This window comes from Betaproteobacteria bacterium (assembly GCA_016713305.1).
In the GTDB taxonomy this organism is placed as follows: Bacteria; Pseudomonadota; Gammaproteobacteria; order Burkholderiales.
This window is the reverse complement of the sequence record JADJPK010000021.1, coordinates 1-57,671: the sequence shown is the minus strand read 5'-3', so window position 1 is coordinate 57,671 and position 57,671 is coordinate 1. Positions and strand designations below refer to the sequence as shown.

At 66.6% G+C, this 57,671-nt stretch carries 36 protein-coding genes (1 of these 36 running past the window's edge); 10 read left to right on the top strand and 26 right to left on the bottom strand.

The window, feature by feature from the left end; translation table 11 throughout:
* Positions 1-581: the 3' portion of an SIMPL domain-containing protein gene (locus IPK20_20660; protein MBK8018875.1), read on the top strand. Its footprint begins 139 nt before the window's first position; only the last 581 of its 720 coding nucleotides appear in the window; the start codon falls outside the window, past its left edge; its stop codon occupies positions 579-581.
* A gap of 104 nt (positions 582-685) precedes the next feature.
* Here the strand turns inward: IPK20_20660 and IPK20_20655 are convergent, their stop codons facing one another.
* From IPK20_20655 to IPK20_20640, 4 genes are all read right to left on the bottom strand, one after another.
* The gene (locus tag IPK20_20655; protein ID MBK8018874.1) at positions 686-1,453 is read right to left on the bottom strand and encodes a hypothetical protein; all 768 of its coding nucleotides are present in this window, start codon (positions 1,451-1,453) and stop codon (positions 686-688) included.
* Between the two features lie 73 nt (positions 1,454-1,526).
* On the bottom strand, positions 1,527-3,155 hold the full coding sequence (locus IPK20_20650; protein MBK8018873.1) for a long-chain fatty acid--CoA ligase: 1,629 nt from the start codon (positions 3,153-3,155) through the stop codon (positions 1,527-1,529).
* An 87-nt stretch (positions 3,156-3,242) separates the two neighbouring features.
* Positions 3,243-4,223 (bottom strand): NADPH:quinone oxidoreductase family protein, encoded by a 981-nt coding sequence (locus IPK20_20645; protein MBK8018872.1) that lies wholly within the window; start codon positions 4,221-4,223, stop codon positions 3,243-3,245.
* Between the two features lie 110 nt (positions 4,224-4,333).
* On the bottom strand, positions 4,334-5,401 hold the full coding sequence (locus IPK20_20640) for a phosphotransferase (GenBank protein MBK8018871.1): 1,068 nt from the start codon (positions 5,399-5,401) through the stop codon (positions 4,334-4,336).
* 128 nt (positions 5,402-5,529) lie between these two features.
* On the opposite strand from IPK20_20640, the gene IPK20_20635 reads away from it, so the two are divergent.
* Entirely contained in the window at positions 5,530-6,384 is an 855-nt protein-coding gene (locus IPK20_20635; GenBank protein ID MBK8018870.1) for an SDR family oxidoreductase, read from the top strand.
* 62 nt (positions 6,385-6,446) lie between these two features.
* Here the strand turns inward: IPK20_20635 and IPK20_20630 are convergent, their stop codons facing one another.
* From IPK20_20630 to IPK20_20610, 5 genes are all read right to left on the bottom strand, one after another.
* Complete coding sequence (locus IPK20_20630; protein MBK8018869.1) at positions 6,447-7,082, bottom strand: hypothetical protein; 636 nt, start codon at positions 7,080-7,082, stop codon at positions 6,447-6,449.
* A 308-nt stretch (positions 7,083-7,390) separates the two neighbouring features.
* Entirely contained in the window at positions 7,391-8,611 is a 1,221-nt protein-coding gene (locus IPK20_20625) for a DUF1501 domain-containing protein (GenBank protein ID MBK8018868.1), read from the bottom strand.
* A gap of 12 nt (positions 8,612-8,623) precedes the next feature.
* Complete coding sequence (locus IPK20_20620; protein MBK8018867.1) at positions 8,624-9,934, bottom strand: DUF1800 domain-containing protein; 1,311 nt, start codon at positions 9,932-9,934, stop codon at positions 8,624-8,626.
* A gap of 492 nt (positions 9,935-10,426) precedes the next feature.
* Positions 10,427-10,774, bottom strand: a complete 348-nt coding sequence (locus IPK20_20615) for a hypothetical protein (GenBank protein ID MBK8018866.1) — start codon at positions 10,772-10,774, stop codon at positions 10,427-10,429.
* Complete coding sequence (locus IPK20_20610; GenBank protein ID MBK8018865.1) at positions 10,771-11,715, bottom strand: YihY family inner membrane protein; 945 nt, start codon at positions 11,713-11,715, stop codon at positions 10,771-10,773. Before IPK20_20610 ends, IPK20_20615 begins: the two co-directional genes overlap by 4 nt.
* A 167-nt stretch (positions 11,716-11,882) precedes the next feature.
* Between IPK20_20610 and wrbA the strand changes: the two genes are divergently transcribed.
* The 6 genes from wrbA (at position 11,883) to IPK20_20580 (ending at position 15,933) form a co-directional block, all read left to right on the top strand.
* The gene (gene wrbA / locus IPK20_20605) at positions 11,883-12,476 is read left to right on the top strand and encodes an NAD(P)H:quinone oxidoreductase (GenBank protein MBK8018864.1); all 594 of its coding nucleotides are present in this window, start codon (positions 11,883-11,885) and stop codon (positions 12,474-12,476) included.
* Positions 12,473-13,171 carry a DUF2470 domain-containing protein gene (locus IPK20_20600; protein ID MBK8018863.1) on the top strand — a complete coding sequence of 233 codons (699 nt, stop codon included), beginning with the start codon at positions 12,473-12,475 and terminating at the stop codon, positions 13,169-13,171. The genes wrbA and IPK20_20600 overlap by 4 nt, the downstream gene beginning before the upstream one ends.
* Entirely contained in the window at positions 13,168-13,521 is a 354-nt protein-coding gene (locus IPK20_20595) for a DUF2069 domain-containing protein (protein MBK8018862.1), read from the top strand. Before IPK20_20600 ends, IPK20_20595 begins: the two co-directional genes overlap by 4 nt.
* Positions 13,512-14,435 carry a tRNA glutamyl-Q(34) synthetase GluQRS gene (gene gluQRS, locus IPK20_20590; GenBank protein MBK8018861.1) on the top strand — a complete coding sequence of 308 codons (924 nt, stop codon included), beginning with the start codon at positions 13,512-13,514 and terminating at the stop codon, positions 14,433-14,435. The genes IPK20_20595 and gluQRS overlap by 10 nt, the downstream gene beginning before the upstream one ends.
* A gap of 57 nt (positions 14,436-14,492) precedes the next feature.
* Positions 14,493-15,158 carry a class I SAM-dependent methyltransferase gene (locus IPK20_20585; protein ID MBK8018860.1) on the top strand — a complete coding sequence of 222 codons (666 nt, stop codon included), beginning with the start codon at positions 14,493-14,495 and terminating at the stop codon, positions 15,156-15,158.
* A 244-nt stretch (positions 15,159-15,402) separates the two neighbouring features.
* Positions 15,403-15,933 (top strand): phasin family protein, encoded by a 531-nt coding sequence (locus tag IPK20_20580; GenBank protein MBK8018859.1) that lies wholly within the window; start codon positions 15,403-15,405, stop codon positions 15,931-15,933.
* A gap of 119 nt (positions 15,934-16,052) precedes the next feature.
* Here the strand turns inward: IPK20_20580 and IPK20_20575 are convergent, their stop codons facing one another.
* The 3 genes from IPK20_20575 to IPK20_20565 all read right to left on the bottom strand — a co-directional run bounded on the left by IPK20_20575 (position 16,053) and on the right by IPK20_20565 (position 19,839).
* Positions 16,053-16,973, bottom strand: coding sequence for a diguanylate cyclase (locus IPK20_20575; GenBank protein ID MBK8018858.1), 921 nt, complete (start codon positions 16,971-16,973; stop codon positions 16,053-16,055).
* 1,218 nt (positions 16,974-18,191) lie between these two features.
* On the bottom strand, positions 18,192-19,274 hold the full coding sequence (locus IPK20_20570; protein ID MBK8018857.1) for a hypothetical protein: 1,083 nt from the start codon (positions 19,272-19,274) through the stop codon (positions 18,192-18,194).
* Positions 19,267-19,839 (bottom strand): RNA polymerase sigma factor, encoded by a 573-nt coding sequence (locus IPK20_20565; GenBank protein ID MBK8018856.1) that lies wholly within the window; start codon positions 19,837-19,839, stop codon positions 19,267-19,269. Before IPK20_20565 ends, IPK20_20570 begins: the two co-directional genes overlap by 8 nt.
* A 214-nt stretch (positions 19,840-20,053) precedes the next feature.
* On the opposite strand from IPK20_20565, the gene IPK20_20560 reads away from it, so the two are divergent.
* Positions 20,054-20,878 (top strand): inositol monophosphatase, encoded by an 825-nt coding sequence (locus IPK20_20560; protein MBK8018855.1) that lies wholly within the window; start codon positions 20,054-20,056, stop codon positions 20,876-20,878.
* A 48-nt stretch (positions 20,879-20,926) separates the two neighbouring features.
* Here the strand turns inward: IPK20_20560 and IPK20_20555 are convergent, their stop codons facing one another.
* Positions 20,927-21,847 carry a hypothetical protein gene (locus IPK20_20555; GenBank protein MBK8018854.1) on the bottom strand — a complete coding sequence of 307 codons (921 nt, stop codon included), beginning with the start codon at positions 21,845-21,847 and terminating at the stop codon, positions 20,927-20,929.
* Positions 21,844-22,641, bottom strand: a complete 798-nt coding sequence (locus IPK20_20550) for a helix-turn-helix transcriptional regulator (GenBank protein MBK8018853.1) — start codon at positions 22,639-22,641, stop codon at positions 21,844-21,846. The genes IPK20_20555 and IPK20_20550 overlap by 4 nt, the downstream gene beginning before the upstream one ends.
* Before the next feature lie 110 nt (positions 22,642-22,751).
* Here IPK20_20550 and IPK20_20545 point away from each other — a divergent pair, with 110 nt between their 5' ends.
* The gene (locus IPK20_20545; GenBank protein MBK8018852.1) at positions 22,752-23,039 is read left to right on the top strand and encodes a DUF2834 domain-containing protein; all 288 of its coding nucleotides are present in this window, start codon (positions 22,752-22,754) and stop codon (positions 23,037-23,039) included.
* An 84-nt stretch (positions 23,040-23,123) separates the two neighbouring features.
* Here the strand turns inward: IPK20_20545 and IPK20_20540 are convergent, their stop codons facing one another.
* The 12 genes from IPK20_20540 to IPK20_20485 all read right to left on the bottom strand — a co-directional run bounded on the left by IPK20_20540 (position 23,124) and on the right by IPK20_20485 (position 56,721).
* Positions 23,124-24,290, bottom strand: a complete 1,167-nt coding sequence (locus IPK20_20540) for a hypothetical protein (GenBank protein MBK8018851.1) — start codon at positions 24,288-24,290, stop codon at positions 23,124-23,126.
* A complete protein-coding gene (locus IPK20_20535) occupies positions 24,193-43,896 on the bottom strand; it encodes a hypothetical protein (protein MBK8018850.1) in 19,704 nt (6,567 codons plus the stop codon). Before IPK20_20535 ends, IPK20_20540 begins: the two co-directional genes overlap by 98 nt.
* Positions 43,836-45,038 carry a hypothetical protein gene (locus IPK20_20530; protein ID MBK8018849.1) on the bottom strand — a complete coding sequence of 401 codons (1,203 nt, stop codon included), beginning with the start codon at positions 45,036-45,038 and terminating at the stop codon, positions 43,836-43,838. The genes IPK20_20535 and IPK20_20530 overlap by 61 nt, the downstream gene beginning before the upstream one ends.
* A 77-nt stretch (positions 45,039-45,115) precedes the next feature.
* Positions 45,116-49,183 (bottom strand): hypothetical protein, encoded by a 4,068-nt coding sequence (locus tag IPK20_20525; protein ID MBK8018848.1) that lies wholly within the window; start codon positions 49,181-49,183, stop codon positions 45,116-45,118.
* 426 nt (positions 49,184-49,609) lie between these two features.
* Positions 49,610-50,251, bottom strand: a complete 642-nt coding sequence (locus tag IPK20_20520; GenBank protein MBK8018847.1) for a glutathione S-transferase family protein — start codon at positions 50,249-50,251, stop codon at positions 49,610-49,612.
* Between the two features lie 139 nt (positions 50,252-50,390).
* Positions 50,391-50,543 carry a hypothetical protein gene (locus IPK20_20515; GenBank protein ID MBK8018846.1) on the bottom strand — a complete coding sequence of 51 codons (153 nt, stop codon included), beginning with the start codon at positions 50,541-50,543 and terminating at the stop codon, positions 50,391-50,393.
* Positions 50,540-51,106 carry a hypothetical protein gene (locus tag IPK20_20510; GenBank protein MBK8018845.1) on the bottom strand — a complete coding sequence of 189 codons (567 nt, stop codon included), beginning with the start codon at positions 51,104-51,106 and terminating at the stop codon, positions 50,540-50,542. Before IPK20_20510 ends, IPK20_20515 begins: the two co-directional genes overlap by 4 nt.
* Before the next feature lie 245 nt (positions 51,107-51,351).
* The gene (locus IPK20_20505) at positions 51,352-51,657 is read right to left on the bottom strand and encodes a hypothetical protein (protein ID MBK8018844.1); all 306 of its coding nucleotides are present in this window, start codon (positions 51,655-51,657) and stop codon (positions 51,352-51,354) included.
* Between the two features lie 153 nt (positions 51,658-51,810).
* Positions 51,811-52,215, bottom strand: a complete 405-nt coding sequence (locus IPK20_20500; GenBank protein MBK8018843.1) for a hypothetical protein — start codon at positions 52,213-52,215, stop codon at positions 51,811-51,813.
* Positions 52,216-53,570: 1,355 nt separating this feature from the next.
* Positions 53,571-53,957 carry a hypothetical protein gene (locus IPK20_20495; protein ID MBK8018842.1) on the bottom strand — a complete coding sequence of 129 codons (387 nt, stop codon included), beginning with the start codon at positions 53,955-53,957 and terminating at the stop codon, positions 53,571-53,573.
* 1,303 nt (positions 53,958-55,260) lie between these two features.
* Positions 55,261-55,503: a hypothetical protein gene (locus IPK20_20490; protein MBK8018841.1), complete on the bottom strand. Its 243-nt coding sequence runs from the start codon at positions 55,501-55,503 to the stop codon at positions 55,261-55,263.
* A gap of 1,047 nt (positions 55,504-56,550) precedes the next feature.
* Positions 56,551-56,721: a hypothetical protein gene (locus IPK20_20485; protein ID MBK8018840.1), complete on the bottom strand. Its 171-nt coding sequence runs from the start codon at positions 56,719-56,721 to the stop codon at positions 56,551-56,553.
* Positions 56,722-57,671 lie beyond the last annotated feature (950 nt).

Below are 57,671 nucleotides of genomic sequence, written 5' to 3'. Positions count from 1 at the left end.
ACTCGATGCGCGCCGTGCTCTACACCGAAGCGGAGGATGCTTCCGCGGCCAAGGCGGCGGACACCGCCAACAAGACGCTCGGTGAAGCCGTGCGCACGGCAAAGGCTCAGACAGGCGTCAAGGTGCGGTCGGGCAGCTATCAGACGTTCCCGCTCTACGACAAGCAGAACCGGATTTCGCGCTGGCGCGTGCGCGCGGAAATCTCGCTGGAAAGCGCGGACTTCAAGGGCATGGCTGCCTTGCTCGCGAAGCTGCAGACGACCATGAACCTGGCAGGCGTGGAGTTCTTCGCCTCCGACGAAGCGCGCCGCAAGATCGAAAGCGAACTCACGACCGAAGCCATCGAGGACTTCCGCCGGCGGGCGGACGTCGCGGCCAAGGCGCTGGGCGCGAAGTCATACCGCATCCGGGACCTGGCGATTGCCGCCGACGCCGGCGGGCCCCCCATGCCACGCCCCATGCTGCAGGCGCGCGCCGGCGCTGCGATGTCCGAAGTGGCACCGGCCCCCATCGAAGCCGGCGCGAGCCACATGGGGGTGCAGGTGACCGGCACGGTCACGCTTGCGCACAAGGGCGATTGATCTGCCCAGTGCGTGGCTCGACATGCAGCAGATACCGGTGCAGCCATGCCCATCGGATTCGCGCCATCCAAGCGCTCGCCCGCACGGCCACTGCATCGCGCCCGCTAACGCACCCAGCCGATCTCGCGGGCGGTCACGTTCCCCACGCGGACCTCGTCGAGCGAATCCGGCATCCGGGACTGCGTGGCCGATAGCGGAATGCGCCCGCCCATGATCTCGGCGAATCGCTGCGGCAGCACCGGCACCCGTTCAGGTTCGGCATAGCCGTCCGGATGAAACGGTTGATTGTCAGCCGCGTCGTACTTGTCGCTGGCCCCCAGGGTGTGCAGCAGTTCGTGGGCCGCCACCACGGCGTTCTGGCCTGCCTGCTCGTGCGCGGCGAAGAGGTGCACGACACCGATCAGCCCCTGTGGCAGCCCGACCGAATGCGGCACGGCGGTGTCGATGGCGGGGTCGTGGAACAGCAGGAACAGGCGCGCATGGGGAGCCGGTCCCGCCGGATCTCCGTGCTGCCAGACCCACCACCGCAGATGCAGGCTCCAGATGAGGATGTCGACGCGGGAACCGCCGAACGGCGGCGGTGGCGGAAGACTGTCCACCCGTCCCGCGGGACGAACCTCCACCGGCCGCGCAAGCGCGAGCCCCAGGCGCCGGGCCTCCCCCGCGAAGAAGGACTCCAGCGGCTCGAACGAGCTTCGATCCAGTTCGTCGACGTAGCGTCGTGTGCCTGGACTGCCGTCGGCTGGAATCGTGAACACGGCAACACGCAGGGGCCTGTCCCACGCGGCGGTTCGCACTCGCATGAGCCACGCGCCCACCGCGACGTTGGCAAGAACGGCCAGCAGGATCAGAACGCGGATGCGCTTGAACACGCGGCGCCGGGCCTGTCGTTGCGCGAGCGCGCGGTGTCAGTGGCGGCCGGCCCGATTTTCCGCCGGTGCGGCCTCACCCCCCGGCCGAATCGGGCCACGTCCAGTTCCTGTAGCGATCGCGCAGCGCCGTCTTGAGGAATTTGCCGGTGGAGGTGCGGGGAATCGCGTCGATGAAATCGTACGCGTCCGGGATCGCCCACTTCGCGAACCTGCCGGAGAGGAACTCGCGCATGTCCTTCGCGTCCGCGGTCTGGCCGGCACGCAGCACGATCACCGCGAGGGGCCGCTCCGCCCACTTGGGATGAGGCACCGCGATCACGGCCGCCTCGGCCACCGCCGGATGACCCATGATCGCGTTCTCCAGGTCCACGGAACTGATCCACTCTCCGCCCGACTTGATGAGGTCCTTCGTGCGGTCGGTGATCTTGACGTAGCCTTGGGGCGTGATCGCCGCGACGTCGCCCGTGCGCAGCCAGCCGTCGGCGGTGAAGCTCTCTGCCGACAGCGGCAGGTCGTGGTAGCTGCCGATGATCCACGGCCCATAGATCTGGATCTCGCCCACCGCCTTGCCATCCCAGGGCTGCTCGCCATCGTCGCCGATGATGCGCAGATCCACGAGCGGCAACGCATATCCCTGCATCGCCTGCGTCGCGAATTTCTCGTCCTCGGAAAGATCGCCCAGCAACTGATTCACACGGGCGATCGTCCCGAGGGGAGACGTCTCGGTCATCCCCCAGCCCTGCATGATGTCGATGCCGTGGCGGGCGAAACCGCGGATGAGGCTTTCGGGCACGGCCGACCCGCCCACCGTGAGGCGCAGGCGCGGATCCAGCTTGTGGCGGCCGGGCTCCCGGTCCAGGATCTGGATCATCCCGAGCCAGATGGTCGGCACGCCGCAGGAGAGGGTCACCTTCTCGCTCTCGAAGAGCGGAAGCAGGTCGTCGGCATGCAGATGCGGGCCGGGGAAGACGATCTTCGTGCCCAGCATGCACGTCGCGTACGGAACGCCCCACGCGTTGGCGTGGAACATGGGCACCACGGGAAGCACGACGTCGCGGCCCGAGATGCCGATCGCGTCGGGCACGCACAGCGCCAGGGTGTGCAGGACCTGCGAACGGTGCGAATACACCACGCCCTTCGGACGTCCCGTGGTCCCGGAGGTGTAGCACATGGCCGCAGGCGCGTCCTCGTCCAGGTCCGGATAGTCCCAGTCACCCGACGCAGTGGCGAGAAAATCCTCGTAGCTCACGTATCGGTCCGGAACAGGCTGACCGGTGAGCGGCACGACGATCACCTTCTCGATCTTCGTCTGCGGCAGGAACTTCTCGAGCAGGGGCAGCAGCACGTCGTCGACGATGACGAAGCGGTCGTCCGCGTGATTGGCGATGAATGCGATCTCGTCCGGCGCGAGGCGGAGATTGAGCGTGTGCAGCACGGCACCGGATGCGATGATGCCGAAGTAGGACTCGTAGTGCGCGTAGTGATTCCACATGAGCGTGGCCACCCGGTCGCCCTGGCGGATGCCGGCCTTCTGCAGCGCTTCGGCGAGCAGCCGTGCCCGGCGGTGGAACTGCGCGTAGGTCGTCCGGTGCAGCGTCTTGTCCGGCATGCGGGAGACGATCTCCACGGGACCGAACATCCTGCCCGCCCGTTCGAGAAAATGGGTCAGGGACAGCTTGACCTGCATCATGGTCGAGCGCATTTCACATCCTCCCTTGCCGGCACTCGTCTCGCGCGGTACCGATCGTTTCGTTGCCTGCTCGAGGCCGGCCCTCCGGCCAGCCCGTTCTCAGCCTTCCGTCACCAGCACGACCTTGCCGCTCACCCGCTTCATCGTCACCTCGTTCAACGCTTCGGCTGCGCGTTCCAGCGGATAGGTCGCGTGGATGTGCGGTTTCACCAGGCCCTTGGAGTACATCTCCATCAGTTCGCGATTGTTCTGCCGGTTGCGCTCGGGCTCGTTGCGGGTGAACGCCCCCCAGAACACGCCCACGATGGAGCATCCCTTGAGCAGCGCGAGATTGAGAGGCACCTTGGGAATGTCACCCGCGGCAAAGCCGACCACGAGGAAACGGCCGTTCCAGGCCATGTCCCGCAGGGCCGGTTCGGAGTACGGCCCGCCCACGGGGTCGTACACGACGTCCACACCGCGGCCCGCCGTGATCTGCTTCACGCGTGTTCTGAGATCTTCGGCGCCGTAGTTGATGACATCGTCCGCGCCGTTCCGGCGGCAGATCTCCAGTTTGGAATCGCTCGAGGCCGCGGCGATCACCTTGGCCCCCATGGCCTTGCCGATCTGCAACGCGGCCAGGCCCACACCGCCGGAGGCGCCGAGGACGAGGAGCGTCTCGCCGGGACGCAGCGCGGCGCGGTCCTTGAGGGCGTGATAGGACGTGCCGTAGGTGAGGATGAAGGCGGAGGCGGACACGAAGTCCATGTCGTCGGACATGGGCACGAGGCGGTCGGCATCGACCACGATCTGTTCTGCGAACCCGCCCCAGGTCGCAGCGGCGATGACGCGGTCACCCGCCTTCACGCGGGTGACGCCCTCGCCCACCTGAGCGATCACGCCCGCCACTTCACCGCCGGGCGAGAACGGCAACTCGGGCTTGAACTGGTACTTGCCCTGGATGATGAGCGTGTCCGGAAAGTTCACACCGGCCGCCTTCACGGCGACCACCACCTGACCGGCGCCGGCCTGCAGGTCCGGCACCTGTTCGACCACCAGTTCGTCCGGGGGTCCCAGCTTCTTGCACAGTACGGCTTTCATGAGGCTCCTTCGTGGCGGCATGGGCGCGCCTGCCTGGAGGCGCCTGCCGGCTCGGGATCGGATCGATCCCGGCCTGCCGCGGTTTCGTCGTTCGGGATGTCGTGCGTCTCTCAGGCAGCGGGGCCCTTGAGGATCTTCTCCACCTGCCGCCAGCCGGCTTCGGCCATCGGCCTCGCCCGCTTGCCGGATTCGAGCGCCTGCGCGTTCGATGCCGTGCCCTCCACCACGCGGCCCATGATCCCCTGGAGAATGCCCGCCAGCCGGAACATGTTGTAGGCCATGTAGAAGTCCCAGTTCGGGATGCCGCTCCGGCCGGTGCGCCGGCAGTACATCTCCACGTATTCCTCTTCCGGCGGAATGCCCAGGGCCCCGAAGTCCAGCCCCAGCATGCCGCGGAACTCCGCGGGCGTGAGCCGCCAGGTCATGCAGTGATAGGCGAAGTCGGCGATGGGATGGCCCAGGGTGGAGAGTTCCCAGTCCAGCACCGCCAGCATCTTCGGCTCGGTCGGATGGAAGATCGTGTTGTCCAGCCGGTAATCGCCGTGGACGATCGTCGTCTCCTCGCCCGGCGGGATGTTCTTCGGCAGCCACTCGATGAGGTTTTCCATCGCCTCGATGCGCTCGGTTTCCGAAGCGCGGTACTGCTTGGTCCAGCGGGCGATCTGGCGTTCCAGGTAGCTGCCGGGCTTGCCGTAGTCGCCGAGCCCCACGGCCTGGTAGTCGACCTTGTGCAGGGCGGCGATGACGCGGTTCATCTCGTCGAAGATGGCGCGGCGTTCCTCCCGCGCCATTCCCGGCAGCGAGGGGTCCCACAGCACGCGGCCGTGCACGCAGTCCATCACGTAGAACATGGTGCCGATCACGCTCTCGTCCGTGCACAGGACGTGAGGCTTCGCCACGGGCACGTCGCTGCCGTGAAGCGCCTTGAGCACCCGGTACTCGCGGTCCACTGCATGCGCGGAGGGCAGAAGCTTGCCCGGCGGCTTGCGGCGCAGGACATACTGCCTGCCGCCGGCCGAGAGCATGAAGGTGGGGTTCGATTGCCCGCCCTTGAACTGCGCCACGGTGAGCGGACCGGCGAATCCCGGCATCTGCACGGCGAGATAGCGCTCCAGCGCATCCACGTCGAAGCGGTGCTTTTCCTGCACCGGCATGGTTCCTACGAAATCTTCTCTCATGATGTGTCGGTCAGCCCTGAGCGGACCGAGGATACACCGGCTGGCGGGCCGTCGCGAAGCACAGGGAGCCGTCCCGGAAGCCGTGCAGCGGTCCCCGCGCGGTAGACTCCGGCCGAGGAGGAAATACCATGAAAGAGTTTCGGGACAAGGTGGCGGTCGTCACCGGCGGCGGCAGCGGATTGGGCCTCGCGATGGCGCGGCGCTTCGGCCGCGCGGGCATGAAGCTGGTGCTGGCAGACGTCCAGCCGGACGCATTGGAAAAGGCGGTGGGCGAATTCGAGGCCGCGGGCGTGCCCGTGCTGGGGGTGAAGTGCGACGTTTCGCGGCAGGACGACGTCGACCGGCTGCGGGACGAGGCGGTCGAGCGCTTCGGCGGCGCGCATGTCCTGTGCAACAACGCGGGCGTGGCTCCCGGCGGCCTCGCCTGGGAGAGCACGCTGGAAGACTGGCAGTGGTGTCTGGGCGTGAACGTGTACGGCGTCATTCACGGACTGCGCAGCTTCGTGCCGCTGATGCTGGCGCAGGACACGGAGGCGCATATCGTGAACACGGCTTCGGTCGCGGGGCTGCTGTCGCCGCCCGGCATGGGCATCTACTGTGTGTCCAAGCATTCCGTCGTCACGCTGACGGAGTGCCTGCACCACGATCTCGCAACGAAGACGTCCAAGGTGAAGGCATCGGTGCTGTGCCCCGCCTATGTGCCGACGGGCATTGCGGATTCCGAGCGCAACCGCCCCGAGGGTCTGCGCAATGCCCCGCGCGAACTCACGGCCGACGACCTCGCCCGCGAACAGGCGCTCAAGCATGCCGTGCAGTCCGGACGCATCTCCGCGGAACAGGTCGCGGACATGGTGTTCGATGCCGTCGAAGCGGAGCGCTTCTACGTGATCACCCATCCCAAGATCAAGGGCGCCATCGAGACGCGCATGCAGGACATCCTGCTGGAGCGGGCTCCCACCGACACCTTCAAGCCGCGCAAGTAGAACCGGTTGTCCGGTCGTCGCGGCGGCGGCCCCGGTGCCGCCGCCGCACTCGTGCCGGGGTGTCAGTCCTCCGGATGGAATCTCCGCCGGGGCGTCTTGCGCGAGCGCCACACGCCCAGCACGGCAAGGCCCGCGAGAACGAACGCGCCTGTCCGCATTTCCGGGATGGGCTGATTGACGACCAGATTGTCGAACTGATGCGCTTCCAGCGCGTTGCCCTGCAGCCACATGACGCGCGACAGGCCGGCGAAGCCGGTCCCGAACGTGAGCACCTGCGGCAGGAGGGCCGGACCGAAGGTGAAGTTCTGGGTGACCTCGCCGCCGCCCGCCAGTTCGCCGACGAACGTCAGGGTCCCGGCCAGCCCCTCGATCATCGGTCCCACGGTGATCGATTGCAGGGAGAACGGGGAAGCGTCCACGGACTGCATCGTGGTGGTCTGACCCTCGAAGGTGTTGAACAGCGCGGTGGAGCCGTTGAAGCCGATGCCTCCGGTGCCCCAGATGCTGAATGCGGCATCCGCGAGCACGGGATCGACGTCGCTGGAGAAACGGAAACCGTCCTCCTGGTATACGGGAATGGCCACGACATCGAGCCCTGCATGCGTCAGCGATTCGAAGTCGATGACCACGGCCGACGCCGTCCCGGCGTACAGCCACGTTGCGGCAGCGAACGCCGCGAATAGGGTGTTTGTTTTCATTGAGGTCTCCTGCGTTGGGGAAGCAGTGATGGGATCGCGCGCCGGTGCCGGGGGCCCGGTGGGCGGATGACGGGAAGACGGCGTGGAGGACGGTGCGCGGGGCGCGCACCGGAAACCGGGCGTGAAAGGGAAACCGGGGATAACCGTGGAAACGGGGCCGGACCGCGCCCCGCGCGTAGACCTGGCACCTGCCGACGAACTCGGCCGCGCCTCTCGCGATTGAATGTGCCCGGATGCCATGCGATCGGCGCACATCGATCAGGCCATCCCGAGATGAGGAGACGCGCAGCGGCGCGCTCTCCGGGGGTTCAGAGAAGGACGGGCAGCCTTCCGAACGCGGAGCCCAGCACCGTCTTCGAATCGACGCCGATCCAGCCGTCGAGCAGGGTGGCGTAGAGCTGCCGGAAATCGAACTGCATGGGCAGGTTTCCCCGGTCCACGAACGTCGCCGGGTCGAGCGAAGGCGGCGATCCGACGAATCCGCGCCGGACCCCCGTCCCGATCAGAATCATCGCCTGGGACGATCCGTGATCCGTACCATCGTTGGCATTGGGCACGACCCGGCGGCCGAACTCGCTCCAGAGCAGGATCATCACGCGGTCGGAAAGGCCGTTCATGTCGAGATCGGCCACGAAGGACTTCAGTGCCGCATCCAGTTCCGCGAGGTTCTTGTGCTGCCGCGGCAACTGGTTGTCGTGCGTGTCGTAGGACCCCTGCTCCATCGTGATCACCCGGATCGAGGGATCCGTGCGCATGAGTTGCGCCGCGAACGAGAGCCCTTTCGCAAAGTTGCCCGCCGGATAGTCGACACCCGGGCGCAGATCGCGCGCGACGTCCACGGTCTCGTAGGCCGTGATGGCCGATTTCGCGTTGCGCAGGAACGCGTCGTAGAACAGATTGGTCTGCGTAGGCGGCTGGGACAGGATGCGTTTCATCGCCTCCTGATGCGCGCCGCCGGAAGGCAGCCAGAACCAGGCCGGGTTCGGCGGCAGTTGCGGCGCGGTGTACTGCCTCGCGACCAGCGCAGGCGGCGTCCCGTAACCGATCGAGGTTCCGGCGAGCACCGGGGAGCTGGCCGCCCCCGCCGTGACCGTATCCAGAGCGCGCCCCAGCCAGCCCGTGTAGGTCGTCCGGCGCGGGTCGGCACTCCAGTAGATCTCCATCGCCTGGAAGTGCGAGTAGTCGAAGCCGGGGTATCCGACACCATGCACGATCGCCACACGGCCGCGGTCCCACAAGGACTTGATCGTGCCCAGCGCCGGATGCAGGGCGATGCGCGAGTCCAGCTTGGGCAGGTTCGCATCGTTGGGAATGGCGAGCCGTCCGCGCGTCAGGGCGTATTGCGGATCCGCATACGGAATCACCGTGTTGAGCGTATCGTTGCCGCCGGTGAGATGGATGGTGATCAGCGTCTTTCCCGTGCCCGCTGCCTGTGCATCCCGCAGGATTCCCATCCCCGGGACCAGCCCTAGCGCCCCCGCCCCGACTCCTGCCTGGAGCAGGCGCCGCCGATTCATGTTCATGGACATCGTCGATTTCCTTCAGCTGACCTGGTACTCGGGACTGACCGCGAGCAGAAACGCCACGGCACGCGCCTTGTTCGCAAGGGCCGAAGCAGCGATGGGCGCAGCGCCCAGATAGTTGGCGATGTTCGAACGGGTGTCCGCCGTCAGACGAGGAACCCCCAGACGGTTCGCGACCGTCGTGATCAGCGTGTCGGCAGAAACCGGTGCCGTGATTCCGGTCAGCAGAAGCGAAATCGAATCTTCCGTCGCCCAGTTGTTCAGGAGAGTGCTGGCGAGCTGGGTGCGCGCGATCAGCATGCTGGCACCGGTCAGACGCAGCCCCGTCGCATAGCCCGCGGGGTTGGGTGGATCGAAGGGATCCTGGCCCATCAGCGTGCAGGACGACACGATGTTGCGCATTCGGGTCGTGTCCACCGGTACCCGCAGGCGCTGTACCAGTCCGAATGCGAACTCCAGCGGAGTCTTGAAGATGAACCCGCGATTGACCGGGTTCCAGAACGACGGCAGCTTGAACAGCGTGCGCATCACGGTCTTGATGTCGCCCCCCGAACGCGTCCAGGACGCGGCGAGCATGCTGACGTCGACCAGGTTGATCCGCTCGCTCACGAACGCGCGATAGAGCTTGGTGGAGAGCCGGCGGGCCGTCTCGGGGCGCTGTGCGAGGATCCGCATGATGTCCTCGCCGCCCAGGTTGCCTGTCTGCCCGAGGAACGTCTTGGAGCCGGAATCGAAGTTCGCCGCGTTGAAGTTGACCGTCAGATTCGCGGTCTTCACTTCCCAGCCGGTGAGCGCCCGCGCGGCTTCCTTGATGTCGTCCTCGGTGTAAGGGCCAGGTCCTGTCGTGTAGAGCTCCTGGACCTCGCGGGCGAAGTTCTCGTTCGGCTGGCGCTTGGAGCTGAACGAACCGTTCAGATAAGTCAGCATCCCCCCGTCCTTGAACATTGCCGAGAGGAACTGCGGAAAGCTTCCGCTCGCATGCTGGCGCCAGGTCTTCATCTGCCGGTGGAACAGCAGATTGCCCACGCCCGTGAGCGGAGTGGTGAAATGCCCGTGCCAGAACCAGAGCAGCTTCGCCTCCAGAGGCCGGCGTGTCGTCAGCATCTGGTACAGCAGCGAAATCGTGACTCCGTCCCATTGCCCGGTCAGATCCGGCAGACCGAACGGGTTGTCGTTGTCCCATACCGGGTCGGCCGTGGCCTGATAGTCCACGAAGAATTCGATCGCGCCGTTCTGCCCCAGCGCGTACACGCGCTCCACATCATCCAGCGATCCTCCAAAACCTGCCCTGCGCAACAGATGCGCCGCGTCCTCGCGTGACCATGCCATCCCACTTCTCCCCCGACTGCTTCCGGACGCGACAACGCGGCCCGCCGGATTTCCGGATCCCATGCGGTCCTGCGACAGGCCGCCCTCGGGGAAGATCTCTTTGCAATACCGTGACCACCTCCGCGGATGATTGGCGATTCAACAGCTTGCACGGCTGAAATCCTGCCGGAGGGTCCAGACCTCAGCCGCTTCAGTCGCCGCCGGGCGACGAACGAGGCGAACGTATCGCGCCCGCTCTCAGTGGACGAGCGTTGTCATTGCCCGACACCCCTCGCGCCGGGACAACGTTCAGACGAGGAATCGAACGACAGCCGCGGCAATCGGGATGCCGCATCGTCGGTCCATGACGGACGGTGGGAAGGTTTTGGACGACAAACGCGTACAAGTGCGTACGCGCGGCGAAGAGCTGGAGACCCCGCGGACGCGCGGCGGAGTACATTCCACCGGGAATTTCTACCGCATGGGTGCGGCGGCCGGGAAAAGCCGTCCGCGTCAGGGAACCGCCTTGAGTTCCGCGCGCGATCGGGAGTCGTCCGGCACGCTGGCGGTGGTGGACAACGGAGCGCCGGCGGAGGCGCCGGCCGCACCATCGGCGCACCACTGTTCGAGACTCATGCGGCCGGTCACGGCGGGTGCGGCCTGCCAGGGGCGGTCGTGAAGGCCCAGCCGGTGCGCCTCGCGGGACAACCCCTCCGACTGAAACACGAACTCCTCGAACACCGTTTCCAGCTTGATGTTCCGCGGGTCCTGACAGAGCACCCACCCGCCTTCGCCGCCGCGCACGGCCCAGCCGCGCGTGGCCATGCGCACCAGCAGCACCTCGGTGTCCTCCCAGGTCATCCGGGCCGCACGTGACAGTTCGACCAGCGTGGAAACGCCACCGGATGCGTGCCGGTCTCGCAGATGACGAAGAATCGCGAGGGCTTCGAGATAGTTTCCCCAGGCACGCGATACCGGGCCCAGGCGCCCGTACGCAGTTGCGGCAGCGCGGCGGTGATGACGGCGCCCGTGAGCACGATGAGCCAGGACAGGAAGACCCAGGACAGGAAGACCGGGAATCCGGCGAACGCCCCGTAGATGAGCTTGTAGTTGCCGAAGGTGGCGACCACCGCCGTGAAGAGGGCCTTCATCGCCTCGAATCCGGCCCCGCCGACGAGAGCGCCGGCCATGGCATCGGACCATGACACCCGCCGGTTGGGCACCGTGCGGTAGAGGAAAAGCAGCGCGACGAAGGTGAGCATCACCGACAGGATCTTGAGGATCGTTCGCCTGGAGCCGCGCTCGTCGATCATGCCCAGCGAGGCCGAAATCAGCCAGAAGGCAAAGTACACGGCCGCCGCCACCAGCAGCGGCCCGACGGTCAGCAGCGCCCAGTACACGAGCATTCGCCGCATGATCGGAGGCGAGCGGTGCACCCGCCAGATTCGATTGAAGGCGCGGTCGATCGTGGACATCATCATGATGGCCGTGACCGCAAGCAGCGCGACGCCGATGGCGGTCAGCCGCGTGGCATTCTCGGCAAACTGCTGCGTGTAGCCGCTGATCAGCTTGCTGGCCGCGCCGGGCAGGAAATTGGAAACGATGAAGGCGTTGAGCGTGCTCGCGAGCTTGGTGGAGACCGGGAGCACCGCGAACATGGTGATCACGATGGTGACGAGCGGCACGAGCGCGAACAGCGTGGTGAAGGTCAGGCTGCCGGCCACCTGTGCGAGCGCGTCCTCGCGGAACCGGCGGACAACGAAGCGGGCGATGCTCTTGAGATCGGTGAGATGGAGGTTCATGCGCCGCCGGAGTCGAGAGGGCACTCCTATAATAGCGATGAAGGATCGAAGCGGCGTGCGTATTGCGGATTCCTGCGGCATTCCGCCCCACCTCCGCCCGGCTCGGCAGGCCAGGTGCGCCGCGAGGCCTGCGCGATCCGGCCCTGCCGGGATGCACCGGATACCTGATGAACGAAATACTCGTCCTCTACTACAGCACCACCGGAGCAGTGCAAGAGATGGCCCGATGGGTGGCCCGCGGCATCGAGCGGGTTCCTCCGGCCGCGGCCCGCGTCCGTACCGTTCCCAGAATCTCGGCCGTCTGCGAAGCCGTGGAACCGGCCATCCCCGACAGCGGTGCACCGTATGCCACGGCCCGCGATCTGGAGGAGTGCATCGGCATCGCCGTGGGCAGCCCCACCCGGTTCGGCAACATGGCGGCCCCGATGAAGTACTTCTGGGATTCCACCGGCACGCTCTGGGCGCAGGGAGCCCTGGCCGGAAAGGCGGCAGCCGTGTTCACCTCCACGACAAGCCTGCACGGGGGGCAGGAGACGACGCTGATGTCCATGACCCTGCCCCTGCTCCATCACGGCATGGTGATCGTCGGCGTGCCCTACACCGAGCCTGACCTCGCGAGCACCTCGAGCGGCGGCAGCCCCTACGGCGCCACGCATTGGGCCGGGCCGGGCAACGACAGGCCCCTGACCGAAGAAGAGCGGCGGCTCTGCGTGGCGCTGGGACAGCGGCTCGCCAGGACCGCCTTGAAGCTCGCCGCATGAGTGCCGACACGCCGCGCCGCGCGCGCCAGCTCTTTCGCAGGATCCGGGCGGGCGTCCTCAGCACGCACTCGAAACGCTTTCCCGGCTATCCGGCCGGTTCGGCGGTGCCGTTCGCCTTGGACGTGTCGGGTTCACCCATCCTGCTCATCAGCGATCTGGCGGCCCACACGCAGAACATCGCCGAAGACAGCCGGGTCAGCCTCAACGTCCATGGTGACGATGTCGTGACCGGCCCGCGGCTCACCGTGCTGGGAGACGCCTCGCGCATCGCGCCGGACGACCGCGGGGCTGCGCGCTACCGCGCGTTCTTTCCCGAGTCGGAGCAGTATGCGGGGTTCGGCGACTTCCACTTCCATCGCATCGACATCGTGGCGGTGCACTGGATCGGCGGGTTCGGCGACATCCGCTGGCTGGACGGCCACCAGTTCCTCCTGCCGGAAATGCCGCTCGACGCGCGCGAGCGCGACATCGTCGAACACATGAATGCCGACCACGCGCAGGCCCTTGCCGACTATTGCCGGCATGGCTACGGCGTGACGCCGCAAAGCGTGCAAATGGCCGGCATCGACGCCGACGGTTTCGATGTGCTGGCGGACGGAACCCTGCTGCGTTTCGAGTTTCCGGAAGTCGTGCCCGACGCCGATGCGGCCAGACGCGTGCTCGTGCAAATGGCCCAGCAAAGCCGGATCCGATGATCCGGTTCGCCTACGTTCTCACCTGTTCCTCGCTGATCGCGCTCACGCTGCTCTGCGTGGCCTGGGAGTCGTTCCTGGCGCCATTGCGTCCCGGCGGCAGCCTCCTGATGCTGAAGTCGTTGCCGCTGCTGGCGCCGCTGTTCGGCATCCTGCGGGAGCGCCTCTACAGCTACCGCTGGTCCAGCTTTCTTGCGCTGGCGTACTTCACCGAAGGCGTCGTGCGTGCCTGGTCCGACCGCGGCCTTTCGCAACGATTGGCCATCACCGAAGTCGTGCTGTCGCTGATGTTCTTCGCCGGTTGCCTGCTCTACGTACGCAGCCGGCTGCGTCGGGCGGCGCCATCCGCGTGAAGGTGGGCGCCTATCGGGGGCGCTTTGCCCCCACGCCGTCGGGGCCGCTGCATTTCGGATCGATCGTGGCCGCCACAGGCAGCTACGCCGACGCCCTCGCTCATGGCGGGGAATGGCATCTCAGGATCGACGATCTCGACCCGCCCCGGGTGGCCGCGGGCGCCGAAGCGGCGATCCTCGCCTGTCTCGAGGCGCTGGGATTCCAGTGGACCGGCCCGATCGTGCGGCAGAGCGAGCGCCGCGATGCCTACGAGCATGCGCTCGCCCGGCTCGAGGAAACCGGCGGGATCTACCCGTGCACATGTTCCCGCGCCGAGATTGCCCGTGCAGGTTTGCCGGGGATCGAGGGGCCGCGGTACCCGGGCACCTGCCGCGCCGGCCCGAGCCATCCGGACCGTGCTCCGGCCCTCCGTGTCCGGGTGCCGGAAGCGCCGATCGTCTTCGAGGACGCGTTGCAGGGGACCGTGCGGCAAGACCTCGCGATGGCCACCGGCGACTTCGTGGTCCGCCGGGCCGACGGCGTCTACGCCTACCATCTCGCGTGCGTCGTGGATGACCTCCACTCCGGATTCGACACGGTCGTGCGCGGAGCGGATCTCCTGGATTCGACCCCCCGGCAGTTGTGGCTCTACCAGTTGCTGAACGAGACGCCGCCCGCCTACCTGCACCTGCCCGTGGCGCTGGATGCGGGAGGACAGAAGCTGTCGAAGCAGACGCTCGCCGATCCCGTCGACAGCGGGAGGCCATCGAGCGTGGTCGCTTCCGCCCTGACTTTCCTGGGGCACCCGCCACCCGTCGAGCTTGCCGGGTCCGCCCCCTCGCAGCTGTGGCAATGGGCCCGGCAGCACTGGCGGCGCGAACGCATTCCCAAACGGGTTGCCTTACCTCTGCCTCCCGGCCGCGTTCGCGCGTGACCGGGTCAGTGCTCCGGACCGCTTCAGACCTTCGCCACCACGCCGTCAATTCTCTCCATGTCGAATCGAACCCTGTCCCTGGACGACAGTCTCCACCGGTACCTTCTCGATGCTTCGCTGCGAGAGACGCCGCTGCAGCGGGATCTCCGGGAGGAAACGGCCCGCCTGCCCGAAGCGGGCATGCAGATCAGTCCCGAGCAGGGCCAGTTCATGCAGCTCCTGGTTCGTACGTTGGGCGCCCGGCGCTGCCTCGAGATCGGCACCTTCACCGGCTATTCGGCGCTCGCAGTCGCGCTGGCACTGCCCGAGGACGGAGCGATCACCGCCTGCGACGTGAGCGAGACCTGGACCGCGGTGGCATGGAAATACTGGAACGCCGCCGGTGTGGGCCACAAGATCTTCCTGCGCCTGGCTCCGGCTCTGCAGACCCTGGATGCGCTGCTCGCGGCCCGGCAGCAGGACACCTACGATTTCGCGTTCATCGACGCGGACAAGGAAGGCTATCTGGACTACTACGAACGGTGCCTGCAACTGGTCCGGGCCGGCGGTCTCATCCTCGTGGACAACACGCTCTGGTACGGGAAACCGGCCGACCCCGCCGTGCAGGACGCCGATACCCAGGCGATCCGGGCCTTCAATGCCCACGTCCGCGACGATGCCCGCGTCGACCTGTCCCTGCTGCCCATGGGGGATGGGTTGACGGTGATCAGGAAGAGACCCTAGACCCTGGGCCCTGGGCCCTAGACCCTGGGCACCGGACCCGAATTCCTGGACCCTGGCCGGTGGGCAACGCGAGCGGAGCGCAGGGTCCGCACCTCTTTTTGTCGCATCGCACAAAAAACTTCGCTTCAACCCTTGACACTTGCATTTCCGTGCATATACTTCGTTTTGTGCAATGCAGCATAACTGCGTGGGCCCAGCCCAGTTGCATGGAAACATCACTCCACTTTCCGAAGGAGCAACTGTCATGTCGTTTACGACTCCCGATTTCACGGGTCCGGCCAAGGCCCAGTTCGACGCTGCTGTCCGTGCGGCTTCCATCACCTCCGACGGCGTTGCCCGTCTGCTCGACCTGAACACCAAGACCGCCCGCGCGGCCTTCGACGAGTTCACCGGCGCCTTCCAGGCCGTGGCCTCCGCCAAGGACCCCGCCGATCTGCGCACGCTGGCATCCAAGGCGTTCAAGCCCGATTTCGAGACGACCCAGGCCTATGCCCGTACCGTCTACGAGCAGGTTTCCGCCACTCAGTCCGAACTGGCCTCGCTGGTCGAGACCCAGGTCACCGAGTTCAACAAGCAGATGGTCGTGGCGCTGGACGGCCTGCTCAAGTCGGCCCCCGCCGGTTCCGAGGCCTTCGTGTCCGCCTTCAAGTCCGCCATCACCACGGCGAACCAGGCTTACGAAAGCTCGCTGCACGCATTCAAGGATGTCGGTTCGACCATCAACGCCACCGTGGCGTCGGTCCAGCCCGTGAGCACGAAGCGCAAGGCCGCCTGATCCAGGCGCCCTGGGGGCGGGTTCCGGTCGACGATCGGATTCCGCCTGAAACACAACAGCCCTTGCCGGTCACCGGCAAGGGCTGTTGTGCTTTGTACTGCCCTGAATGAGAGCCGCCGTCAGCTCTTGACGGCCGCGACCGTCGAAGTGGACGGCTGGGGGCTGACAGGCGCGTCGGCCTCCGGAACGGCAGTCGCGGGCGGGACCGCCACTTTCTGACCTGCCGCCTGCACCCGGTTTCCGCCGAGACGCTTGGCGTGATAGAGAACTTCGTCCGCCGCCTTGAGCAGCTCGTCGAACTTGAGCATGGCCGGGCCGCGCTCGGCGACACCGATGGAAACCGACAGCGGATAGCGCAGCGTGCCCAGCACCATGGGCGAGCCGCACACGGCCTGGCGCAGACGGTCCGCCAGACGCAGCGACGGCGCCAGCGGCGTGTCGGGCGATATCACCAGGAACTCCTCGCCACCCAGCCGGCAGATCACGTCCTCCGATCGGGCGGCCTTGCGCAGCGCAAGCGCCACCTGCCGCAGGACCTGGTCGCCCATTTCGTGTCCGTAGACGTCGTTGACGGCCTTGAACCGGTCGATGTCGATCATCATGGCGGTGAAGGTCCGCTGGTTGCGCGACGATGCCGCCCATTCCTGTTCCAGCCGTTCCATCGCGTAGCGCCGGTTCGGCAGGCCGGTCAGCGGGTCCGTCAGCGCAGCCTGTCGCAGGCGGCGGTTCGCGACCGCCAGTTCGGTCGCGAACCGGCGAAGACTCTGGCTATCCCGTTCGGCCTCCTGCTGCAGCCGGATCACGCGCAATCCCGCGCGCAATCGCGCCGTGAGCACACGTGAAGACACGGGCTTGGTCACGAAGTCGTCCACGCCGGCTTCGAACGCCTGGACCAGGCTGTCCTCCTCCTCGAGCGCCGTGAGGAGCAGGAAGTAGATCTGCTTGCCTTCCTCCGTGTCCCGCAGCGCGCGGCACAGGGCCAGGCCATCCATCTCCGGCATCATCCAGTCGCAGATGATCATCTGCGGCTGCTCCTTCATCGCGACCCGCAGCGCCTCGCGGGCCATCGCGGGCCACGCACACCCTGTGGCCCTGCTGCGACAGCAGGCGTGACACGAGCGTCAGCATCGCCGGATCGTCGTCCGCCACGAGAATCCGCAGCGAATCTTCCGGACGCACGCCCCCGTGCAGCGGAATCACCTGAGCGGTCGCCGGCTTGGCGCCATCCTTCGAAGCAGGGGCCGCAGCGCCCGCGGTGGCGGCAGGGGGAGCTTCGCTCGCCGCCTGGACCAGTGCCGAGAACGGGGGCACCTCGCCGGTCTTGACCTCCAGGACCCGTCCCCACTCCTTCCACTCGCTCACGACCTGATCGCTCAGCAGCCCCAGGGCATCGGCGTCCAGTCCGATCCGGGCGCCGTCGAAGATGAGATCCGGCAGCATCGCCTTGCGGCGCTGGTCGTCGGCGGCGCAGAAACTGCCGATCTTGGTGGCAAGGTTGAGCAGGTAGCACAGCGTCGACTCACGCGAGCCTTCGGGGTACTGGCCCGAAGGCGGATCCTCGTGATAGGTGACCGCATTCACGAAGATGCGCGGCAGCATCCACTCCTCCAGCAGGGCTGCCGTCATTTCGATGTGGTCGGTCTGCAGATGTTCGCGCTCCCGCTTGAGCGCGGCTTCGAGGTTCGCCGGCATGTCCGCGACAAGCTGGCCGTACCCATCCGGATAGAGGGTGGCCAGGGCAAGCGAGCCGATCTTGGCGAGCAGGCCGCACGTGAACGCCTCGTCGGGCGGGGCAGTGCGCGTCCGCAGGCACAACGCGTTCGCCGCGATGGCACTCGCCAGGGAACGCGACCAATACCCATGGTAGTCGAAGGCATTGCAGGAGCCCGTCTTGTGCTGCCCCATGATGGAGAAGCCGAGCGAGAGCTGCCGCACCGTGTTCACGCCCAGCAGCCGGATCGCGTCCACCACGGCGGCCACCGGGCGGCGCGGCCCGGCCATGGCCGAGTTCGCGAACTTGATGAGCCGCCCCGAGAGCGCGGGATCCGCCTGGACGATCCGGGCGATCTCGGCGAGCGAGACGTCTTCCTTCCGGCACAGCTCCATGATCCGCAATGCCACACCCGAAGGCGACGGGAGTTTTCCCGTGGTCTTCAGTTCGTCGAAACTCTGTTTGTCCATCTCCCGTCGTCTCTGCCTTGGCCCGTCGTAATGCAGGCGTCCACATCGTTCAGGGAGGATCCCCGTCTGAATCAGGCTTAACGGTCCGGCAGGGGAGCATCTTTAGTCGTCGGGACCGACGGGCAAACGGGCAAGACCGCATGCGGCACGGGGAATTCCGGTGGAATTGCCAGACCCGGGCGCTCGCATCGCAGGCGATCGAGCGCCGTGCGCGCCTCGGCCATCCTGCCGCTTTCCCACAACTGCCGGATGCCTTCCAGCGCGGACGCATCGGAAACCCTGCGTTCTGGACTGCCGGAAAAACCGGAGACCTGCCGCTCTCCACTGCGCAGGTTGGACAACGATCCTTGCTTCGCCAGGGCGCCGGATTCGACGGCCCCTCGAACGGTACCGGCCCCGGTGGTGCGGGTGGGCGGAGCGGCGGGAGTCTCCGTTCCTGGCGGTCGGGAGACCTCGGCCGATGCGACAGGCGCAGCCGGTGGAGGCGGCAGGGTGGGGGGAGGCGGTGCGGCCGAAGCAACCGGCGCAGGCGCCCGTTCTCGCTCCGGGCTGTCTGCCTTCGCCGCATCGGCGGCATGGTCCCTCTCCGCGGCTTCGTCTGCGCGCAAGGCTTCCTGCGCCGACGACCGGTCCGGCGCCGGCGCTGGTGCCGAAGCCGAGGACGCCGGCGGACCCTCGTATCGATCCGTTTGCCGGGCCGAACGCGCCTCCTCCACCTTTCTTTCCGGTGCCTTCGGCGAAACGGCGGCCGCAGGAGAGGATTCCCGCATCCGCACCGCGGGTTCCGCCCGTTCGGCTTGCGGCCCGGCAAGCTCCGGCGGCACAGGGACAGCCTGTGGCTGAGCCGTGACGCTGTCGACCTTTTCCGGAACGCCGTGCATCGGAGGTGGTGTGTCGCGCAGCACTCCTTCGTGCCGGCCTTCGTCGTACATCAGCAGCGACAACGACGATGCGACGACGACGACCGCCGCAGCCGCGAGCGGCATGCGCCACCGCTGCACGAAGCTGCGCCTGCGGATCGCGGGACCGGCATTCACCGCGCGACGTGAAGCGGCGAGGATCGCAGCGTCCAGCGCCTCGGGGGGACCTTCCTCCGCAACCGCCCGGCGATAGGCCGCGCCGATTCCGGAGAGGTCCGGATCGTCCATCGGTTCAGCCATCTCCACGCTCCCGCAACACGCTGCGCAGACGGTTCAATGCGTAGCGCAGCCGGCTCTTCACCGTTTCGCGTCCCACGCCCGTCAGCACCGCAATCTCCTCGAGGGTCAGTTCACCCTCCTCATGCATCAGGAAAGCCTCCCGCTGCGCCGCCGGCAGGGCCTCCACGGCGTCGACGATGCGGGTGGTGTCCTGCTTGCGCTCCAGCATCCTGTCCGGCGGATCGGAATTCCCGGCCTCCAGCGAACCGGCAAGCGCCGCGCCCTCGTCGTCTTCGAGCGAGAAGGCGATCCTGCCGTCCCGCCGCAGCACGTCGATCATCCGGTTGCGCGCGATCTGGTAAAGAAAGGTGGTGAAGCGGGCCTCGACCCGGTAGCGGTCCCGCGCCTGGATGAGATTGACCCACGCGTCCTGGAACACTTCCTCCGCACGGCCGCGATCCGCCGTCATCCGCAGACAGAAGCGATAGAGCCCGCGCTTGTGCCGCTCGTAGAGGACGGCGAATGCGCCCGCGTCGCCCTGCGCGTAGCGAAGCATCAGCGTCTCGTCGTCCGCGTCCTCCGTCATGCGGAAAGTGTAGCGTCAGTCCTTGAACGCAGGGGCAGCGACGATGGGGTCGATGGCGAAAACGAACGAGTGCACGGGCCCTCGCGCCCCGGGGTCATCGAACCGTCTTCGCGGGACAGCGCAACGCGGCCTTCTTCCATTTCGTTCAGCTTCGGGCCGGGAACGCACGTTCGCGGTACCCTCCACAGATCCTCTCCTCCTCCTGCCGCCCGCCATGACGTTTACCCGTACCGATCTCGACCGCCTCTGCACCCTGCTTGCCGACACCGCCCGCGCCGAGATCCTGCCCCGTTTCAACCGTCTCCAGGCCTCCGAGATCCGCACCAAGAGTTCCGCCGTCGATCTGGTCACGGATGCCGACGAAGCGGCCGAACGTGCGATGGCCGATCAGTTGTCGAAGTGGTACCCGTCGGCGGTGATCGTCGGCGAAGAAGCCGCGACGCGCGACCCTTCGATTCTCGACACCCTCGGCGACGCGCCGCTCGCCTTCATCCTCGACCCCGTGGACGGCACGCGGAATTTCGTTGCCGGCTTGCCAGCGTTCGCCGTGATGGCGGCCGTGACGCTGCGGGGCGAGATCGTGGCCGGCGCGATCCACGACCCGGTGGGGAGAAACACGACGTTCGCGGTGAGAGACGAAGGTGCGTGGCAGAGCTTCGAGGGTGGCGAGACGAAGCGGTTGCGCGTGGCCGAACCTGTGGAGGTGTCGCGCATGGAAGGCATCATGGGCGTGGGCTTTCTGGAAGAGCCGCTGCGCACGCAGGTCGCGCGCAACATGGCAAAACTGCGCTCGACCGCCAATCTGCGCTGCGCCGCTCACGAATACCGGCTGGCGGCCTCCGGCGACTGCCATGTGCTCATGTACAACAAGCTGATGCCCTGGGATCACGCCGCCGGCTGGCTCGTTCATCGCGAAGCCGGCGGTTTCTCCGCGCACTACGACGGCACGCCCTACCGGCCCACGCAGAGAACCGGAGGATTGCTCTACGCCCCGGACGAGGCCAGCTGGCGCGCCGTGCGGGAGGCGCTGCTCGGCTGACGGTCCCGTTCTTCCTTCGCGCCCATCGCGTCATTCGCGCGTCCGGCGCTACGCCCTGCTCCGCAGGAAGACCTCCACCTCCTCCCGCGAGGGCGCTCCGTTCCTGCCCCCTGTACGGGTGCACTTGATCGCCGCCGCGGCGCACGCGAACCGCATCGCGTCCGCGACGCTGAGTCGCTCTGCGACGGCCACGGCGTAGGCACCGTGAAAGACGTCGCCGGCCGCCAGCGTGTCGACCGCCCGCACCGGGAAGCCCTTCTGCTCGAACACCCGTGAAGGCTCGCTCGCTTCCACCCAGCGCACCCCGTGTTCACCGAGCGTGACCGCGGCCACTTCGGCACGGCGCGAGACTACGCCCCGCAGCGCATCGTCCATGGGTTCGCCGGACATCGACGCGAGGCCCCGTTCCGAGAAGACGATGTGGCCGGCTTCGGCGGCGAGCGACCGGAGAATTTCTCGCGGCGCGATCTCGCCATCGAGGATGGCGGGAATCCCCGCGGCGCGAGCAGCCCGCAACGCAACGCGCGCGCCCGCCACCCATCGGACATCCGCCAGCAACGCTCCCGCACCCACCAGCGGTGCGGACTCGAGCCAGTCCGCGGGCGCCTGCAGTGCCGTCCCGCGATACCCCACGACGAGGCGTTCGCCGCCGGCATCCACCAGGACCGCGGAGGTGGAGGTGGTCATGCCCTCGAAGGAGCGCAGATTCCCGGTGTCGACGCCTTCTTCCTCCAGCTGCTCGCGGATCCGCCGTGCGGTGGCATCGGCGCCCGTCGGTCCCCAGAACGAGACTCGTGCGCCGAGCCGCGCGGCGGCCACGGACGCGTTCGCCGCCATCCCGCCACCCGACTCCTCGAAACGGTCCGCCACGATCTTGGCGCTGCCGGTCGGCCACGAGTCCACGCCGAAGACCCGATCGAGCGCGCAGTGGCCGACGCAGACGATGGCCGGTCCGGCCTTTCCGCTCATGGCGCCTTCTGCGCCAGAGATGCAAGCGCGCGCGCCGTGAAGTCGTCCGCCGGAAAGAACGATTCGATCGCGAGTTCCTGCAGCAGGATGTCGTGGGGTGTGCCGAACACGCTCACGACGCTGATGAAACTCATCACCCCCGCCGGCGTTCGCAGCTGCAGCGGCAGGACGACGCCCGCCGGATCGTGCGCGGTTCCGCACTCCGGCCCGTCCGGCGGGCGCGGATACGTCGACACTTCGCGCAGCAGCTCGCCCAGTGCATCGTCGCCTGTCTGCTCCCATTGCCGGCGGAGGCGGTCCAGGATGTGGCCCCGCCATTGCGCGAAGTTGACGATCCTCGAGGCCATGGCATCCGGATGCAGACTCACCCGCACGGCGTTGATCGGCGGCTGCAACAGCGAGGGGGCGATTCCTTCCAGCAGAAGCGACACCGCCGGATTGGCGGCGACGACGTCGTAGTTGCGGTCGAACGCGAGCGCCGGATAAGGCATCACGCGCTCCAGCAGCAGCTCGATGGACCGCCGCGCGGCCTGCATCTCCGGCGCGTCGAGGCGCCGTTGACGGAACAAGGGCGCGTAGCCCGCCGCTTCCAGCATGGGATTGCGGTTGCGCAGCGGCACGCTCAGCCGGTCCGTGAGCCGCAGCACCATCTCCCGGCTTGGCGCGGCCCGTCCCGTTTCGAGAAACGAAAGATGCCGCGTGGAGAGTTCCGCGAGTTCCGCGAGTGCCTGCTGGCTGAGACGGCGCCGTTGCCGCCACTCGCGAAGCTGCGCGCCGAAGGTGGGGGTATCCATGGAAGCGGATGCTACCGCCTCGAACGGCGCGGAAGGCTTACCTGCCGGGTAATGGTTTCTGCACCGTCCGGTTCGCAGACTGGGCGCCTCGTCAACCGGAGGACCGCACCATGAACCTGACCCTGCCCCGCACCGCTCTTGCAGCCACGGCCCTGCTGTTCGGAGCCTTGAGCGCCGTCGCCCTGTGGCAGCACGGCTACGTGGCCATCTTCGCCATGCAGTTCCAGAACGCCGCGACCGCCCAGGTCCTCGCGGACCTCGTCATCGCCCTCTCGCTCGTGATGATCTGGCTGTGGCAGGACGCGAGGACCCGCGGACGCAATCCCGGGCCCTGGATCGTGGCCACCGCGCTCCTCGGTTCGTTCGGGCCGCTGGGTTATCTGCTCACGCGGAAATAGTGCGCGAGCCGCCGGCACCGGCGAAACATGCGTGGGACGCGCCACCGGTGCGTCTCCACGGAGACCACCGGCGGCGTTCTACTCTCACAGGCTCTTGCCGAGCACGCGCAGCAGCGACTTGAGCACGCTCTTCTCCGCCGGCATCTGCTGCAACCGCTGCGTCAGGTCCCTGGCCCAGGCCGAGTTCTTCCACTGATCCGAAGCACTCGCCGCTGGCGGCACGGCAACCGCCGGAGGAATCCCTGCGGTCGTGGCAGTCCACGCCGCAGTCCAGTCGACCGAGGCGCCGCCGGCCCCCCCGCTCGCCACGAGCGGCACCACGGCAGGCATGGGCGTCGTCGGCAAGGGCGCGGGCGGCAGCGGCACCTCCACGGTCACGATGCCGTCGGTCGGGTCCGTGCCCGCGCCGGGAACGCTGGCCAGATCGAATCCGCCGTCGTTGACCAAGGCGCGCTGCAGATCCACGAATGCGTTCCCCGCCGGCGCGTCGTCCCTGATCCGGAACTCCAGATGGGCAAGGGCGCCCGCGCCGTCTGTCAGCGGGTTGAGCCGTGCGACGTCGAGCGTGATGACTCCGCCTTTCTGACGGAGCAGGCGATACGGATAGTCTCCGGTCAGCGTGGTGCCGCGATAGTCGAGCCGGGTCGTGTCGAAGACGAGGGTCGCCGTGAACGATTCCAGCCCGTCCGTCTCGTCGATGACGATCGGCACCAGCACCACGTCGCCGCGTTCGCCTGTGGCATCGCCCAGTTGCAGCGAACGGTCCGCACCTTCCGGATCGGCCGGGAGGTAGCCCGCCGGCAGTGACGGAATCTCCGGCCGCACCTGTCCCTGAACGAACTGCAGGAAGCGGTTCACGTCCAGCGAGGTGAGCTGCCCGTTGGCATTCAGATCGCCCACGATGACCGGGTCCACGTTCGGATAGGCGCCGAAGCCGCTGTCCAGTCCCGTCACCACGCGCTGCAGCCGCTGCACGTCCAGCATGCTGTAGCCGCCGTTGCCGCTCGTGTCCATGAAGAAGGCCGTCACGGCCACGGCATCGTCCGCCACGGCGTCGCCCGTGACGATCTCGCCTCCCGCACCTTCGCGCCGGAACCGGACGTCCGCGAGATCGAGCACGGTCGCCTTGCCGTAGTCCGCGCCCGGGGGAACGCTAACCGCCAATCGCAGGATCGCCGTGCTGGCGGCCAGCGGCGACGAGAACTGCACTGCGACTCGCATGCCGCCGCTCGTGACGTCCACGGACAGCATCCCGTCGATTCCCGGAGCGAAGGCGATGGAATCCACCGCAAGCAGTGCAGGATCGTGGCGTACCTCGAAGTCCAGGCGCGTCACGCCGGCGGCGTTGCTCAACGTCAGCGGCAGGACCGTGGATTGCCCCCGGGCCGCGCGCGAAATCGCCCACGCTCAGCACCGGAACATCCTGCGCCTCCACCGTGACCACGGCCGAGGTGTCGTCGCCTGCGATACCGTCACCGTTGCCGTCGAGCGCACCGCCCATCACATCGACGAATCCCCCGTCGCCGCCGCACACGGTCACGGTATAGGTATCCGCGCCGAGCACCGAGCCGCTCTTCACGAATCGCACGGCCCCTTCTCCGGCATCCACGAACAGCGAGCCACGCACCGCGAACCCGCGCGAGTCCGTCACGACGATGTCCGCAGGACCGGCCTCGTTCCCGGCCCCGCTGTAGAGATTCACGCTGCCGCCGTCGATCGGCCGGTCGAAGCGGATGAGGAAGCCCGAGGCTTCCGCGTCCACCGAGGTGACCGAAAGAAGATCCGGCATCACTTCGACCAGCGCCCGTCCCACGTTCGCGGCCCCGTCGTCGTTCACCACGGTCACGCTCACCCATCTCGACAGTGCAGTGGCGGCGCCCATGAAGGCGTGCTCGAACGACATCGAGTCCGACAAGCCGACGGTGAAGACTTCCACGCCGGAACCGTCGCCCCAGTCGATGCGCACCTCGGAGATCGTGTCGTCGCCGGGATCGGCCACCTGGACGTCGAAGCGGGCCACGGCCCCGTGCACCACGCGGGACGGACCGCTCACCGCCACGGTGGGCGCCACTTCCAGCGCGGTCACCTTCAGCGAATCGGTGTAGTGCGTCGGCGTGCCGTCGGCGCGCAACACGTCGAACCGCACGAGCCACTCGCCATCGTCGGGAACGGTGAACAAGGCGTCGCTGCCGTCGGCCTGCGCGACCTCCTGGCCGGCAGCGTCGGACAGGGTCCAGCGGTAGTCGAACTTGTCCGGATCGGACAGTGCATCGGCCAGCACCGCGTGCAACGATATCTCGTCGCCTTCCAGCACCGTGCGATCGGCACCGATGGCCACCAGTTCGGTCGGCGCGATGCCGAAGTCGGTACCGGAGACGATCGTGCCGGGCCCGCCCGCCTCCACCTCCCGCGATGCGCCGGAGGTCGGCGTCCAGCCGGCTGGCAGCTCCTGCACGATCGTGAGGCTTGCCAGCGGACTGGCCGTGAGCCGGTAGTCGCCGTTGGCATCGGTCCACGAGGTGGGTTCGTCCTCGCCGCGCTGACCGTTGCCGTCCACATCGGCGAACAGCCGGACCCCGTCGACCGCCTCCTCGCCCGCCTGACGCACGCCGTCGGCGTTGCGGTCGTGGAAGACGGTCCCGTACACGGCCACGGCACCGGCGGTGTAGTCGAACCACGCTTCGGCGGAGCGTCCGTCCTCGGCATCGGCCGTCACCACGATGCGCGCGGTGCCTCCGGCCGGCTGTCCGGACACTGCAAGATCCGTGGTGCTGAGCGACGGCGTCACCGTCACGGCGTGATCGTCGCTCCGGGCACTGACCGTCACATCGACGCCCGGTGTTCCGGACACCGCGAGCCCGACGAACGTCGTCGTCCCCGGATCGGCCGATCCCGCATTCGCGATGGGTGCGATGGCGGGAGCTGTCGTCTGATCGAGATCCACGGTCACGCCATTGCCGCGCATTGCCTCGGCGTGGATGTCCACGGCGCGGTTGTCCAGCGGATTGCCGGTGAGCGTGATGAAAGAGAGATCCTGCAGTGGCCTGTCCACCTTTACCAGACGAACCGCATCGGCCGCCACGAGACCCGCTGCGGCGTCGGTGATGACCACCTCCAGGGAATCCGAGGTGTCGCCCACGCGGACCGTCGCGATCTCCTGCCACGCCTGGCCGCCGTACGTCTGGCCCGCAGGCGCATCGCGCTGGTCGACAACCACGGACGCGCCGGGCTGCCGCACGTACAGCACGGCCCCGTCGTCCAGCGATTCGACAGCAGCGGTGTAGTTGACCGTTCCACGCGACGCGCTCACCGATACCGCTTGCGCGGTCTCCGGGATCAGCGTCGCGAAGATCTGTCCCGCATCGAGGTGATCGAGCGTGACCGGCCCGTCGCCGTCACCGAAGCGGGCATCGTTCGCCAGGCCCGCCACCTGCAGCGCATAGCGGTAGCCGAGTTCTCCCGCGCCCAGCTGCGGGATGTCGAGCGTCTGCGCCGAGAGGTTCGCGAACAGCAGCAGGTCGAAGCCCTTGAAGTCCTGCCCGAACAGCGCGGTCGCGTCGTCGACGCGGATGACCACGGCCGGCGCCCCTTCCGGCGCGCTGGCAAGGACCTCGGCACTCAACAACGTCGCGGCATCCACCGGCAACAGTCCGAAGACCGCGGCGCCTCCCTGCAGATCCGGCAGGTACGGCGTCTCGACCGCGGCCGCCGAAGGCGCGACAAACGGATTGCCGTCGCGGGAACCGTCCACCAGTTCCTGGCGCGCCTGGACGGTCGAGCCGGCGAACGTGTGGCCGTTGTTCGTGGCGAAGACGAACCGTCCGTCCTGGCCCGCATTGCCGCCCGCGCCGCCCGACGCGTTCACGTCCAGATCGCTCGCTTCGATCAGCGTGCCCTGCAGCTTGACGGTGCCACCCGCCCCGCCGCCGCCGGTGCCACCGGTCGCACCCGCGCCGCCCGCGCCGCCCGTGCCTCCGGTCCCGCCACTGCCGCCATAACCGCCCGCGGTCGCGCCCCATCCGCCGCCGCCGCTGCCGGCGCCTCCTCCGTAGCCGCCTGTCCCGCCGGTTCCGGCCTCGGGCGAGTCCACGCTCCCCGTGCCCGCCGTGCCGTCGCCACCCGACGCATCGAAGGCGGCACCGTTCACCACCAGCCGGCCCAGCGACACGATCTCGATCGCGCCTCCGCCAGCGCCGCCCGCACCGCCTGCGCCACCGTCAGCACCGTCCCCGCCCGTGCCTCCGACTCCGCCCATTCCGCCGGATCCGCCGGTGCCGCCCGTGGTGAAGAAACCTCCCTGCCCACCGGCACCGCCGCCGCCGCCCGAGCCTCCGCTGCCCGAACCGCCGCCTCCACCGCCGGCACCGCCGCCGCCTCCTGCACCACCGCCACCGCCGCCGAGTGCGCCCGTCTCCGCGACGTTCAGTCCGCCACCGCCGGCACCTCCTGCGCCTCCGGATGCGCCGCTGCCACCACCGTTGGATGTGCCCGACAAGCCCCAACCACCGTTGGGAGCACCACCATAGCCGCCGCCGGCCGCCGCACCGGCGCCACCGGCCGCCCCGGAGGACCCGCCGCCTCCCGCGATTCCACCGCCTGCAACATTGCCGACACCGCCTTCGCCCGCCGTGCCCGACGTACCCCCCGAGCCGGCCGTGCCCGCAGCACCTGCGCCGCTCGCCGTGCCGTTGCCGCCGTAATGGCCGGTTCCGTACCAATACCCGCCGCCGCCACCCCCACCGCCGTAGCCCGGCGTCCCGACGGTCATCGCACCGTCGCCGCCGGTTCCCGCCGCTCCTCCGGTTCCACCGTCACCGCCGCCTGCGCCCGCCACGGTTCCGTCGGCTGCGACATCGAACCGTGCGCCCGCATCGATCGCCACGTCGTCGGCGACGATCAGCGACAGCGCGCGCGTTCCCACCACCTTCAACGTGTCGGCCGGAATGTGCAGCGACCCTGCGACGTAGAACCGGGCAACACCGCCTTCCACCGACACGGTGAACGGCGTGCCGTAGAAGGTGTCCGGATCGTCGTCGTCGCCCGAGATCGTCGGAACATCCCCGCTTGTGTCGATCACCACCGCGCGGCCGCCGGTCACCGCGCCCGTCCCGGTCGACGGCAAGGTGCCGGCGAAGAGCGGAAGCCCCTGCACCACCGCGCTTGAATCCGAGCCTTGCACGCGCACCGTCACCGCATCGCTGCGCGAATCCGCCGCGATCCACGTGGTCAGCACGCGGTACTCGCCCGGATCGAGGTCCTCGAAGGTCCAGCGCACCTCGCCGCCTTCCGCGGCCACGTCGGTGTACCGGTAGTCGTCCTCGAAGGCCCCGTCGGCCGGGCGCAGATTGACCTGCCAATCGCCGAACGTGACGAAGCCCGCATCTCCGTCGTCGATGATCCGCTCGCCCAGCAAGGCAGACAGATCGCGGATGCGGTTGCCGTCGAGCCGCACGGTCGCGAGCGCATCCAGATGCGCGAGCGGAGCGACGTCCACGATCGCGTTGTCGCGCGCCGAGAGCACCCGCAGAGCCGTCAGCGGGGCCAGGGAATCGAGCGTCGCGGTGCCGGTGCCATCGATGCTGAGGAATTCCAGGGCCTCGAGTGCCGCGGCATCGAGCGGGTGAGCCAGCGTCATGCCGTCGAGACTCAGCCCGCGAAGCGTGCGCAGGAAAGCCAGCGGCTGGCCGGACTGCGTCGCGCTCACCGCCACGTCGCGCAGATCGATGCTGTTGCGGTCGAGTGCCAGGAATTGCAGGGCAGACATGCCCGTCGGGTGTCCCGCCGTGTCGCCGGACGTGGACCTGCCAGGAAGCAGGACGAGCAGATCCGTGTCTGTCAGGCCGTTGCCCGCAAGATCGAGCGTCACGACGTTCGTGGCGAATTCGAGACCGGCCAGATCGCCGATGCCGAGGAAACCCAGGTCGAGCCGCGTCAGTTCGGCCAGATCGCCCGTGCGGAACTCGCCGCGAACGAGCGGGTTGCCGAGGTAGTCACGCGTCACGGCCACGCCCAGCGCATCCGCGAGGCCCACGCGCAGCGCGTCGTCCGCGATCGAGACCACCGGGTCCGCGTCGCGCGGCACGATGTTGGAGAGATCGCCCGACTCGGCCGTCACCGCCTCGACCGCATCCTCCGCGGCCAGGTCGCGCACTTCCACGTCCTCGGCAATGAAGACATCCGCGCCGCTGTCGCCGAACAGACGGTCGAGACTGCCGTTGCCGGCGATGCGGTCGTCACCGTCGCCGCCTTCGATGCGGTCGCGATCGGAATCGGCGTGCACCGCGCCCATCTTCGGCGCCTGGACCTGCAGCGAGAACGCGGCCGGGCTCGCCGATGACGCATCGGCACGATGGGCACGCAACAGGTAGGTCCCGGACTCCATCGCGCGCATGTCGATGACGGACTTGCCACGCTCGAGGATCGACCCGCCTTCGCTCATGAGGTCGAGAAGCAGCCCGTGATCGCGTGCTTCCATGGCGATGCCCAGTTCGCGCACGGCACCTCCGGCCCCGATGCGCATGTTGGTGAGCTGGGTGGCCGCCGATGCGCCTTCGAGACGCAGCGTGAGCCGCGTTTCGCCGGCGGCGAGCGCCGCGCGAATCGTGCTCGTGAGGTCGAATTCGAGCGCTTCGCCCGCATCGAACGTCGCGGTGAGGGTCTGACGGACCGGCGCCGACAGGTCCGCGGCCGTGGCCACGCCGTCGCCTTCCGCCGCCAGGACGGAGAATGCCAGCGTCGCCGGTTCCGGCAGGGCATTGTCGAGACGCCACGTGCCTTGCACCGTGCCGTCGGTGGTCCAGAGATAGCCGTCCGCACGGAAGGCCAGGCGCTCACCCACCGTCTGGAACTGGTCCGGCGCAACGGCAAAGGTGCCCACGCGGGTGGCGGTCGCCCCGTCGGCAAACCACAGCGAGTTCTGATCGACGAAGTACAGGCGGGATCCCGCCACGGCGGAGCGAACGGGCGTGCCGAAGCTCTGGCCCGTTCCCGTCGCCGTCACCTGCTGGACCGCACCGTTCGAACCGGCCGTCCAGAGTGTCCGGGCGCCGCTCGCCTCGGCCGTGAAGTACGCACGGTCCTGCGTGGCCGCGATGACGTCCGGCGAAGAGCTCACGACCTGCCCTTGCACGTAGACGTCGTAGGGAACGGACTTGTAGCCGATCAGGATCGGAATCCACAGGATGTAGATGTAGATCGGTTCCTGGCGGTAGGCCGTGTAGGTGTACGGATTCGCATCGGTCTGGCCCAGGTTGGCGGCCTCGACCGCGCCGGTGCCGTCCAGTGCCGCCGACCACAGCTCGCGTCCGTGCTGGTGGTACGCGTCGGTCGCACCTGCCGCGCTGTCCTGCGCGGCGAAGTAGACGCGGTCGCCCGCGATGGCGAGATCCGCCGCATTGGAGGCCGCACCGGGAACATTCGACAGTTGCTGGAACGTGCCGTTGCTGCGGTACGCGAAGACCTCGCGGTCCGGCGTTCCACCCGGCTGTGCCGTGAACACCAGGGCGCCGGGCGCCGTCACGAGCGTGTTCGCGCCGGTGAAGGTCTGGCCCGCGACGGCTTCCACGGAGGTGCCGGTCACGCGCGCCAGAGCGCCGTCGAGGATGAAGTACAGCGTGCCGTCGAAGACGGTCCGTTCGGACAGCGTCCGGTTCGCGCTCCCCGCCACTTCGGCGTCGGCTCCGGTCTGCATGTCCATGACGCGCAGCGTCGTCTGTCCCCCGGCCACCACGGTGTGGAACAGCCTGCCGCCCGCGGCTTGCAGGGACGATACGGTACCGGTGCCTTCCACGATCTTCTCGACACTGCCGCCCGCCGCCTTCCACAGCGAATAGCTGCCTGCCTCCTGGACCGCGAACACGAGCGTGCCGTCGACGGCGGCCAGCGCCGTGATGGCGGCGGAGTGCGCGAGGTCCGTCAACCGGTGCGTGCCGCCCCGCGTGCCGTCGCTCACCCACAGTTCGACGCCGTTCAGCCCGTCGTCGGCGGTGAAGTAGATCGCGTCGCCCACGACCGTCACGCGGTCGAGGCTGTTCAGAGTGACGGGCGCCGCCGGGTTGACGGCCACGTCCAGTCGCAGCGTCGCCCGCGCGAGCTGCTGCGGATCGAGGACCCAATCGGCGTAGGCACCGAGATCGAACTCGAGCACGGTGTCGACGCTCGCCGTCGCGTTGATGGAATAGGTGCGGGCCAGATTCGTCAGGATCGGCGTGAAGCGGTCACCGGCGTCGAGGGAAGTCCCGATCGTCGACGCGTCCGCCACGAGCGCCACCGGGTCACCGCCGTAGTTGAACGGCACCACGCCCGTGTTCGAGACGGACACGCCGCCGTCCTTCCAGCCGAACCACGAATCCGGACCGACGGCATCGCTGCCCGACACGACATCGAAGTCGAAGTGCTGCGCGCCCCCGGTACCGATGAGCCGCGTGCGGCCGATTCCGGTCACCTCGTAGGAGCCGTCGTCCGCGAGACGCAGGATGACCGGCGTGATGCTGCGGCCGCTCGCCACCGTATACATGTCCCAACCGGTGATCCGGCCCGTGACATCGAAGCGCTCGGCCGCATACAGACCGCCGTTCTGCGTATCCAGGACGGAGGCGACCACGGCGGCGTTGCCTGCCGTCACCTTGGGAAGCTTGGGCGCCAGCAACGCATCGTCCGTGTTGCCCGGCGTGACCCGGACCATGCTTCCCGGCTCGCCGTCGCCCAGCGTGGTGAAGCGATACCACTGTTCGGTCTCGCCGGCCGCGAGCGAGAAATCGTCGCTGCCGTCGCCATTCAGGTCCAGGCCGGAGAAGATCTCGGGCCGGCCGGTGCCCGTGTCCGTCAGGAAATCGCCCAGCGGGCTGTTGACGAGATCCAGGATGTCTTCGGCGGGGGGCAGTGCCGCCTCGATCGAAGCGCCTGCCACGAATTGCACGCGCCCGGTCCGGTTCGCGACAGCGCCGCCGCTGCGGTCCGCACCTGCCGCACCGATGAAGAGATCGTCCAGTCCGTCGGCGTTGGCATCGAGCGCGGGTGTGGAACTCAGCACCCCCGACTGGTCGGAGGCGAACTGGCCGCGCATGCGCCAGCCGGCATCGGCGAACTGCAGCGCCCCCGTCGCGCCGGACACGTCGAAGAAGACGGCCGTCTCGCCGCGCAGATCCTGCTCGAAGATCAGCGCGGAGTCCTTGTCGCCCAGGATCCGCGAGGTCTCGCCCACGGCGAGATCCGTCCTGCCGACGCCGTCGAAATCGCCGGCGGTCACCGTGACCGCTCCGCCCACCGACACGACCGACGGATCGCCCGCGCCTTCGAGCCGGCTCACGGCAAAGGCGGCGTCGACGCCCGAATGCAGTCCATAGAAGACATCGTCGCCGCGGAAGACGAGCACGCTGCCTTCGCGGTTGAGATCCGCGGCCCCGGCCTTCACGGCTTCCTTCGTGCGTCCGATCGCGAAATCGTCGTACCCGTCGCCATCGACGTCACCGAGGGCGGCGAGCGTACTGCCGAGGAAGGGATCCTGGACGATGGCGTCCGCCTGATCCAGGAAGAGGGCGACCACCGTTCCCGACGCAGTCGGCCGGCCGTAGAAGAGATACACGCGGCCTACCGATTCGCCGGTGCCGGTGAAGGTGAGGAACCCGGAATTGCTCACCAGCACGTCGTCCAGGCCGTCCCCGTTCACGTCGCCCGCCACGATCGCGGAGAACGAGGGCGCCGCCGATGTGGCGGCACCCTGGCGGCCAAGGGCGGCGGCCAGGATACCGTCGGTCGTCGACGTCCGATCGTTCCGGACCATCAGCATCTGCGACGGTATGCCGGCCATCAATCGCTCTCCGGACAGCACCCGCGACATCGTGCCGGCAGCGGAGAGGTTGGTGGCGCTGGAAGTGGTCAACAGGACATCCGCGTGTCCGTCGGCGTTCCAGTCGAGCAAGGACACGGTCGCGTCACCCGTACCCTGCAAGGCAGTGCCGAGCGTCAGCGTGCGGGCGCGTGATGTCCCCACCGAAGTCACCCAATCGGCGGTCAATTCCCGCGGCAGTCCGAGACCGCCGTGGATCAACGTCAGCGTGCGCGTGTTGTCGGCATGGCGGTCGCTCACGAACACCAGATCGTCCACGCCGTCGCCATTCACGTCGCCGCCGCCGGAAGCGAGGCGGCCGAGCGCCCCGTCGACGATGAGGTCCGCCTCCAGCGAGATGTCGCCCATGCCCTGCGGAGACACCGGACCGAACACGATGTAACCGCGGTCCGTGCCGCCGACGAAGTAGTCCTCGCGGCCATCGCCGCTCACGTCGCCGATCGCGTAGGTCTCGGATAGCCGTTCCCCGGCGCTGCTTCCCTGGAACCCCGTGGCCTGGCTCGCGTCCGCGGCCTGGCCGGCAGAGATCGTCTGCCCTTCCGGATCGTTCGACACGACGCGAGTCGACAACGGTGTCGCAAGCTCGAAGCGGAAGCGTTCCACCGGTTGCGCCGGACCGGCACCGACGAGCACGTTTTCCGGTGTCGTTTCCAGCGGCAAACCCGCGTAAAGACGCAACGCATCGGGAGACGCAACAGCGAGGATCGAACGTGCAACGCCGCCGTGCGCCACGGTGCCCAGCGTTCCCACCCGTGCGGTCGCGGGCGGGAGCGCGCCGGCCGGCGCGTATTGGGCGATTGCCGGCTCCAGCACGATGTCCGGTGCCGCGACGCCGTTGCGGCCGGCGAGATTCGCGACCAGCGCGGTACGGTCGGTGTCGCCCAGGTACACGCGCACGACCGTGTGTTCCACATCGGCGCCGTCCAGGCCGTTGCTGCGTTCCAGCACGGTTCCGGCGAGGTCGTCGATGCCGTCGCCATTCACGTCGCCCGCGGCGGTGAACGCACCGGAGGACAGGACCGCAGCCTTGCCCGATGCGATCAGCGTGTCGATCGCACGTGTCCCCTGCAGCCCGGCCGAGAAGATCACGTAGCTCCCGCCCGTGCCCATCAGCAGCAGGTCCTCGTGCAGATCGCCGTCGAGGTCGCCGGCGCGCGCCACCTGCAGTCCCGCGAACGGATGATCGAGCGTCCCGGTGACCACCGCGGACAGAAGTCCGGAATCCTGTCCCGGAATGCTGCCTCCGCTACGCACGGACAGCGTGTCGCCGGCGAGGGTGACGAAGTCCTCGCGCGCGTCGCCGAGGGCGTCGCCCACACCCGTCGTCTGCGTGCCTGCGACAGCCTGCGCGAACGCGGCCGGCACCGACGCATCGATCCAGGCTTCGCGCGGACGGCCGTGGAGGACCGTCGCAGAGGTCGAATTGGCGAAGACGAGGTCGTCGTAGACCTGCAGCGTCGTGTCGTTCGGTCCTGCCGTCGTGCGTACCCAGCGGTCCTGGGCAATGGCCTGTCCCGTGCTGCCGCCATCGGGATTCCACTGCAGCGAAACACCGACGTCTCCCTCGGAAACCGTGTCGAGGACGATGTCGCGATAGCCGCGGTCGAGATCGACGGTGAAGCTCTGACCGCCGCCCTGCATTGCCACCGCGGCGACGACGTCGCCGTCGATCCGCAGCCGGCTGCTCCCCGCCCCCGTGACGAAGAAGGTGACCGGGCCGTCGTGATCCACGAACAACGTGCCGGACGTGCGGACCGTGAAGTCGCGGTCGAGATCGCCGAGCTGCAGCCGGTCGGCACCCGTGACCAGTTCGGTGGACTGCGTGAGATCCTTGTCGATGACCGCCACGCTACGCTGCGGCACCACGTTCGGATCCGCAGGTTCGCTGCTGCCCTCGGCCGGGATGCCGCCCAGCCACCCGTCGTTGCCACCGGTGCTCGAATCCGCGGCAACGAATCCGGCGCCTTCGGCGAAACGCCACCAGCCCTGCAGACCCGCTGCCTCCGCGTCGAATCCCTGCTCCCGATGCGCCGCAATCTCGGCCCCGGTGAGCGCGGCCGACCACGCCGCCACCTCGTCGATCTGCCCGATCAGCCCGGTCACGTCCGGCGCGGCGCTTCCCGTTCCGCCCACGATCAGGGATTGCGGTTCCGGCACGGCGAAACCCTGTCCCGGAGAATTCTGCGTCACGAGATCCAGCGCGACGCCGTCCACGTAGATCGCAAGCGTGTTGGTCGTCCGGTCCATGACCAGGGCCAGGTCGAACCACCGGCCGGCTGTGACCGCGCCCGCCGCACTCTGTGCGCCGTCGAAGGAACCGTCGGGACGGGAACTGCCGGCCGTCAAGCGGCCTTCGAGGTCGACCCAGAGGCTGAACGTCCGGCCTTCCGCCACGTCCACGCGCTCCAGCAGCGCCATGCGCTGCACCGCATCGCCGCCGAAGTCGAACTTGCCGTCGCCGCCCACCGGAACATCCAGCCGCAGCCGCATCTCGATGGACGCATCTGCGCTCAGGCCGAGCGTGTCGGGGCCGCCGTCCACGCTGCTTGCGGGAATCTCGATGCGGTCGTTGCCGTCGAACACCAGCGCATCGGGCGCGGACTGCGGGTAGATCGTCACGTCCAGTCCCTGGCCGATGACGGGCGTCACATCGCCGGCGGCACCGACGGCGAAATCGCCGGCGAAGTACCGCTGGCTGTCGTTGCTCTCGGGTGCGAGCGTGAAGTTGCTCCACGAGCCCCGGCCGAACAGCAGATAGAGCCCGTCCGACGTTGCCGTGCCCAGCACCGACACGGCGAGGTCGCCGATGCCGTCGCCGTCCACGTCGCCGGCTGCGAAGATGCGCGAACCCGATGTGCCTGCGGTGGTGACGAGCGGCGCCGGCAACACGATGCTGAAGCGCGTGTCGACCCAGGATCCATTGCTCTCCTGCAAGGCCGGCGCGTTGCCCAGCGCGATCGTGACGGCGTGCACGCGCTGTCCTGTCGCCGGATCCAGCACGTTCTGGCGGGAAGCGACGACGCTGTCCTGCGAACCGTCTCCGTCGATGTCGCCCACCGGAATGACCACCGGTGCTCCCCCCAGCGTTGCCGAGGCGATCGACTCGTCCGACACCGAAGACGGCAAGTCGAGTGTCGCTCCCACGTCGAGCGAGAACTCGATGCGGTACCGCCCGGTGCCGAAGTCCGAGACCATGGCAGCCCCCGACAGCGGCTCGCCGAACGTGAAGCTCGCGTTGTTCTCCGACGCGGGCGTCGACTGGTTGGCCAGCGTGCCGTGGTTGCCGTTGGCAGAGAGGTCCAGCACCTGGTCGCCCGCCATCCCCGGCACGGCATCGGCGCTGTCCTCGAATCGCCAGTAGCCCTGCAATCCGGCTTCGGCCCCGGAGAGCACGCGCTCATGGTTCTCGCGAATCTCCGCTGCCGTCCGTGCCGTGTTCCAGACGCGCACTTCATCGATGGCGCCGGCGAAGTTCTGGCCGTAGGGGGTCGACTGCCTCCCGCCGATCCGGAAATCGTCCAGATCCCCGCTCACATCGCCAATCGTGCCGGTGCCCTGTTGCGTGTGCGCCAGTTCCCCGTTCCTGTAGGTCCGCACGGTGCCGTTGTCGTACACGACCGCCACGTGCGTCCACTCGCCCGCCCTGGCAACGACGCCCGTGTCGTACCACTGCCAGCCGAGCGACGAGTTCGCGAACGCCCACCGGATGGAACCGTCGGGGAACCGCGCGATCTCGTACTCTCCCTCGCGATTGACGATGATGCCGCCGTCCGTGGCGGAACTGCCGGTTCCCGTGGGCTTGATCCACGCTTCCAGCGTGACCTGGGTGGTCATCTCCAGGGATGCCCTGGTGCCGACCGTCACGTAGTCCGCGACCTGGTGATTGGACGGATTGTGAACACCGTCCAGCACGATGCCCCGGCTGGCAAAGTTGGGCGTGGCCTGGACCTCGCTGATCACATGCAGGAGATAGTGTTCCGGCACGCCGGAGAAGTTGTCCCGCGGCACCAGCGTCACGCCGCTCTCGGACGGGTCGGTGTCCTCCGCCGCGAAGAGCTCGAAAGCCAGGTGTTGTCCGGTCTCGACCAGCGCATCGCCGACCTGCACCACGCCGGCCACGTCGATCATGCTTCCATCCAGCCACGCCCTGCGCAGGTCCTCCGACGTGCGCAGCGCATCCGGCGTGTCGATCACGTACCAGTCGCTGCTGTCGCCCGGGTGGAACGTGAGGCCCTCGACGAGCGTGCCCGCGCGCACCTGCGGCAGCCACGTCGCGAAGCCGGCCTCGTCGTTGCCGTCGGCCACGCCGTTGCGCGTGACCATCTCGAATGCATCCGGTGCCAGCACCGTGTTCCCTGCCAGCAGATCGTCGGCCGGGCCGCCCGTGATGGCGTCGTCCCCGCCTCCCCCCATGATCACGTCCGCGCCATCGCCGCCGTCGATGGTGTCGTCCTGCGCCCCGCCGAACAGGCGGTCGTTGCCATCACCTCCGCGGATCTCCAGGCCGCCGATGAGCGCACGCTGTTCGTAGTCGCCCGGATCGATGCCCCATTGCGACGCCGTATTGGGAAAGACGTAGCCCGAGTCGGCCCGCACCTGGTCGTCGCCGGCCTGCGTGTCGATCACCGTCCGCTCCACCGACCGGGCCTGATAGAACTGGTAGTCCTGCGCGTAGATGGGCGCGCCCGTCATGCGGGACTGGAAGCCCAGATGCGTCACCGCCGCGTCGGCCGCATCGGCCGCCAGCGTGAGCGCGGCCGGCGAGGAAAGCCGCAGCCAGCCGTCGACGATCTCCACATCCACGGCCGGCAGCGCGGTCCCGAAACCCGCGTCGCTCAAGGCGCGGGCGAGGTCCGATGCCAGGTCGGCCGCATTGCGGTTGGTGTCGTCGCGGGCGACCGTGACGGAAACCAGAGCGGACGTTCCGGCAGCGAGCCGGAAATGCGCGTCAGCGGGCAGGATCCACGGCTGAGCCATCGAAGCCTCGAGCGCCCGTCCCGACAGCACCGTCCGGTCCACCACGAACCCCTGGTTCGCGATGTCCCACTGGGCGGCGGTGAACTCGTAACGCTGCAGGAAACGGTTCCAGCGCACCGACACCCAGTCGGGCACGGACTGACCCAGACGATCGACGTCGCCCCCGAGGAACAGCGCCTGGTCGTCGCCTGCGCCGCCATCGAAGCGGTCGGCAAACGTCGGCACGTACGTCTGGTCGCTGCCCCGAAGCAGAGGCAGGCTGTCGGGGACGATCTGGAAGACGTCGTCGCCTTCGCCGCCGAAGAGCAGATCCTCCGCCTGACGGTCCAGCCCGCCGGTCAGCACATCGTTGCCGGTGCCGCCGAAGATCCAGTCTTCGCCCATGCCGCCGGAGAGCACGTCGCGGCCCGCGCCGCCGACGATGACGTCGCGCCGCACGAGATCGCTCCTCGCGGCGAGGTCCACGACCGCCTTGGCCGTGCCGAGGTCGAAAACCAGGTCGGAGAGCGTCGGGACGGCGGCAGCCGAGCGCACGCGCACGAGGTACTGCGTGCCGGCCTGCAGACCGGCGAGGGAGACGCCTTCGCCACCGGAGGCGGAAAGATCCAGCACCGCCGTTGCCGGTTCGCGCACGCTGGTCTGCACCGTCGCGCCGGTGGCGTCCGTGGAGGTCTCCACGCGCAACGTGTCCACCTGCGGCCGGAGGGTGTAGCCGAAGCCTCCGGTCGGCGAGCCGACGCGCAGCCAGTAGCGGCCGGCAGCGCGGCCCTGCAGATCGAGGCTGATGGAACCGCCGCCCTCGGCCCGGGCGATCTCCGCACCGTTGCCATCGACGAGCGTCAACGTCGCGTGCGCGCTCTGTGCGCTCGTCTCCACTGCAATCGCATCCCCTGCCAGACCGTCGCGGTCGAGCACGAACTCGAACCAGTCGACATCGGACCCGTCGTGCAGGGTCAGCCCCGTCACGGCGGCCAGCGCCTGCAAGGCGCCGAGCGGCGTGGCGCGTTCCTTCGCATCGTTGCTCGATGCGCCCGCGTCCGGCGCATCGGGCCCGGCGGGGAGCGCACTTCCGCTCGCGGCCGGCGTCCCGTCCGCATTGAAGACGTCCAGCTCGATGCCGTCGGCGTCGGAAGCGCTCTCCACGCGCAACGAGCCGCTCGCCGGTGCGTCCAGACTGAACGCGAACCAGTCGACGTCGGCCGGGTTGTCCAGCGTGAGCCCTTCCAGGCGTACGGACGCGGCGATGCCGTCCGGTCCCAGCGCATCGGGCCGGGAATCGGCGATGTCCGCGACGAGATCCCGGGCTGTGGCCTGCGTGTCGTTGCGCGTGCCGTACTCCGCGCGGTCCACGAGAATGGCGTTGCCCGACAGCAGCGTGACGCGGTCGTCCCCGCTTCCCGCATCGATCCAGACCGTCTTCTGCGTGGTCGGTCCGACCGTCACCGTGTCGTTGCCGGCCCCGGCGTCGATCAGGATCACGTCGAAATCGCCCTCGCCCGGCAGCAGCCCGCCGGCGAGCGCCTGCGATTGGTCGGCCGCCCCTTGACCTTGCCCGTCCCGCGCCTGCAGAGCCTCGAGCGCCACGATCGTGTCCTCGGCGTCCCAGACCGGCTTGCCCGTGGAATCGAGCGCATTGAAGTCCAGGCGCACCTGGGCCGCAAAGCTCACGTTGCCGTTGTTGTCGGTGAGCCGCGTGACCAGGTGGTGGTCGGCCAGCAGGCCGGGCTCGGTCACGAAGTCCACCGTGATGACGTCGTCGGCGCCGGTGGCGGAGACGTACCAGACCTTGCCCGTCTCGCGCGCGTACTGCTTCCACGCCGCGTCGTCCTCGCCGTCGAGCCCGCCCCCCATGGATTCGAACGTCTCGCCGCTCGCCCGGTACAACGTGTCGCCGCCGCCGTTGCCGTCGAGGAACGCCACGCCCGTGCCGCCGTAGAGGTGGTCGGCGTGTTCTCCGCCGAGCATGCGATCGAGGCCGGTGTCCTCCAGCGCGAACGGAGCCGTGTCGAGCGTTCCGTCACCGTCGTAGTCGCGGGCGACGTCCAGAACGCCGTCCGCGTTCGCATCGCCATCGTCGTCGTGCAGCCCGCCGGCGCGGTCCACGAAAGCGCCGAACTGGCGACCGGCCGCCGGATCGACCGACCACGCGTACAGCAGGTTGCTGCCCTGGCCACCCAGCAGGTCGTCGTCTCCCTGGCCGCCGTAGAGGGTATCCACGTCCTGGGCGTCACCGCTGCCCGTGTCGCCCCACAGCCGGTCGTCGCCGTCCATGCCGTAGATGACGTCCGACCCGCGACCGCCGTCGATGCGATCGCGTCCGCCCGTGCCTCGGATCACGTCGTTGCCCTGGCCGCCGTCGATCACCGCCACGAAGTCGTCGCTGCGGGCCGTGAGCAGCGCCACGTCCAGCGGCACGACGTCGCCCGAACGCTGGGTCACGAACCCGATGTCGTCGCTGCCGCCCAGGCCCGCGATGCGGAACTGCTCGACATAGGGAACGAACCGCGTGGTTCCGTCCGCCTGGACCTCGTTGCGTCCCCAGGGCGCAAGGAACACGGTGCCGTTGAGGTCGACGTGCAACTGCCCGTCCAGCGTCTGGCCGATGCGGATCGTGTCTGCGTTCTGGGTGCCTTCGATGAGGAGGATGTCGGTCGCGTTGTCGTCGAGGGTGACCGCTCCGGGAGCGTCGGCACGGTGACCGTCGAGCGTGTCGCCGAGTTCGGTGTACAGAGGGTTCGTGTCGAGCACGAGCATGTCGATCCACGAGCCGCCGTACAGCTCGTCGCGGCCGTCCTGACCTTCCAGCCAGTCGGTATCCGCGCCGCCGTAGAGCACGTCGCGTCCGCCGCCACCCAGCAACTGATCCTCGCCGGCACCGCCGACCAGCAGATCGTCGCCGCCCACCATGTCGGCCAGCAGGTTCGTCGCGTACGCCGGGCCGGCCAGCGCATCGCCGCTCACCCAGTCGTTGCCGCCATCGCCGATCAGCGTGTCCTGCCGCAGGTTGCCGTAGAGCCAGTCGCCGTCGGCACCGCCGTGCAGTTCGTCGCCGCGCAGCGTGACCTCCACGGCCGCGATGGCCCGCGCCTGAGCCACGATCTGCGCATCCAGATCCGCTGGATCGAACGCCGGCAGGACCGTTTCCGAATGGGCGTAGAGGGAGTCCATGCCGGCCCCGCCCCAGAGTCGCTGTCCGGCCTGACTGCCTTCCGCCACGGAGGCATCGCCGCCTTCGCCCGGGTCTCCGACGCGCCCGGCCTGTCCGAACAGGCGGTCCGAGCCGTCGTCTCCGTAGAGCTGGTCGATGCCGGTGCCGCCGTTCAGGTTGTCGTCGTGCAGGCCGCCGCGGATCACGTCGTCGCCCGCGTCGCCGAAGACTTCGTCGTTGTCGATGCCGCCGTCGACGTAATCGGAGTCCGCCCCGCCGTGCAGCACGTCCGCCTGGCCACCGCCGAACACGAAATCGATGCCTGCATCGCCGTCGATGCGATCGCGCCCGTCCAGGGCCGCGCCGGCAAAGGACTGTCCCGCGAAGATCGTCGGCACGATCCGCGGCGCCGTGAATCCCGTCGGGTACTGCGCCTCCGCTTCCGCGAACCCGGGAGGAAGCATGAAATGGGTGGAGTCGAGCAGATCGAACGCCGACCGCACCGCGCCTTCCGCACCGCCCCACAGCACGTCGCTGCCGTCGCCGCCGCTCAGGGTGTCGTCACCGTCGTCGCCCGTCACGACATCGTTGCCGCTCGCGCCGTACAAGGTGTCGTTGCCGTCGCCGCCGGAGATCCCGTCGTTGCTGCCGCCGCCGTCGATGATGTCGTCGCCCGCGTCGCCGAACAGGCGGTCCGGATCGGCTTCGCCCAGGATGCGGTCGTCTCCCGCATCACCGTGGATCGTGTCCACGCCCGCGCCGCCACGCAGCAGATCGTTGCCGCCCTCGCCGCGGATGAGGTCGTTGCCTGCGGCGCCGTCGATCTCGTCCCCACCTTCGCCGCCGAAGATCGTGTCGTCGTGCGCACCGCCGTCGATCCAGTCCGCACCCTCGCCACCGGAAAGCACATCGAAACCGTCTTCACCGCGGATCGTGTCGTTGCCGATGCCGCCGTCGATCTCGTCGTCGCCGCGCCCGCCCCAGATGCGGTCGTTCCCGCCCTGACCGTGGACGATGTCGTTGCCGCTGCTGGAACCGCGGCTGGTCTGGTCGATTCCGGTCGGAGCCAGAAAGCTCCCCGCGGTCGCGAGCCGCAGCACGGCACCGTCCGCGAAGATGAGGTCGTCCCCGCCCTGGGCCCACTGCGAGCCTGCCGTCCAGTACTCGCCTGCGATACGGTCGGCGCCGCCACCGCCGATGATGAGGTCGGCTCCCTCGCCGCCTTCCAGCAGATCGGTACCGTCCGTGATGGCCGCCGCGGCGTTCACCACCAGCCCGTCCTCGTCGAAGCGCAGACGATCTCCGACCACGAGGTCGCTGCCGCCGCCACCGAGAATCGCGTCGGCACCGGCTTCGCCGATCAGCAGATCGCCGGCGCTTCCGCCCACGAGGAGATCGTCGCCTTCGCCCCCCTTCACCTCGCCGCGGGATGCGCCCAGGTAGACCGTGTCCGCGCCGCTGCCGCCCTCGAACTCGACCAGGAGGTTCGTGTCGGCGATGCCCCGCACGTCCAGCATGTCGTCGCCCAGCCCGCCCAGCGCGACGAGGCGGGAGGTCGCGTCGTAGGTCTGGGCCATGGCATGGGTCACCCCCAACGACGGCGCCCAGACACGCCCCTTGCCGGCACCGGCCTGCTCGACGAAGAAGGCCTCGCCGCCGTCGGCAAGATCGCCCTCGAGCCGGTCCCCGGCGTGGGTGCCCATGTTGAGCTGCAGCACCCCGTCGGAAAGTTCCGTCGCGAGCGTCGGGATGCGGGTGAAGGGAACGTCGAAGCTCAGCAGCGGAATCGACGGACCGATGTCGAATTCCTTGGAGATCTTGAAGAAGAAGAGGTTGATGCGAAGGTACGCGAAGATCTGCGCCTCCACGCTGCCGGAGACGTCGAAGATCGCCAGCGGCGCGAGCAGCGGATCGCCGTACTTCGCCTCGTTGAGGAAGTTCGTCGCCAGCTCGTTGACCCGCACCTTGCCGTCACGGTCGGGATCGTGCAGGTTGAAGTCCACGGTGGCGAAGATGCCGCCGCCCACGCCGGCCTGCGCGACGAGCAGATTGATCTCCGCCTGCGCGGACAACCCGCCCGACAAGGTGAGTTCGGCCACGTCGACGCCGTTCTCGTCCAGGTCGTCCAGGAAGAACCCGTCCATGAGCTGCAGCGGATTGCGGAAGCCGCCCGCGGCGAAACGCTTGATGCCCAGCGTGTCGTAACCCAGCGCGAGGTCGATGTCGATGCCGATGCGGCCCTCGATCGACGCGCCCAGCGGCCCGAAGATCGGGAAGTACTGCGAGTAGCGGAACTCGAACTTCAAGGGGCCCGGGTCGATCCGCACCAGGGTTGCCTCCTTGCCCATCATCAGGCCGAAGATCTGGCCCGGGTCCTTCAGGACCGGGAAGGAGATCATGTCGCCGAAGCTCTGCTTGGTGATCTTCTTGGTGAAGTCGGTGGTCGCCTTGGCGTCCGGCTTCTGGGTCTCGAGCTTCGCGATCTCGGCGTCGAAGTCGTACGTCTTGCTGTTCGTGGGCGTGAAATTCTCGCGGAACGTGCTCTTGCCGTTCGTGAGGTCGCCCTGCAGCGAGGGGTCGCTGCCGTCGTACACCTTGAACCCGCCGAACGGAATCACCAGCGAATCCACGTCCGTGGGAATGGAATTGATGAAGGTCAGGATGCCGGAGACGTCCTTCACCAGATCGACGTTGAACTGCTCGGGCGGCACGATCATCCGCGCGATGTCGATGAGGGAGATCGGCTTGCCGGCGAGATCCGAGATCACCGGGATCGGGTCTGCCAGGACATCGATGATCGGCTGCAGGTTGTCGGTGATCTTCTTCACCTCGGCCACGATGGGCGTGACGTAGTCCGAGATGAACGTGCCCAGGTCCAGGCCCACGTCGCGGAACTCGACGAGGTGCAGCCCGCACCGATGGCATCGCCCAGCCCGCCCAGGCTCACGTACTCGTTCTTGTCGCGGTCGCCGATGCTCCAGTCGAGGAAGAAATCGCCCACCACCTTGGGGAACGCGGTGGCGGCATTGGGCACGAACTCGCTGTTAAGCCGCAGCTGCATGGCGAGATCCACCTTGGCCTCGGCCGCCACGCCTGCGTTCACGCGGATGTCCCCCATGCGCAGGAGCCCGACGCGCTCGTCCTCGCCGCTCGTGGTCGTCAGGTTGGCGACGATGCTCGCGCCCAGGCCGGTGCCCCCCTTGTCGTTTGCTTCGAACTGCAGGAAGCCCAGCGTCCCGGTGATGCCTGCGCCGGGAAGCTTCACGTCGACCTCCAGCGCGAGCTCGTCGTCGTCGGACAGGTCGAGGTAGAAGCCTTGTCCCCCGCCGATGCCGAAGCCGAAGTCCACGGACCACCCGATGTCCACCTTCACTTCACCACGCGTCTCCAATCCGAGGCCGGGGAGGCCCAGATCGAAGTCAATGCCGGTGCCCACGTCCACGAGCTGGCCGCCCAGGCGCAGGTTCCACTGCATGAAGATGTCCTTCGCCGCGACACCCGCCTGGTCGACGTTCGTGGTGAGCCCCACGTCCTCCACCGTGACGGTGCCGTCCTCGTTGCGGTCCTCCAGGATGCCCAGCGTGGAGTGCAGCAGATTGAAAAGCTGCACCGAGATGTAGTTGGACGTGGGATCGTTCGACGTCTGCACGACGTCGCGCAGTCCGTCGATGAAGCTCTCGCGGAAGTCCTGGATGAACGTCGCCGCGCCGGAGAGCTTGTCACCGATCAAGGGCATCTTCAGGCCCGCGACGTCGCCGTCGAGGAAGTCCTGCACCACGGCCAGGAAGCCGTCGACGCCGTCGATGATCAGCCCCAGGTTGTCCATGGCGCTGAACTGGCTGAAATCGAAGGTGAGGATGTCCGGCGGCACCACGATGAACTGGTCGCCGGACGCTCCGGCGGTACCCTTGACCTCGAGCCCGTCGTCCAGGCTCGCGGTGAGTTTGCCGCCGATCAGGATGTCGCCGCGGTACATGCTCTCGGTGGGGAAGTACACCGGCAGCGTTCCCGTCACGTCGATGTTCATGCCCACGTTCACTGCGGACCCGAGGTCGCCCAGCAGATCCAATAGACCGATGCGCCGCGCCTTGTCGCCCGTGCCGGTCAGCGCGTCGTCCTTGAGAGTGAGCCGAAGCCGCCTTCGATGCCCAGGGACCCGCCGATGATCTTGCCGCCGACGAACGGCCCGCCGTCGGGGTTGCCCAGACCGATGGCGAAGGCGATGTCCTCGGCCTTCGCCTCGATGTGCCCCTGGATGCCGGTGTCGCCGAAGATCACGACTTCGAGCGGATCCGCCATGTTCAGACCGAAGGCGAGCTTCAGGTCCACGTCGCCCTTCGTGTGCAGGTCGGCGCCCCCGGACACGGCGAATCCCTGCGTGGGCAGCTTGAAGCCGATGGGCAGGGATTCCGAGAACGCCGGCTTGAACGCGAGATCGAAGCGCAGGAAGCTCGCGTCGCCGTCCTTGACGAGCGAGAGGCCCAAGAGGTTGCTGTCCTTCGGCAGACCGAAGGCCTCCTTGAGCGCGGTGTCGAGCCCCTGGATGGAATCCGCGGGGTTGTCCGTCGCGCGCTGCACCGCTTTCGCGAACTGATCCGCGTACGACAGCATGTCGTTCACGCTCACGTCGATGAGCGGGATCTTCTGGTCGAGGAAGCCGAACTGCTCGAACTGCTTGAGGAAGTCCCCGAGGCTCGTGAGGCCCGCCAGGATGTCCGCGAGCCCGATCTCGGAGAACTTGCCCAGCTGATCGAAGCCCGCCGTGGTGACGTCCACCGTGGGCAGCTCGCCCTTGAACGGGTCGCCGATGTCGCTCATCGTGACGGTGACGGTAGGCTCGTCCCCGGGGGTGATCAGGCCGAACGACGGATTGGCGTCGACCTTGAAGGTGAGGCTGCCGTTGCCCCCCACCTCCGGCGCATCGATCAGCGTGTCGATGTCGCTCAGGCCTTCGATCAGTTCCTTCAGCGTGATCCTGCCGTCGGCCTTGGAGGTGCCCGGGTCCTGCAGCTCCATGGCGATCTTGCCTTCCAGGTGACCGTCGCCCTGCAGCTTGACGTTGACGAAGCCGAACTTCGCATCGAGCACGGCGCCCTCGTCGGGCGTGTCGATCTCGAAGCCGGCACTCGCATGCGCGTTCTCGATGTAGAGGCGGTCCAGCACGTCCACACCGCCCAGCGGTGCGCTGTCGATGAGGTGGTCGGGCGTCTCCGTGTCGTCGGTGACGTCCGCCCCGAGAATGCCCAGGCGGCTCGCGGCGTCGGAACCGATGGCGTTCTCGATCCGGAACACCGCATCCCCCGTGGCCGTGGTGTCCGTCAGGCGCAGCCGTGAATCGCCATCGGTGAACTCCACCGTCACCGCGCCCGCGGTCTGCGACTCGATGGCGTCGATGACATCCCCCAGCGTCCCGCCATCGCCGATGTCGCCGAAGCTCACTTCGTGGCGGACACCGTTGCGCGTCGTGACGAGGATGTGCGCGGTGCTGGCCGCGATCGTGTCGCCCAGACCCAGTTCGTCGGCCGCGACGCCTTCCGCGTCGATCTCGAGACTCTCCGTCGCGTCGTCGGTCGCCGTGAACGTGAGGCGCCGGCCCTCGGAGCCGACCTTGATCTTGCCCTTGAGGAGGAAATCTTCTCCCGCCATGGCGGCATCGATGCCGGCCTGCACGTCGTCGACGAGGTCGAGGAGCGTCAGGTTGAAATCGGTCTCGCCCTTGGGAACGACCACGACCACCGGCGCGCCGCCGTTCACGTTGTCCATCGACACCCTGAACACCGCGTCGCCGGTGAGACGGCCGCGTTCCACGCCCACGTCCGCTTCCGCCGCAGCGACCAGCCGCGGTTCGAACACCACGCCGCCACCGCGCAGCGACGACAGTTCGGTGGTGCGCGACAACGAGACGTAGCCTTCCTCACCCAGGTAGATGCCGAGCTTGATGCCCAATTCGCCATCAGCGGAGAGGTCCAGATTGCCACTGCCCTTCACGCCTGCGATCTGGCCCAGATTCAGGTCGAAGTCCAGCGGCACGGAGGTCTTGAGGAAGTCCTGCTTCAGCAGCAGGTTCACCACCAGGGACTCGGAAGCGGTGTCGTACGTGACGACGTCCGACCCGAGCACGTCGACGAGCTTCTGGCCGAACTCCTGCGCCGTGCGGAACGTGGGATTGCCGTTGGCGTCCAGCAGCTTGGCCGTGTCGTCGGTCTTGTCGTCCTTGGTGTCGTGGTCGTCGTACAGCAGGGTGTCCTGCACCAGCTCCGCGAGATCCAGGGCGCTCTTGAGCGCCTTGCCGACCAGGGGCAGGTCCGCGGCAAAGGCGCTGGTGTTCTGCATGTCCGCGAGCCAGTTGCCCACCTGGCGCAGCAGGCCCACCAGCGTGCCGGCGTTCATGTTGCCGAACTTGTCCAGGTTGAGCGCCTCGGGCACCTCGACGGACAGCGTGTCGAAATCGGTGACGTCCTTCCAGTCCAGCGCGATGGCGGTGTCCGGGCCGGCCGTGATGCCGATGAAGGGCACCTCCACGGGGAGACGGATGTCGGCCTTGCCGTCCACGTCGACTTCGGCCTGGGCGAGCGACTGTCCCCATTCGTCGAAGCCGATACGGCCGTCGCCGTTGCCGCCCGGAGGCTCCTGCAGCGCGAGCGTGAAGCCGGCGGAGGCGTCGACGGTGCCGTCGACGATGCCGATGGACAGGAAGCCGAAGCGCGCATTGGCATCGATGTCGTCGCCGGTGATGGCAAGCGATGCCTTCGCATTCGCGCTGCGCACGAACAGCCAGCCGTCGGCGTCGTCCTGATTCGCCGTCAGATCATCCAGATCGATACCCAGCCGCACGGCCAGATCGAACTGCGACTGGATGGCGGCATCGCTGCTGAAGGACAGGTCCGCCAGTCCGCTTTCCAGGTCGAAGCCCAGGTCGAAGCGGGACTGATGCGACGCATTGAACGCCGCGCGCAGGTCCCAGGTCAGTTCACGCGCCGTGGTGTCGTAACCCAGACCCAGGGAAGACGGATCCACGCCCGCTCGCGTGGCCACGGCCAGGAGCAGCGCCTGAATCGTGTCGAAGCTCGCAAGGCCGCCGGCATCGGACAGCGGTGCGACGAATGCATCGCGAATGCCGTCCGCGACCGCCACCATCTGGTCGAGCGTGCCCTGCACCAGCGGCACGTCGATGCCGGCGAAGGAATCCGCGAACCCGGTGAGCTGTTGCACGCGGTCGAGAATCGCCTGCGCGTCCACGCGCAGCAGATCGAAGAGCGCCTGCCCGTTGCCGGCCCCCAGAGACGGAGAAACGGCAAGCGGCTGTTCGATGTCGTCCCAGGCAAAGCTCACCTGGGCGGCGCCGAGTTCGAACGCGGCCGCCCCGCCCGGTGCGAAAGCGGAAACCCGCATGTCGCCCGAGATTGAAAGATCCGCAGCGGCCGAGCCGTCCACTCCGAACCCGAGCGTTTCGGCGCGCTGGTCCGCGTCGGTCAGTGCATCGGCCAGTTCCGCTTCGCGCAGGAGTCCATCCCCTGCCGGCTCGTCGAGCGTGAGCGCCAATGCCAGCGCGGGATCGACTGCCAGCACGGCATCGTTCAAGGTCACGCCCACGAAACCGAAACGGCCCTGCGCCTCGCCCGTGCCGGCAAGGTCGCGCACCGTCAGACCTGACACGCCCCCTTCGGTGTCCAGGTAGAACCCACTGGCGTCGACACCGAAGACGAGGTGCAACGCGACCTCCGCATCCAGATCGATGCGGCCGTCGAGATCGATGAGCCCGCCGAGATGCTCGGTGGAAATGCCGATGTCCGCCTCACCCGCCAGGCGCTTGGCGACCGTGACGTCGAACTCCGTTCCGTCGGGCGATGCGGAAACGTGCACGTTGCCGTCGACGGCATCGAGCGCGTCCAGGCGGGTGCGGAGCTGGTCGACGTCGAGCGTGCCGATCTCGTCCAGCCTCAGCGACGATGCGCCCGCCTCGAACAACCTGAGAAAACTGCCCGGATCCGTGGCCGTGACGCCGGCCAGCGCGGAAGGCAGCGACCGTCCGACGAGCCCGAGATCCGCCCAGCCGTCCGTCAGGGTCGAATCCAGCAGCCCGAAGACCTGTTCCAGTCCCGAGGCGATGCGCTCCGTGGTCGTGACGACGCCGTCGTCGTTGCTTCGCCCGCGCGCGACGCGCGCGAACACGAAACGGCCGAAGAGCTCCTTCCCCGCGCACGCCTCCCGCCGAGGCACGCGACCGCGCACGGCGCCACTGGCGTCGTGTCTGCACAAAGCGATTCATCCCCGGCGGAGAGACGCAGCGAGCGCTGCAATTCCCTCCTTTTCAGTTTCGACCTTTGGAGACGGGGCTTCCTTGCGTTTGGTCAAACGAGGGGATGAAGAGAGCTTCGATCACCGAAGCCCTCTCGGCCGCCCATGACGCGAAAAGCGAATCCACGATCATCCCCGGCCGACGGATCCGTGGCGACGCGACGCGCCTTCGACGACGGACCAAGTGCCTGTCTTGCTTGAGAAAGAAGGTCCTGCTGCGAATAGGCAGACGAAATGACGCTTGCTTGAACGTGCGGATGGCCCGCCCGCTCGGCCCAAGTCGGATCGAATCGACCTTGGCTACTTCCAGTGTGGCGGCCAGGTCGTCCGGAAGTACGGCAAGTTCTCGATGCGCTGCATCCAGGCCGACACCTTGGGCCCGGTCATGCCCGCCACGTCCAGTTCGGGCCGCTTCTTCTCCATGCGCCTGGTGAGCGCGACGAGCGGGTACAGCGCGAAGTCGGCGGCCGAGACGCTGTCCCCGGCCAGACAGGCGCCGCGCATACCGCTTTCCCAGCGCTGCAGCTCTTCGGCCAGGCGTGCCCTCGCCTCCGAGATTTCTTCCAGATCCCACTTTTCCTGCGGCGTGAACAGCACCTGATCCACGATCCGCTCCATGGCGATGGCGTAGTACTGATCGATCTCCTGGACCATGCGCCGCACGACGGCGCGGTGCTGGATGCTGCCCGGGAACAGGGACGGCCCGGTCGGGTAGGCCTCGTCCAGGTACTCGACGATGGCCGCCGATTCGTACAGCGCGAAACCATCGTCCGTGATGGCGGGCACCTTGTGCCGGGGATTGATGGCGAGGTATTCCGGCCGGGTGAGGTCCCCTGACGAAAATGACATGACCTTCAGATCGTACGGAAGCCGCTTGTGCTCCAGCGCAAGCCAGACACGCCACCCGTAGGGCGAACCGGAACCATAGTAGAACGTGATCATGTTCGGACCTCCGCTGGGCCTCGCCACGAGGCCGGTCGGGAGATCGTACTACCGCAATGGAGGGGCGGCGGTTTGGGCGCTTGCGACGATCCGGCCGGGCGTTCCAGCGAATTCCGGCTTGCGCGCCGCCGCGGACCCGCTATCCATTTCTCAGGTCGATCTTCGCCGACTCGATGTATCGGCCGAACTCCCTGTCCTTCTTTTGCTTCTCGGGATGGGACAGGTCGTTGAAGGTGGATCTCTTCTTGAGCTTCAGAAAGCCATCGAGGGCTTCGTGGCACCGTCGAGTCAAGAGAAATGCCACCGACGGTCGTGAAATGGATTGCAGTCCTTGTAGGGTGCAACGCTGCTGTACAGCCACCAGCCAGCGACAGGGCGCGTGCGTGCGGCGCATGCGGCCTCGCCGAGATCCCGATCGATCAACAGGTAGTTGCATGACTTCCCGGCGGTCGCCCAGTCGAGTTCCGCACCCTTCTCCTTCCAGGCCTCGGGGTAGATCTTTCGCCAGGCTGGATAGACAAACAAATCCGCACCACAAACGCCTTCGTAGGGAATGTGGATGTCGCCGCCCATCTTTTCTTCCAGCGTATCGCCCGTAAACCATTCTTCCTCTGGCATGTCCTCGAGCCCCGCATGATGCTTGGCAACCCCGTGGATGCCGCCGTCCGGGCCGCAAAGAAAGAACGCGTCTCTCGGCGGCTTGCCAGTCAACTGCACCCGCCTGCCCTGCTCCGCCAGCAGGCCTTCCCAAAGCTTGAAATCACGGAACTGACAGGAGACAGAATGGACGTCCTCTCGCCTCGCCATCGCAAGAATGAAGTCACGCAAGTCGTCGGCGATGTCGGTCTGGTTCATGTCGTTGGAAGAGAAGGAAAAGACCTACGTGGGCAGCTAACGCGCGCTTTCCCATTCGGTTGTCGACGTCTCGGTGTTGCGCCATCGTCACCGCCATCGTGAACAGCGACACCGCAGCGACGATGCCCAGTGCGATCGAGGCTCGCAAGTGGGAAGGGGCCTTCTTCGACAGCCTTTACGTTGAGCATCACCTGACCGACAACGGCGGTCGAAGCACGGCGTTTTCCGTCAGGCGAATGCGCAGGTTAGACAGGTAGTTCATGAAACTTGAGTTTGAAGTCGGTCGCATCAGGCACAGCCCGCTTGATTCCTAATGTCCGCGCCAGGCCGAAGGCGCGAACCGAACTGAGAAGTGCGTCCATATTCGTGTCGGTCATTCGTGCTCCAACGATTACTTGTCTGACGGCGGTCGCGGGGAAGTCGAAAAGGTGAGTCGCATACGGGGCGCCCGGAACTACCTCTACGGCATCTTCGAGAGGCACCAACATGCGCCACTCCCGCTCATAGGCCCAATGGACGCTCTTGACGAAGAACAGGTCGATCCCATCCATTTCAGTCATTTCCCCGCAAGGACGGCTATCCCGATACTGAACGACGGAGGTGCCGCAGTTCGTCAATCTCGGTCTTTCGTCTATCGAAGTATGGATGCCGGGGATCGAATCCCCAGTACGAATCCTGGTGACTAGCCGCGTAGTGAGCCCACATCAGCAGACTGTCCGGAACTTCAGAAAGCGATAAGACCCACACAATTCGTCGAACTTCTTGTGAATCAGTTGTGCTACGTCCTTGGTAATTCCCGAGACAAGCTGCAGCATCTCCGGCTCCTTCGCCGTCGTCAATTGTGCAGCCATACTCTGAAACATTTCGAACGAAAGCATCTCTTTCGTTTGGGACGGCAGCCAATCGTATGCGCGCTTTACCTCAGCAGGCAGGACGTTCTTGATTAGGCTTCTCAGCTCCGACTCTGGTGCGAGTGCGGTGACGCTAGGCCGTCCTTCGAATGGATCGTTGAAGGCACCAAGGGGCGTGAAGCGAATGCGTTGTTGCACAAGGATGGCCACGCGTTCGGGCGATAAATACTTGTATAGAAGACGCGGCAGTGAGTCCATGGATCAGTGCATCGGCGGTGGTCTAACGATCGGCGCTGCGCGCCCAGCCGCCGCATGCGGCCAGTCCGAGCGAGCGCACTGTTGGGCCGATACGATGCTTCAACGTCCGATCTCCTAGATGTCTTCGATCGCGACCAGGCCAAAGTACGCCGTCAGTTGCTCGACGGAGTAGCCAAAGAATGAAAAGCGCGCTTAACGTTCAAGGCCGTGTTCTCGGACGCAACTAAGATAGTAGGCTTCCTTGTGGGCTTGACCGTACAAGCCCTCCACGACTTTGGAAGATTTTCCGCCCATCATTTGCCTGAAAAACTCCGCCGCCTGCTCGTTGACTGCGCCTCACGGCGGCGCCGGATTTGAGCTGGGCGGTACTCCATACCAATAGAAGGCCAGCCCATCCCGACGACAAGTATCACGACGCCAAGAACTACTGCCGACTTACTGTCCACGAGCCCGCCCTTTCTCAGTCTTGCTGATCCGATTCGCACAATTGGTCCTGCCACGCAATGGAGATCTTGCTCTTTACAACAGGACGACGTTTCCCATGCCCAACTACGGCGATCACGCATCGATAACAGGCGGCGAAGCCGGCTGTTACCGGTCGGATGCAGCGGCTAGGTTGGGCGTCGTCAGGCCAGGTGAAAAAGAGCGACACGAGTCCATGTAGAAAGGCATAGTAGACGCGGATTCTCTTGCTCGGTTCTCGTCCTCTAGCTCAGCTAAGGACTTTCTGCCATGAAGTATGTTGCAGCGAACATCGTAGACAAAGCGCCGAAGCTCTGCGACTCGTTCGATCAGTTGATTCACTGTGCAGTTTTGTGGCGTTGAGCTCTTCTCGAAACTCTCTGAGGCGATTGAAGAAGTCGCGGCCGTTCTCATGGCTAATACGAGAGTCAGGACAACTGTCGTCCACGCTCCCGTCACTCCCTCAGCAACTAGCCTTACAAACGCTGCTAGAAAAAGTCTGGACCGGCGTACGTTGGCCGATCAAGCACTCCAACGCGGATTGCTTTTGGGCCCCCGCTCACCATCGAACGCCCTTAATCTCGTTCGATGCGATTGAGCCAGTCGATCTGGTAAAGGCTGTTGTAGATGAAGAACTGATAGACAAAAGGCGTTAGCATCGTTGAACGAGCTTGGGCCCGTCATACTCCGCCACGTGGTTCGCCGCAGCGTTGTCCTCATGCACCCGGCGGAGCATGCGGGCGTAGTCGACAACCACTTGAGGTAGATGCATGTTCTTCTCTCAAACCCAGCGTGCGTCGTACTACGCCCAACGCCGGCCTTCAGCCGATGACGATGGTAGGCGAAGCGCGCCGTCGTCGATCGGTTGGAAGGACTTGTTGGCCGAGATTTCGTTACGCATAAATAGTGGCTACCTGCGTACCTCTTGTTTCAAACACCGCTCGTCGCACGATACCCACTTTTCCAGCCGAAGGCCCTTTGCTTCTCGTGGGAGTCATGGCCTTGGAGTACTCGGCTACGGTGAGCGAGTAGATGCAGAACGAACCATTCGATTGTTCGAACGCGCCAAGCACTCGACGAATCCGTTTGAGCATGAGGTAGCTGACGCCAACGCTCAACGTTCCAGCGCGCGCACACTTGATCACAATTCTCTCCCCGTCAAGCTCAGCTTCGTTGCTCTTCGTCCCGAGCATCCGCGCACCGATCTCGCGTGCTATCAGCGGTGCTGTCGTACGCCCAAACTGGTTGCCAGCAACTCCACTCTGCTTGTTCTGCGGCATCGTCACTCCTGGATCTGCTGTGCCCAACGTTCGAGCTAAGCTGCCCGCGGAGGCGGGCGCTGTACGCTTGCTTCGCGATGATGCACCATGTGCCGCGGACCCGCCTTTACAGTGCCTGCCGTAGCGGGGTCAGCTTGAGCGAGTGGTTAGGCCATACCTGCAGTTGCATCTTGATTGAGCGAGCAAGGCCTCCAGGTCTCCATACAGGCTCTTCTTGCTAGTGATGTTCATCTTCTCAGCAGCGCGAGATGCCAGGCACCAAAATGGACGGTATCACCAGCTTACTAGTTCACCTCGGCGCCATCGGCGCTAAGAACTGTCTCAATCTGAAGACCTCGGTTTCCAGATAGAAGGGAATGAGCCACCTTGCCGATCGAGTCTCGCGTTTAGCAATTGCGGCTCAGCAATCCAAGCAATGTCGTAGGCAAACCTGTCGACAACGGAATCGAATATCTCGTCTTGCCTCTCAAATACGGTGCTCCTCGTTTCCTTGAAGTCCGAGTCCTGGACTGAACAGAACAACGGGGTCGGGTCTTGCAATCCGGCGCTTAACCGACCTATTCGAAGTTCGCGCGGAGCTCTCCTGAGTCGGTGTCCTTCGGGCTCGTACGTGGCTGTCACCGCGAGAAGTGCCGTTATAGTGACCACTGGTGAGCTCGATGCGGAGAGGGCGGGACATGGGCGGATTCTGGTTGAGGGATGTGTTGCTGCAAGACCGGACCCCATCGTGCGCCACGGGGCCCCTCTTCGTGTCCTGAAGACTGAGCCACCTCTCGTTGTGCCTACTCGTTTCGATCCTGGTGTCTCGCGCACCAATGAGAAAAATCAACATTCCCAATATAAATCCCAGCAACAGGTACCCCGAATCGGCCAACCAATCGATCCAAACAAACGCAGCCTGCCACTAGAACCCTGGGTAGGGCCACAAGGCGACCCCCGAACTTGGGGACGCGAAACAGCGCTCAGAAACATCTGCAGTTGAACGTATAGGTTTCGCAACCATCCTCTCTGTGGAAAACCCAGCGCCCGCGCCTGGATAGTCGGGGCTGGGTCTTGAAGTCCAGCACTTAACCGGCCTATCGAAAGTTCGCGCGGGAATTCTCCATAAGTCGGTGTCCTTCGAGCACGTACGCGGCTGTCACGGCGAAATGCCGTTATAGAAACCACTGGCGAGCTCGATGCGAGAGAGCGAGACATGGACGGATGCTGCGTCGGGGCATGTCTAGTGCGAAACCGGACCCCATCCTCGGCGCAGACTCAGTCTGAGCGTACGTGCGTGTACGCAGTGCACGGCGCTCTTTGCTTAGTAGTAGACAGTGCCGTTCCGTCGTTTGAAAAGCTGGTAACTGGGCTGCCATCCTGTACGGTTCGATTTCGCACTCGCATCCACGCAGAAGCATATGTCACCGTTATCCTTGACATGGTACGCCTCTGCCGAAAAGGTCAGCTCGATGCCATCGACGATTCTTGAAAACGAAAGCGTCTCTGCGGGATCAAGAAGCCGGTCATAAGCCATCGATTCGAATTCCTTGCCGACGACCGTCACCTCACGTCTCAAGAACTGGCAGGCCGGGTCCTCACGACACCTTTGCTCCATTGTTCCAGTACCAGTTCGAAAAACGCTCTAGAAGGCGCCTGAGCATTGGTTCTGTCCTCGATGCACGTTACTTCATCAACAACTCTGGCCGTGACTTCCCATACATACCGCCTGCTAAGGAACGTGATTGTCCAGATCAGCAGTACGATGCTGAAGAGTACGAAGAACGGGGTCGGGTCAGGTCCAGATCGGTGATCAAGCGGTGGAATGGGGCTTTTCTACAGCCTCAACGTTTGAAGTAACCGGCGCCGGAGGGTGCAGCGGGGAGGGAACCCCAACTGCGCAGCTGTTGGGACGTCCGGTTGGATGAGTTGTTGGCTGGAGAATTTCTATCGTGCGTGACCATCATCCACAATAACGCTGTATTTCTTGAATTCTGGGAGTGGGTGGTTTTGCCTTTCGTAGCAGGTGACCTTGTAGTTTCGTACCTGCCCTGGCGTAAGGAGCCCGTCTAACTGTTCACTGCACGAGTGGACGAACTGCCCTTTGTCGTCGAAGAACTCTACCCGGACATCTACGTAGCGCCAGGTTGTTGTGCCCTTAGTTTTCCAGTTCCCCAATTACTGCCAAACAGCACTTGTCCTTTGCGACACGATGAGTCTTAACGACAACGTTGGCTTTCTCCGAGAATTCCTTTAGCTCAGGAGAATTGCGATATGTGTCGATCCATTCCCAAGCGAGAATGATCACGAGTAGCCCAATACCGAAACCAAGGCCACTCGTGAAGCCGGCTCGAAATCGCCACGATGAACTAAGGTCTTTCCCATCTACCATCCAATGTGCCCCTGCTTGTGCCGGCTAACGAAAGCATCACAAGCCGGCGAGGGCGGGCGAAGCACGACGTCGCCGGTCAGGCGGCTGCGCAAGAGCTGCATCCTCGTGTGGCCGCCCACCGACCTCTATCCAAGCCAGAGAAATTGCGGCACCCCAGACAGCCGGAGTAACACACCACGCGTCTCAAGTCAACCCTTGATCAGCGGGCAGTACGACTCGTGTTCACCCAAGAAGACCGTCAAGGCCATCGGTATAGCGGCCAGCGTAAGCAAAATCGCCAGCCTGGCGGCGAACCAGCGCCAGAGCGCTTCCCGCCAGCAGCGCCACCAATCCGATCAAAAAGCAAAGCTTCTGAAAAGCGAACCGCAGATCAACCCCACTGTAGTTGACCATTTCCGCGATGGCCAGGTACTCCCGGGGCTTCCTTGACAGGGGCCCCGGCGTCCACTCCGCGTAAAGAGCAGCAGCGTATGTAGCCCAGAAGAGCCCGGATGACTATCGCAAGCTTCCGGACACGTTTGTCGGATACACCGGACACTCTGACGTGAAAGCTCAGAGGCGCGCCGCTCAGCGGCGCATCCGCTGGAGCGCGGGGTTGGGTGACGCTACGACGCAACCAGAGCCACCAGTGCCGATGATGCTCGAAAGGTAGACGACAAGAACGAAAATGAGGGAACCCAGCGACTTCGGACTACGGGCGCCGACTCACCGACCTTCTTGACGGTGACAACGACGGGGTCGTGAAAAACCGAAGGAAGTAGCACATAGGACCGCGAAGCCATGCGTTCCTCCCCTGTGCCCTTGTAGCCAAAGCCAACCAGAATGGGGGTGTCCCTCGGAAATGATGCCAAGACTTCCCGCGCCGGCGGCCAGACGCCGAGACTGCCGACCACGGCTACAACGGGGTAAACGATCACCGTCAGCGGAAGCTGAGCTTGAACAAGCGACCACAAGAAGTTGTCTGGGCGGCCCACTAGACTTGTCTCACCAACTAGAAGTCGACAAGACTTTGACGCATAGCATTCTCGCCCCCTCTGTGACGCGAAACAACGCGTCCACCAGATGTATAAAGTACAGCGGTCCCGCCCATCGACCACATGCATCGGTCAGGACAGCATTTCAACCCACATGCCAGGGCCGCGCCCGTCGTGGACCCCTCGACCGGCGGCCATCACGCCCCGAATCGGCTCAGTCGCAACGGCTCCCGGCCGGATGGGCCGGATGCGGTGGGTTCCAGTGACCCGTGAGGCCCTGTGGCCTGCAAGCCGCAGCAGGCAGGTCCACCTGAAATCGAAGCCCTTCTAACGCATCCCGCCACTGCTGGCAATCCGCTCAACGTTTCC

Coding starts and splice junctions, on each gene's coding strand:
- IPK20_20650 (MBK8018873.1), bottom strand. CDS start 3,155: ATGCGCTCGACCATGATGCAGGTCAAGCTGTCCCTGACCCATTTTCTC.
- IPK20_20645 (MBK8018872.1), bottom strand. CDS start 4,223: ATGAAAGCCGTACTGTGCAAGAAGCTGGGACCCCCGGACGAACTGGTG.
- IPK20_20640 (MBK8018871.1), bottom strand. CDS start 5,401: ATGAGAGAAGATTTCGTAGGAACCATGCCGGTGCAGGAAAAGCACCGC.
- IPK20_20635 (MBK8018870.1), top strand. CDS start 5,530: ATGAAAGAGTTTCGGGACAAGGTGGCGGTCGTCACCGGCGGCGGCAGC.
- IPK20_20630 (MBK8018869.1), bottom strand. CDS start 7,082: ATGAAAACAAACACCCTATTCGCGGCGTTCGCTGCCGCAACGTGGCTG.
- IPK20_20625 (MBK8018868.1), bottom strand. CDS start 8,611: ATGTCCATGAACATGAATCGGCGGCGCCTGCTCCAGGCAGGAGTCGGG.
- IPK20_20620 (MBK8018867.1), bottom strand. CDS start 9,934: ATGGCATGGTCACGCGAGGACGCGGCGCATCTGTTGCGCAGGGCAGGT.
- IPK20_20615 (MBK8018866.1), bottom strand. CDS start 10,774: ATGACCTGGGAGGACACCGAGGTGCTGCTGGTGCGCATGGCCACGCGC.
- IPK20_20610 (MBK8018865.1), bottom strand. CDS start 11,715: ATGAACCTCCATCTCACCGATCTCAAGAGCATCGCCCGCTTCGTTGTC.
- wrbA (MBK8018864.1), top strand. CDS start 11,883: ATGAACGAAATACTCGTCCTCTACTACAGCACCACCGGAGCAGTGCAA.
- IPK20_20600 (MBK8018863.1), top strand. CDS start 12,473: ATGAGTGCCGACACGCCGCGCCGCGCGCGCCAGCTCTTTCGCAGGATC.
- IPK20_20595 (MBK8018862.1), top strand. CDS start 13,168: ATGATCCGGTTCGCCTACGTTCTCACCTGTTCCTCGCTGATCGCGCTC.
- IPK20_20585 (MBK8018860.1), top strand. CDS start 14,493: ATGTCGAATCGAACCCTGTCCCTGGACGACAGTCTCCACCGGTACCTT.
- IPK20_20580 (MBK8018859.1), top strand. CDS start 15,403: ATGTCGTTTACGACTCCCGATTTCACGGGTCCGGCCAAGGCCCAGTTC.
- IPK20_20575 (MBK8018858.1), bottom strand. CDS start 16,973: ATGAAGGAGCAGCCGCAGATGATCATCTGCGACTGGATGATGCCGGAG.
- IPK20_20570 (MBK8018857.1), bottom strand. CDS start 19,274: ATGGCTGAACCGATGGACGATCCGGACCTCTCCGGAATCGGCGCGGCC.
- IPK20_20565 (MBK8018856.1), bottom strand. CDS start 19,839: ATGACGGAGGACGCGGACGACGAGACGCTGATGCTTCGCTACGCGCAG.
- IPK20_20560 (MBK8018855.1), top strand. CDS start 20,054: ATGACGTTTACCCGTACCGATCTCGACCGCCTCTGCACCCTGCTTGCC.
- IPK20_20555 (MBK8018854.1), bottom strand. CDS start 21,847: ATGAGCGGAAAGGCCGGACCGGCCATCGTCTGCGTCGGCCACTGCGCG.
- IPK20_20550 (MBK8018853.1), bottom strand. CDS start 22,641: ATGGATACCCCCACCTTCGGCGCGCAGCTTCGCGAGTGGCGGCAACGG.
- IPK20_20545 (MBK8018852.1), top strand. CDS start 22,752: ATGAACCTGACCCTGCCCCGCACCGCTCTTGCAGCCACGGCCCTGCTG.
- IPK20_20540 (MBK8018851.1), bottom strand. CDS start 24,290: ATGCTGTCCGTGGACGTCACGAGCGGCGGCATGCGAGTCGCAGTGCAG.
- IPK20_20530 (MBK8018849.1), bottom strand. CDS start 45,038: ATGAACATCGACGTGACGGGAACGCTGCCGGTGTACTTCCCCACCGAG.
- IPK20_20520 (MBK8018847.1), bottom strand. CDS start 50,251: ATGATCACGTTCTACTATGGTTCCGGTTCGCCCTACGGGTGGCGTGTC.
- IPK20_20510 (MBK8018845.1), bottom strand. CDS start 51,106: ATGAACCAGACCGACATCGCCGACGACTTGCGTGACTTCATTCTTGCG.
- IPK20_20505 (MBK8018844.1), bottom strand. CDS start 51,657: ATGGATGGGATCGACCTGTTCTTCGTCAAGAGCGTCCATTGGGCCTAT.
- IPK20_20500 (MBK8018843.1), bottom strand. CDS start 52,215: ATGGACTCACTGCCGCGTCTTCTATACAAGTATTTATCGCCCGAACGC.
- IPK20_20495 (MBK8018842.1), bottom strand. CDS start 53,957: ATGCCGCAGAACAAGCAGAGTGGAGTTGCTGGCAACCAGTTTGGGCGT.
- IPK20_20485 (MBK8018840.1), bottom strand. CDS start 56,721: ATGGTCAACTACAGTGGGGTTGATCTGCGGTTCGCTTTTCAGAAGCTT.